Annotated in this window: 50 protein-coding genes and 4 pseudogenes (2 of these 54 running past the window's edge); 35 read left to right on the top strand and 19 right to left on the bottom strand. The window is 65.1% G+C overall.

Going from position 1 to position 57,147, the window contains the following annotated elements; translation table 11 throughout:
* From ACVILL_RS07235 to ACVILL_RS07200, 8 genes and pseudogenes are all read left to right on the top strand, one after another.
* Positions 1-1,297, top strand: a pseudogene (locus ACVILL_RS07235) (putative bifunctional diguanylate cyclase/phosphodiesterase) (it extends 1,023 nt beyond the left edge of the window).
* A 151-nt stretch (positions 1,298-1,448) separates the two neighbouring features.
* Complete coding sequence (locus ACVILL_RS07230) at positions 1,449-2,180, top strand: N-acyl amino acid synthase FeeM domain-containing protein (RefSeq protein ID WP_456728439.1); 732 nt, start codon at positions 1,449-1,451, stop codon at positions 2,178-2,180.
* Positions 2,181-2,490: 310 nt separating this feature from the next.
* A complete protein-coding gene (pal, locus tag ACVILL_RS07225) occupies positions 2,491-2,973 on the top strand; it encodes a peptidoglycan-associated lipoprotein Pal (RefSeq protein WP_244068574.1) in 483 nt (160 codons plus the stop codon).
* A 249-nt stretch (positions 2,974-3,222) separates the two neighbouring features.
* Positions 3,223-4,257: a tol-pal system protein YbgF gene (gene ybgF / locus ACVILL_RS07220; RefSeq protein ID WP_456728438.1), complete on the top strand. Its 1,035-nt coding sequence runs from the start codon at positions 3,223-3,225 to the stop codon at positions 4,255-4,257.
* 49 nt (positions 4,258-4,306) lie between these two features.
* A pseudogene (tilS, locus tag ACVILL_RS07215) lies at positions 4,307-5,339 on the top strand (tRNA lysidine(34) synthetase TilS).
* Between the two features lie 260 nt (positions 5,340-5,599).
* Entirely contained in the window at positions 5,600-7,522 is a 1,923-nt protein-coding gene (gene ftsH, locus ACVILL_RS07210; RefSeq protein WP_456728437.1) for an ATP-dependent zinc metalloprotease FtsH, read from the top strand.
* Positions 7,523-7,534: 12 nt separating this feature from the next.
* A complete protein-coding gene (locus tag ACVILL_RS07205) occupies positions 7,535-7,948 on the top strand; it encodes a DUF3052 domain-containing protein (RefSeq protein WP_456728436.1) in 414 nt (137 codons plus the stop codon).
* 119 nt (positions 7,949-8,067) lie between these two features.
* Positions 8,068-9,267 carry an ABC transporter substrate-binding protein gene (locus ACVILL_RS07200; RefSeq protein ID WP_456728435.1) on the top strand — a complete coding sequence of 400 codons (1,200 nt, stop codon included), beginning with the start codon at positions 8,068-8,070 and terminating at the stop codon, positions 9,265-9,267.
* A 142-nt stretch (positions 9,268-9,409) separates the two neighbouring features.
* Here the strand turns inward: ACVILL_RS07200 and ACVILL_RS07195 are convergent, their stop codons facing one another.
* Entirely contained in the window at positions 9,410-10,906 is a 1,497-nt protein-coding gene (locus tag ACVILL_RS07195; protein WP_456728434.1) for a hypothetical protein, read from the bottom strand.
* A gap of 445 nt (positions 10,907-11,351) precedes the next feature.
* Between ACVILL_RS07195 and ACVILL_RS07190 the strand changes: the two genes are divergently transcribed.
* Both ACVILL_RS07190 and ACVILL_RS07185 read left to right on the top strand, forming a co-directional pair.
* The gene (locus tag ACVILL_RS07190) at positions 11,352-12,026 is read left to right on the top strand and encodes a TetR/AcrR family transcriptional regulator (protein WP_456728433.1); all 675 of its coding nucleotides are present in this window, start codon (positions 11,352-11,354) and stop codon (positions 12,024-12,026) included.
* A gap of 84 nt (positions 12,027-12,110) precedes the next feature.
* On the top strand, positions 12,111-12,539 hold the full coding sequence (locus ACVILL_RS07185) for an OsmC family protein (protein WP_456728432.1): 429 nt from the start codon (positions 12,111-12,113) through the stop codon (positions 12,537-12,539).
* Between the two features lie 12 nt (positions 12,540-12,551).
* Here ACVILL_RS07185 and pyk read toward each other — a convergent pair whose 3' ends face one another.
* On the bottom strand, positions 12,552-13,988 hold the full coding sequence (gene pyk, locus ACVILL_RS07180) for a pyruvate kinase (protein ID WP_456728431.1): 1,437 nt from the start codon (positions 13,986-13,988) through the stop codon (positions 12,552-12,554).
* The gene (locus ACVILL_RS07175; RefSeq protein ID WP_456728430.1) at positions 13,985-14,596 is read right to left on the bottom strand and encodes a DUF1036 domain-containing protein; all 612 of its coding nucleotides are present in this window, start codon (positions 14,594-14,596) and stop codon (positions 13,985-13,987) included. Before ACVILL_RS07175 ends, pyk begins: the two co-directional genes overlap by 4 nt.
* 197 nt (positions 14,597-14,793) lie before the next feature.
* On the opposite strand from ACVILL_RS07175, the gene ACVILL_RS07170 reads away from it, so the two are divergent.
* The 3 genes from ACVILL_RS07170 (at position 14,794) to ACVILL_RS07160 (ending at position 17,473) form a co-directional block, all read left to right on the top strand.
* Positions 14,794-15,096, top strand: a complete 303-nt coding sequence (locus ACVILL_RS07170) for a DUF1244 domain-containing protein (RefSeq protein WP_050422684.1) — start codon at positions 14,794-14,796, stop codon at positions 15,094-15,096.
* A 175-nt stretch (positions 15,097-15,271) separates the two neighbouring features.
* A complete protein-coding gene (locus ACVILL_RS07165) occupies positions 15,272-15,544 on the top strand; it encodes a DUF2312 domain-containing protein (protein WP_050422683.1) in 273 nt (90 codons plus the stop codon).
* Between the two features lie 162 nt (positions 15,545-15,706).
* Positions 15,707-17,473, top strand: coding sequence for an adenylate/guanylate cyclase domain-containing protein (locus tag ACVILL_RS07160; RefSeq protein ID WP_456728429.1), 1,767 nt, complete (start codon positions 15,707-15,709; stop codon positions 17,471-17,473).
* A 122-nt stretch (positions 17,474-17,595) separates the two neighbouring features.
* Here the strand turns inward: ACVILL_RS07160 and ACVILL_RS07155 are convergent, their stop codons facing one another.
* From ACVILL_RS07155 to ACVILL_RS07145, 3 genes are all read right to left on the bottom strand, one after another.
* The gene (locus ACVILL_RS07155) at positions 17,596-19,194 is read right to left on the bottom strand and encodes a DUF882 domain-containing protein (protein WP_456728428.1); all 1,599 of its coding nucleotides are present in this window, start codon (positions 19,192-19,194) and stop codon (positions 17,596-17,598) included.
* 265 nt (positions 19,195-19,459) lie between these two features.
* Complete coding sequence (locus tag ACVILL_RS07150; protein ID WP_456728427.1) at positions 19,460-21,817, bottom strand: L,D-transpeptidase scaffold domain-containing protein; 2,358 nt, start codon at positions 21,815-21,817, stop codon at positions 19,460-19,462.
* 306 nt (positions 21,818-22,123) lie between these two features.
* The gene (locus tag ACVILL_RS07145) at positions 22,124-23,614 is read right to left on the bottom strand and encodes a sigma-54-dependent transcriptional regulator (RefSeq protein WP_456728426.1); all 1,491 of its coding nucleotides are present in this window, start codon (positions 23,612-23,614) and stop codon (positions 22,124-22,126) included.
* Positions 23,615-23,756: 142 nt separating this feature from the next.
* Here ACVILL_RS07145 and ACVILL_RS07140 point away from each other — a divergent pair, with 142 nt between their 5' ends.
* From ACVILL_RS07140 to ACVILL_RS07095, 10 genes are all read left to right on the top strand, one after another.
* Positions 23,757-25,673: a M3 family oligoendopeptidase gene (locus ACVILL_RS07140; protein WP_456728425.1), complete on the top strand. Its 1,917-nt coding sequence runs from the start codon at positions 23,757-23,759 to the stop codon at positions 25,671-25,673.
* A gap of 268 nt (positions 25,674-25,941) precedes the next feature.
* A complete protein-coding gene (locus tag ACVILL_RS07135) occupies positions 25,942-26,094 on the top strand; it encodes an aa3-type cytochrome c oxidase subunit IV (RefSeq protein WP_024584943.1) in 153 nt (50 codons plus the stop codon).
* Between the two features lie 145 nt (positions 26,095-26,239).
* Positions 26,240-27,364, top strand: a complete 1,125-nt coding sequence (locus tag ACVILL_RS07130; RefSeq protein WP_456728424.1) for a Re/Si-specific NAD(P)(+) transhydrogenase subunit alpha — start codon at positions 26,240-26,242, stop codon at positions 27,362-27,364.
* 11 nt (positions 27,365-27,375) lie between these two features.
* A complete protein-coding gene (locus ACVILL_RS07125; RefSeq protein ID WP_016841609.1) occupies positions 27,376-27,693 on the top strand; it encodes a proton-translocating transhydrogenase family protein in 318 nt (105 codons plus the stop codon).
* A 44-nt stretch (positions 27,694-27,737) separates the two neighbouring features.
* Positions 27,738-29,135 (top strand): NAD(P)(+) transhydrogenase (Re/Si-specific) subunit beta, encoded by a 1,398-nt coding sequence (locus tag ACVILL_RS07120; protein ID WP_456728423.1) that lies wholly within the window; start codon positions 27,738-27,740, stop codon positions 29,133-29,135.
* Between the two features lie 11 nt (positions 29,136-29,146).
* Positions 29,147-29,317, top strand: a complete 171-nt coding sequence (locus tag ACVILL_RS07115; protein WP_456728422.1) for a hypothetical protein — start codon at positions 29,147-29,149, stop codon at positions 29,315-29,317.
* A gap of 15 nt (positions 29,318-29,332) precedes the next feature.
* Entirely contained in the window at positions 29,333-30,151 is an 819-nt protein-coding gene (locus tag ACVILL_RS07110; protein WP_456728421.1) for an alpha/beta hydrolase, read from the top strand.
* A gap of 53 nt (positions 30,152-30,204) precedes the next feature.
* A complete protein-coding gene (locus ACVILL_RS07105) occupies positions 30,205-31,302 on the top strand; it encodes a calcium:proton antiporter (RefSeq protein WP_456728420.1) in 1,098 nt (365 codons plus the stop codon).
* 34 nt (positions 31,303-31,336) lie between these two features.
* The gene (locus ACVILL_RS07100; RefSeq protein WP_456728419.1) at positions 31,337-31,621 is read left to right on the top strand and encodes a cupin domain-containing protein; all 285 of its coding nucleotides are present in this window, start codon (positions 31,337-31,339) and stop codon (positions 31,619-31,621) included.
* Positions 31,622-31,873: 252 nt separating this feature from the next.
* Complete coding sequence (locus ACVILL_RS07095; protein WP_456728418.1) at positions 31,874-32,803, top strand: hypothetical protein; 930 nt, start codon at positions 31,874-31,876, stop codon at positions 32,801-32,803.
* A gap of 40 nt (positions 32,804-32,843) precedes the next feature.
* Here the strand turns inward: ACVILL_RS07095 and ACVILL_RS07090 are convergent, their stop codons facing one another.
* Positions 32,844-33,383, bottom strand: a complete 540-nt coding sequence (locus ACVILL_RS07090; RefSeq protein ID WP_456728417.1) for a tetratricopeptide repeat protein — start codon at positions 33,381-33,383, stop codon at positions 32,844-32,846.
* Between the two features lie 233 nt (positions 33,384-33,616).
* Complete coding sequence (gene rpsU, locus ACVILL_RS07085) at positions 33,617-33,913, bottom strand: 30S ribosomal protein S21 (protein WP_456728416.1); 297 nt, start codon at positions 33,911-33,913, stop codon at positions 33,617-33,619.
* Positions 33,914-34,177: 264 nt separating this feature from the next.
* On the opposite strand from rpsU, the gene aqpZ reads away from it, so the two are divergent.
* Positions 34,178-34,900: an aquaporin Z gene (gene aqpZ / locus ACVILL_RS07080; RefSeq protein WP_456728415.1), complete on the top strand. Its 723-nt coding sequence runs from the start codon at positions 34,178-34,180 to the stop codon at positions 34,898-34,900.
* A 76-nt stretch (positions 34,901-34,976) separates the two neighbouring features.
* On the opposite strand, the gene ACVILL_RS07075 is transcribed toward aqpZ, so the two are convergent.
* Both ACVILL_RS07075 and purE read right to left on the bottom strand, forming a co-directional pair.
* Positions 34,977-36,083, bottom strand: a complete 1,107-nt coding sequence (locus tag ACVILL_RS07075) for a 5-(carboxyamino)imidazole ribonucleotide synthase (protein WP_456728414.1) — start codon at positions 36,081-36,083, stop codon at positions 34,977-34,979.
* The gene (purE, locus tag ACVILL_RS07070) at positions 36,080-36,568 is read right to left on the bottom strand and encodes a 5-(carboxyamino)imidazole ribonucleotide mutase (protein ID WP_456728413.1); all 489 of its coding nucleotides are present in this window, start codon (positions 36,566-36,568) and stop codon (positions 36,080-36,082) included. The genes ACVILL_RS07075 and purE overlap by 4 nt, the downstream gene beginning before the upstream one ends.
* A gap of 151 nt (positions 36,569-36,719) precedes the next feature.
* Here purE and ACVILL_RS07065 point away from each other — a divergent pair.
* Positions 36,720-37,431, top strand: a pseudogene (locus ACVILL_RS07065) (GGDEF domain-containing protein).
* Positions 37,432-37,622: 191 nt separating this feature from the next.
* On the opposite strand, the gene ACVILL_RS07060 reads toward ACVILL_RS07065, so the two are convergent.
* The 3 genes from ACVILL_RS07060 to ACVILL_RS07050 all read right to left on the bottom strand — a co-directional run bounded on the left by ACVILL_RS07060 (position 37,623) and on the right by ACVILL_RS07050 (position 38,515).
* Positions 37,623-37,874, bottom strand: coding sequence for a hypothetical protein (locus ACVILL_RS07060; RefSeq protein WP_456728412.1), 252 nt, complete (start codon positions 37,872-37,874; stop codon positions 37,623-37,625).
* A gap of 30 nt (positions 37,875-37,904) precedes the next feature.
* Positions 37,905-38,114, bottom strand: coding sequence for a hypothetical protein (locus tag ACVILL_RS07055; RefSeq protein WP_456728411.1), 210 nt, complete (start codon positions 38,112-38,114; stop codon positions 37,905-37,907).
* 194 nt (positions 38,115-38,308) lie between these two features.
* A complete protein-coding gene (locus tag ACVILL_RS07050; protein WP_024583705.1) occupies positions 38,309-38,515 on the bottom strand; it encodes a YdcH family protein in 207 nt (68 codons plus the stop codon).
* A gap of 240 nt (positions 38,516-38,755) precedes the next feature.
* On the opposite strand from ACVILL_RS07050, the gene ACVILL_RS07045 reads away from it, so the two are divergent.
* Entirely contained in the window at positions 38,756-38,941 is a 186-nt protein-coding gene (locus ACVILL_RS07045) for a YdcH family protein (protein WP_016847370.1), read from the top strand.
* 105 nt (positions 38,942-39,046) lie between these two features.
* On the opposite strand, the gene ACVILL_RS07040 is transcribed toward ACVILL_RS07045, so the two are convergent.
* Positions 39,047-40,183, bottom strand: a complete 1,137-nt coding sequence (locus ACVILL_RS07040) for an NAD(P)/FAD-dependent oxidoreductase (protein ID WP_456728410.1) — start codon at positions 40,181-40,183, stop codon at positions 39,047-39,049.
* Between the two features lie 228 nt (positions 40,184-40,411).
* Here ACVILL_RS07040 and ACVILL_RS07035 point away from each other — a divergent pair, with 228 nt between their 5' ends.
* From ACVILL_RS07035 to ACVILL_RS07025, 3 genes are all read left to right on the top strand, one after another.
* On the top strand, positions 40,412-43,099 hold the full coding sequence (locus tag ACVILL_RS07035; RefSeq protein ID WP_456728409.1) for a sensor domain-containing protein: 2,688 nt from the start codon (positions 40,412-40,414) through the stop codon (positions 43,097-43,099).
* A gap of 349 nt (positions 43,100-43,448) precedes the next feature.
* On the top strand, positions 43,449-44,972 hold the full coding sequence (locus ACVILL_RS07030; RefSeq protein WP_456734199.1) for an ABC-F family ATP-binding cassette domain-containing protein: 1,524 nt from the start codon (positions 43,449-43,451) through the stop codon (positions 44,970-44,972).
* A gap of 63 nt (positions 44,973-45,035) precedes the next feature.
* Positions 45,036-46,496, top strand: coding sequence for a glycerol-3-phosphate dehydrogenase (locus tag ACVILL_RS07025; RefSeq protein WP_456728408.1), 1,461 nt, complete (start codon positions 45,036-45,038; stop codon positions 46,494-46,496).
* Between the two features lie 158 nt (positions 46,497-46,654).
* On the opposite strand, the gene ACVILL_RS07020 is transcribed toward ACVILL_RS07025, so the two are convergent.
* Positions 46,655-47,884: a tetratricopeptide repeat protein gene (locus ACVILL_RS07020; protein WP_456734198.1), complete on the bottom strand. Its 1,230-nt coding sequence runs from the start codon at positions 47,882-47,884 to the stop codon at positions 46,655-46,657.
* Positions 47,885-48,169: 285 nt separating this feature from the next.
* Here ACVILL_RS07020 and ACVILL_RS07015 point away from each other — a divergent pair, with 285 nt between their 5' ends.
* The 3 genes and pseudogenes from ACVILL_RS07015 (at position 48,170) to ACVILL_RS07005 (ending at position 50,402) form a co-directional block, all read left to right on the top strand.
* Positions 48,170-48,847, top strand: coding sequence for a hypothetical protein (locus ACVILL_RS07015; RefSeq protein WP_456728407.1), 678 nt, complete (start codon positions 48,170-48,172; stop codon positions 48,845-48,847).
* A gap of 283 nt (positions 48,848-49,130) precedes the next feature.
* Positions 49,131-49,478, top strand: a pseudogene (locus ACVILL_RS07010) (ABC transporter ATP-binding protein); the annotation flags it as partial.
* Positions 49,479-49,649: 171 nt separating this feature from the next.
* Positions 49,650-50,402, top strand: a complete 753-nt coding sequence (locus ACVILL_RS07005; protein ID WP_456728406.1) for a phosphorylase family protein — start codon at positions 49,650-49,652, stop codon at positions 50,400-50,402.
* A gap of 90 nt (positions 50,403-50,492) precedes the next feature.
* On the opposite strand, the gene ACVILL_RS07000 is transcribed toward ACVILL_RS07005, so the two are convergent.
* Positions 50,493-51,206, bottom strand: coding sequence for a nucleoside deaminase (locus ACVILL_RS07000; protein WP_456728405.1), 714 nt, complete (start codon positions 51,204-51,206; stop codon positions 50,493-50,495).
* Between the two features lie 502 nt (positions 51,207-51,708).
* Here ACVILL_RS07000 and ACVILL_RS06995 point away from each other — a divergent pair.
* The 3 genes from ACVILL_RS06995 to ACVILL_RS06985 are packed head-to-tail and all read left to right on the top strand — an operon-like array spanning position 51,709 to position 54,535.
* Positions 51,709-52,809 (top strand): ABC transporter ATP-binding protein, encoded by a 1,101-nt coding sequence (locus tag ACVILL_RS06995; protein WP_456734197.1) that lies wholly within the window; start codon positions 51,709-51,711, stop codon positions 52,807-52,809.
* On the top strand, positions 52,806-53,720 hold the full coding sequence (locus tag ACVILL_RS06990) for an ABC transporter permease (RefSeq protein WP_456728404.1): 915 nt from the start codon (positions 52,806-52,808) through the stop codon (positions 53,718-53,720). Before ACVILL_RS06995 ends, ACVILL_RS06990 begins: the two co-directional genes overlap by 4 nt.
* Entirely contained in the window at positions 53,720-54,535 is an 816-nt protein-coding gene (locus tag ACVILL_RS06985; RefSeq protein ID WP_456728403.1) for an ABC transporter permease, read from the top strand. The genes ACVILL_RS06990 and ACVILL_RS06985 overlap by 1 nt, the downstream gene beginning before the upstream one ends.
* A 4-nt stretch (positions 54,536-54,539) precedes the next feature.
* Here the strand turns inward: ACVILL_RS06985 and ACVILL_RS06980 are convergent, their stop codons facing one another.
* The 3 genes from ACVILL_RS06980 to ACVILL_RS06970 form a co-directional block, all read right to left on the bottom strand.
* Positions 54,540-55,391 carry a carbohydrate ABC transporter permease gene (locus ACVILL_RS06980; RefSeq protein ID WP_456728402.1) on the bottom strand — a complete coding sequence of 284 codons (852 nt, stop codon included), beginning with the start codon at positions 55,389-55,391 and terminating at the stop codon, positions 54,540-54,542.
* Positions 55,388-56,257: a carbohydrate ABC transporter permease gene (locus ACVILL_RS06975; protein WP_456728401.1), complete on the bottom strand. Its 870-nt coding sequence runs from the start codon at positions 56,255-56,257 to the stop codon at positions 55,388-55,390. Before ACVILL_RS06975 ends, ACVILL_RS06980 begins: the two co-directional genes overlap by 4 nt.
* Positions 56,258-56,456: 199 nt before the next feature.
* Positions 56,457-57,147: the final stretch of an ABC transporter substrate-binding protein gene (locus tag ACVILL_RS06970; RefSeq protein ID WP_456728400.1), read on the bottom strand. The gene runs 695 nt beyond the window's last position; only the last 691 of its 1,386 coding nucleotides appear in the window; the start codon falls outside the window, past its right edge; the stop codon is at positions 56,457-56,459.

Here is a 57,147-nt window from a genome sequence, read left to right as displayed (position 1 = left end):
CGCGCTGCCCAACCGCGTCAATTTCCGCGACGAGATCGGCCGGCTGCTCGCCATGCAGCACGGCGACCACCGTTCCGCATTGCTGTTCGTCGACCTCGACCAGTTCAAGCAGGTCAACGACACGCTCGGCCATCCCTGCGGCGACCAGCTGCTCTGCGCGGTCGCCGAGCGGCTGCGCGAGATGCTGCGTCCGGAAGATTTCGTGGCGCGGTTCGGCGGCGACGAGTTCGTCGTGTTCCAGCAGAACATCCACTCGCATGAGGACGCCGCCGCACTGGCGCGGCGCATCGTCGACCGGCTCAGCGAGCGCTACAAGATCGACAACCATCTGGTCGAGATTGGCGCCAGCGTCGGCATCGCGATGACCGCGCCCGGCGTCGGCGCCGACACGCTGTTGAAGAACGCCGACATGGCGCTGTACCGTGCCAAGGCCGACGGCCGCGGCACCTTCTGCTTCTTCCGCGACGAGATGGCCCAGACCGTCGAGGCCCGCCGCATCCTCGAGCTCGATCTGCGCAAGGCGCTCGCCAACGAGGAATTCGAGCTGTTCTACCAGCCGCTGATCAACCTGAAGTCCGGCAAGGTCTCGACCTGCGAGGCGCTGCTGCGCTGGAACCATCCGGCGCGCGGCACCGTCTCTCCGGTCGATATCATCCCGGTCGCCGAGGACATGGGCCTGATCGTCGATCTCGGCCGCTGGATCCTGCGCAAGGCCTGCATGGAATGCATGAAGTGGCCCGAGGCGGTCAACGTCGCGGTCAACTTCTCGCCGCAGCAGTTCCACCAGCGTGACGTGTTGAGCGAGGTCCGCTACGCGCTCGAGGTCTCCGGCCTGCCGGCGCACCGGCTCGAGATCGAGATCACCGAATCCTCGCTGCTGCACAACACTGAGCTGACCCACGACGTGCTCTCGCAACTGCGCTCGCTCGGCGTGCGGATCTCGCTGGATGATTTCGGAACCGGCTACTCGTCGCTCAGCTACCTGCACAATTTCCCGCTGCAGAAGGTCAAGATCGACCGCTCCTTCCTCGAAGGTATCGACAGCGACCGTCCGCTGACCTTGCTGCGCGGGGTGGCACGGCTGTCCGCGGACCTCGGCATGTCGGTCGTGGTCGAGGGCATCGAGACCAACGAGCAACTCGAGCTGATCAGCGCCGACGGCGCGGTGACCGAAGCGCAGGGATACCTGTTCAGCCGGCCGGTTCCCGCGGTCCGCATCCGCCAGCTGCTCAATGCCTCGCACGGCCGGCGCATTGACGAGCAACTGCACGTGGTTCCCTCGCGCTCGATCGCGTGAACCGGCTGCCCGCTTTCAATCGATAGTTGTGAGGGCCTTCGGCTGCACGATTCGAGGTTAACTGTATTGCCTCGATTGCTTTGACGAAAATTAAGAAGCTGTTAAGGTTCTGGGGAACTCGTAAAAGTTGTTGTGAAGGTCCGGAGTATTCATGGTGTCCCCCGTCGTAGCGTCCCGCGCTTTTTCGCGGGGCCCCGAGTTGCTCGACCAGGTCGACTACCGCCTCGCTCAAACTCCGGCAGAAAAAGAAGAGATCTACAATCTGCGTTACCGCGCCTATCTGCGCGAAGGCGCAGTGAAGCAATCCGCGGAGCAGCGCGTCACCGATCAGTATGATGATCTGGAGAACTCCTGGACGTTCGGCGTCTATCTCGACGGCGAGCTCTGCAGCTCGGTTCGGATCAGCGTGCTGACGAACGAGTGGCGCGAGTCGTGCTCGGCGGAGGCGTTCGGCGAAATCCTGCATCCGAAGCTCGATCGCAATGAAATCATCATCGATCCCGCCCGGTTCGTTGCGGATCCCGATCGGGCCCGGCGCGCGCCGGAACTGCCCTATGTCACCGTCCGCCTCGCCTACATGGCGTGCGAGTATTTCAACGCCGATCTGGGGCTGGCGATCGTTCGTCCCGAGCACCAGGCCTTCTACCGTCGCGTCTTCTTCCACGAGACCATTGCCGAGCCGCGGCTGTTCCCGGGCCTGCTCAAGCCGGTCGGCCTGATGGCGGCGGATTTCCCGACCATGCGCGACAAGGTGTTCAATCGCTACCCGATGATGCGCTCGTCGGCGTTCGAGCGCCGCATGCTGTTCGAGCGCGAAAACCACGTGCTTCCGCAGCCGGTGATCGATCGATTCGAGCGTCCATCGATCGTGCCGCATTCCTGAGAGGGAATCAGCCGGCAGCCGTCCTGTCGCTGCCGCCGGTCCCGCGTTCCAAATCGGAAACTTTCTGTCGCCGGCCGGCCACGGACGCCGCCAAAAATACCATTGGATGGATCGGTTCCCGCGAAGCTTGCCTTCCTTTCACCGTCGCGCCACATTTGCTACCCATTAACCATCGGGGGCGCTTTTCGCCATTGCCTGGCATTTGATGGGGTCCAGCAAGGTCTCGTCAAGGTTGACGGAACGTTCGCTTAACCATCGCCCTGTAGACCGATTGGGTAGTACGAAGAGCGTGAGCGTGGAGGCTCCGGGAATGAATTATCTCCAGGGTATGAAGCTGGTTGCGGTTCTGGCGGTGGCGCTGTCGATGGGCGCCTGCGCCAACAAGAACGGCATGGGGGCCGATGGTGCGATGGCGAGCGCCGCGACCCCGGGCAGCCAGCAGGATTTCGTGGTCAATGTCGGCGACCGTGTGTTCTTTGAGAGCGATCAGACCGATCTCAGCCCGCAGGCGACTGCAACGCTCGACAAGCAGGCGCAGTGGCTGCAGACCTACAACCGCTATTCCTTCACCATCGAAGGTCATGCCGACGAGCGCGGCACGCGCGAATACAACATCGCGCTCGGTGCACGCCGTGCCCAGTCGGTTCGTTCCTATCTGGCCTCGCGCGGCATCGATCCGAGCCGCATGCGCACCATCTCCTACGGCAAGGAGCGCCCGGTCGCGGTCTGTAACGACATCTCCTGCTGGTCGCAGAACCGCCGCGCCGTCACCGTGCTGAACGCCAGCTCGTGACGCGATCCTGGATGGATTTTTGCAAGCCGGCGCCTTCGGGCGCCGGTTTTGTTTTGGCCGCGTGAAAGCCCGGCTCGCCTTCATCAAGATGAACGAAGCTGCGCGCAATTGGCCGTTTGCTTGTTCCACCGTCCGTACTAAACCGGTATCCGCGACGCTGTCCCGGATTTGAACTGCCAGTCACAATTCCGGCGTACTCCGTCTTTCAATGTCGCTCGCTTTTCACGTCGATCTCGTCGTCAGGGCAAAATGTCATCCAGGCTTCATTTTCTTTCTTCCGCCGCGGCAATCGCGGCGCTGTTCGCCGTTTCCGCACCAGTGTTTGCCCAATCCGACGATTCCGATGCCGAGATGCGGATCGAGCGGCTCGAAAACCAATTGCGGCAGCTGACCGGCCAGAACGAGGAACTGCAGTACCGCAACCGCCAGCTCGAGGAGCGGCTGCGTCAGCTCGGCGGCCAGCCGCCCGGCCCGGGTGGACAGCCACCCGCCGGTCAACCCAGTGTCGCCGCGGTGCCGCCGGCGCCGCAGCCGCAGGCTCAGCCGGGCTACGGCCAGCCGCAACAGGGCTACGGCCAACCACAGCAAGGATATGGCCGGCAGCCGCAGGGCGGCGGCTATGACCAGCAGCAGATCGCCGCGCCCGCGCCGATCGCGCAGGAGCCGGCGCCGCAAGCAGCTCCCGGCCGCCGCAGTCGCGGCGATGCCTTCGATCCGAACCAGAATCCGAATGCCCCGGGGGCGCCGCGCGCGCTCGGTGGCGGCCAGATGCCGATGCCGAGCGACGCGCAGGTCGGTGCGCCCGGCGGCCGCGGTGCGGGCGAGCCGCTCGAACTCGGCAACACCAGCCCGCAGCGTGCCCCCGGCGCGAGCGCGGCCCTGACCACCTTGCCGCCGTCGGCCACGCCGAAGGACGAATTCGATCTCGGCATCGGCTACATGCAGCGCAAGGACTACGCGCTCGCCGAAGAGACGATGAAGAACTTTGCCCAGAAGTATCCGACCGATCCGTTGGTGGCGGACGCGCAATACTGGCTCGGCGAAAGCTATTTCCAGCGCCAGCAATATCGCGACGCGGCCGAAACCTTCCTCGGCGTGACCACCAAGTTCGACAAGTCGGCGAAGGCGCCCGACGCCCTGCTGCGGCTCGGCCAATCGCTGGCGGCGCTGAAGGAAAAGGAAGCCGCCTGTGCGGCGTTCGGCGAGATCACGCGGAAATACCCGCGCGCGTCCGGCGGGGTCAAGGCTGCGGTTGACCGCGAGCAGAAGCGCGTGAAGTGCTAAACCAGCAGGGAAGGCCGCTCCCGGCCTTCCCTGACGTGCTGGTTTTGCGATGCCTGACGACCAATCCGCCATCCCGGCAAGGGACGCCAAGCGCCTGTTCGCGGGTCTCGCGGGCGCGCCGGCGATCGTGCTCGCGGTGTCCGGCGGTCCCGATTCCGTCGCGCTGATGTGGCTCGCCGCGCGCTGGCGCCGCGCGCTCGCACGAGGTCCGCGGCTGGTGGCGGTCACGGTCGATCACGGCCTGCGTGCCGAAGCGGCGCGCGAAGCGCGCGACGTCAAGCGGCTCGCGCGCAGCCTCGACCTGCCGCACCAGACGTTGCGCTGGAACGGATCCAAACCCGCGACCGGGGTGCCGGCGGCCGCGCGCGAGGCGCGTTATCGCCTGCTCGCGCAAGCCGCGCGCAAGCACGGCGCCTCGCATATCCTGACCGCGCACACCCGCGACGATCAGGCCGAGACGCTGTTGATGCGGATGCTGCGCGGCAGCGGCATCGCGGGCCTGTCGGCGATGGTGCGCGAGACCGAGCGCGACGGCGTTTGGCTGACGCGGCCGCTGCTCGATATCTCCAAGGCGCAGCTGATCGCGACGCTGAAGAAGGCGCGCATCGGCTTTGCCGACGATCCGACCAATCGCGATCCGGCCTTCACGCGTCCACGGCTGCGCGCGCTGATGCCGAAGCTGGCGGAGGAGGGCGGCGACGCGCGGAACCTGGCGCGGCTCGCCGCGCGGCTCGCGCGCGCCAACGCCGCGCTGGAGCTGCTGGTCGACGGCGCCGAGCGCTATCTTGCGTTGAAAGGCGAGGATAACCCTGGCGCGGGCTTCGACGCTGCACTGTTCGCGGTGATGCCCGAGGAGATCCGCCTCCGCCTCCTCAAGCGCGCCATCGACCGCGCCGGACACGAAGGACCGGCCGAACTCGGCAAGCGTCGAAGCCCTGCTCGCCGCGGTCGACGAGGCCGCTGGTGCCTTGGGAAAACGTGAATCCAAGCTGAAACGGACCCTTGCCGGAGCGGTCGTCAGCGTCGCCTCTGGCCGCATCAGGATCGAGCCGGCGCCGCCCCGCCGGACGCGCTGCCGCTGAGCTGGGGGTCGATTGTTTCAATCGCCGTCATAATCCGGCAAAGAGGCTTAACCACCCCGGAAAAACACCGGATTCCACGCCATTTTTTGACCGGGAATCGGGCTAGGATGCGGTAAATAGTCGTGCGCAGTTCCCTTGGCATCGACCCCTGCGGCACCTAGATTGTATGCCATCGACGGGATGGATTCCCTGGGGATTCCCACAGAGCCTGCCCAAGGATAGAGAGAGGCCGCGATCCGCGCGACCACCGAAGGAAGACCATGAACGCCAATCTGCGGAATTTCGCCCTCTGGGTCATCATTGTCCTGCTGCTGCTGGCGCTGTTCACGCTTTTCCAGAATCCTGGCCAGCGTTCGTCGTCCTCCGACATCTCGTTCTCGCAGCTTCTCACTGAAGTCGATCAGGGCCATGTCCGCGACGTCGTGATCCAAGGGCCCGAGATTCACGGCACCTTCAACAACGGCACCAGCTTCCAGACCTACGCGCCGAGCGATCCGACCCTCGTGAAGCGCCTCTACGATGCCAAGGTGCAGATCACCGCGAAGGCGCCCGGCGACAACGTGCCGTGGTTCGTCTCGCTGCTCGTCTCCTGGTTGCCGTTCATCGCGCTGATCGGCGTCTGGATATTCCTGTCGCGGCAGATGCAGGGCGGCGCCGGCAAGGCGATGGGCTTCGGCAAGTCGCGCGCCAAGATGCTGACCGAGGCGCATGGCCGCGTCACCTTCGAGGACGTCGCGGGTGTCGACGAGGCCAAGCAGGACCTGCAGGAGATCGTCGAATTCCTCCGCGACCCCGGCAAATTCCAGCGGCTCGGCGGACGCATTCCGCGCGGCGTGCTGTTGGTCGGCCCTCCCGGCACCGGCAAGACGCTGATCGCGCGTGCGGTGGCGGGCGAAGCCAACGTGCCGTTCTTCACCATCTCCGGTTCTGACTTCGTCGAAATGTTCGTCGGCGTCGGCGCGAGCCGTGTCCGCGACATGTTCGAGCAGGCCAAGAAGAACGCGCCTTGCATCATCTTCATCGACGAAATCGACGCGGTCGGCCGTCATCGCGGCGCCGGCCTCGGCGGCGGCAATGACGAGCGCGAGCAGACGCTGAACCAGTTGCTGGTCGAGATGGACGGCTTCGAGGCCAATGAAGGCGTGATCCTGATCGCGGCGACCAACCGCCCCGACGTGCTCGATCCCGCGCTGCTGCGTCCCGGCCGCTTCGACCGCCAGGTCGTGGTGCCGAATCCGGACGTCGTCGGCCGCGAGCAGATCCTCAAGGTTCACGTCCGCAAGGTGCCGCTGGCGCCGGATATCAACCTCAAGACCATCGCGCGCGGCACCCCGGGCTTCTCCGGCGCCGACCTGATGAACCTCGTCAACGAGGCTGCGCTGACCGCCGCCCGCCGCAACAAGCGGATGGTGACGCAGGCTGAGTTCGAAGAGGCCAAGGACAAGGTGATGATGGGCGCCGAGCGCAAGTCGCTCGTCATGACCGAGGAAGAGAAGCTGCTGACGGCCTATCACGAGGGCGGCCATGCCATCGTCGGCCTCAACGTCGTCGCTACCGACCCGATCCACAAGGCGACCATCATTCCGCGCGGCCGTGCGCTGGGCATGGTGATGCAGCTGCCGGAGCGCGACAAGCTGTCGATGTCGCTGGAGCAGATGACCTCGCGCCTCGCCATCATGATGGGTGGCCGTGTCGCGGAAGAGCTGATCTTCGGCCGCGAGAAGGTGACCTCGGGCGCCGCCTCCGACATCGAGCAGGCGACCCGCCTGGCCCGCATGATGGTGACGCGCTGGGGCCTCTCGGAAGAACTCGGCACCGTCTCCTATGGCGAGAACCAGGACGAGGTGTTCCTCGGCATGTCGGTGTCGCGCACGCAAAACGCGTCCGAGGCGACGGTCCAGAAGATCGACTCCGAGATCCGGCGTCTGGTCGAGGAAGGTTACCAGGAGGCGACCAAGATCCTCACCGAGAAACGCGACGATCTCGAAGCGCTCGCCAAGGGCCTGCTCGAGTTCGAGACGCTGACCGGTGACGAGATCATCGACCTGTTGAAGGGCAAGAAGCCCAATCGCGAGTCGGTGCTGGAGCCGTCGACGCCGCGGGCCTCCGCCGTGCCGCCGGCCGGCAAGCCGCGTCCGCGTCCCGATCCGGACACCGGCCTGGAGCCGCAACCGCAGGCGTAAGCCTCGCCCGTCATGGCCGGCACTCCCGGCAGATCAATTATCCAAAAGCTCGGCCTCAAGCCGGGCTTTTGTATTTTCATCGACGGGTTGTCCGTTCCTTACCGCGATATCGTCGGCGAACTGCCGGCCGATGTGCGGGTCGCGAAGACCGCAAGGGCGCCGCTCGATGCCGTGCATCTGTTCGCCGCCGAGGCCAAGGGGCTCGCAGGCAAACTGCAGCGTTACCGGCAGGCGATCACGCCTGACGGCATGATCTGGGTGTCGTGGCCGAAGAAGAGCTCAGGCGTCGCGACCGATCTCACGGATGTGGTGGTCCGCGAAACCGGGCTTGCGAATGGCCTGGTCGACATCAAGGTCTGCGCGGTCGATGCCGTCTGGTCGGGGCTGAAATTCGTCATTCCGGTCAAGGAGCGCGGCAAGCGCTGAGATCGCCGCGGCGAATATGCTTGGCCCCCGTCGGGGGGCCGTGGCATCCTCGAACCAAGCCGTCAAACGGCACGACCGCGTCGTCCGATATGCGGCAAGAAAAAGGGGAGGGGAAGCCGATGCGCAAGGTATTCGGCGCGCTTGGCGCCATTTCATTCCTGCTGCTGCCCGCCGCTTCCTTCGCCGCCGAGATGCGCGGCGTCACCTCGACCGAAATCAGGATCGGCCAGACCATGCCCTATAGCGGGCCGGTGTCGGCGTTCGGTGCACTGGGCAAGGGCGAGGCCGGCTATTTCAGGATGCTGAACGAGCGCGGCGGCATCAACGGCCGCAAGATCAAATTCATCTCGCTCGACGATTCCTATGCGCCGCCGAAGACGGTGGAGCAGACACGCCGCCTTGTCGAGAGCGACGAGGTCGCGCTGATCTTCTCCTCGATCGGCACCGCGCACAACACGGCGATCGCAAAATACCTGCAAAGCAAGAACATCCCGCAGCTGTTCCTGGCCTCCGGCGCCTCGAAATTCGGCGATGTCACGCAATTTCCGCAGGCGACGATGGGCGTGCAGGCGCCGTTCCGCTACGAGGCGCGGCTCTACGCGCGCTATGCGCTGGCGAAGAATCCGAACGCACGATTCGCTGTGATCTCGCAGAACGACGACTACGGCCGCGACTATCTCGCCGGCCTCAAGGACGTGCTGGGCGAGAAGTACGACTCTCTTGTCACCGTTGCGACCTATGAGATCACCGATCCCACGATCGACTCCCAGATCGTCAAGCTGAAGGCGACCAATTCCGACGTCTTCGTGATCGCGGCGACGCCGAAATTCGCGGCGCAGTCGATCCGCAAGGCTTTCGAGATCGGCTGGCGGCCGATGACCTTCCTGTCCAACACCGCGGTATGGATTTCGACCGTGATGCAACCGGCAGGCGTCGAGGCCGGCACCGGCATCATCTCGACGGCCTATGTGAAGGATCCGGACGATCCGGCCTGGAAGGACGATCCCGGCATGAAGGGCTGGCGCGACTTCATGACCAGATACGTGCCTGATGGCGATCAGCACGACACCAACTACGTCAACGCCTACAACAGCGCGATGGCGCTCGAGGCGGTGCTGAAGGCCTGCGGCGACGATCTCTCGACCGAGAACATCCTGCGGCAGGCATTTGCGATCAGGAACCTGGAACTGCCGATGCTGCTGCCGGGCATCAAGGTCAACACGTCGCCGGCCGACCATGTGCCGGTCGATCAGATGCAGCTGATGCGCTTCAGCGGCAAGAGCTGGGATCGCTTCGGCGAGTTGCAGACCGGGAATTGAGAGGCCCGCCGGTCGTTCTTTCGGCGTCATTGCGAGGAGCGAAGCGACAAAGCAATCCATCCGTCCGCGTATGCGGTCCAATGGATTGCTTCGCTTCGCTCGCCATGACGGAATTGGTCTCGAGCCGACGAATCCTTGACGGCTAGTTCGAACTCCCGGCAGCCGGCACCGTGCCGGCCTTGTCGTCCGAGCGCACATGGATGACGGCGATGTCGTCCTTGTAGAGCCGCTTCCAGCCCTTGATATGATCGAGCGCGTGTCCGGCCGGCGAGTCCGAGCTCAGCAGCGTGGCGTCGATCCGGTACTTGTCGAGCAGGTCGAGCAGCTGGCCGACGTCGCGGGCGTCGAGCGCGGCGTAATAGTCGAGCACGAACTGCTCGCCGTACAGCTCGGCGCGGCCGTCGATGAACACCTTGATGTCGCGGCTCACCAGATAGCCGCCGAATGGCGCAGTATTGAACACGCGCTGCGCCTTGTGCTGCTGGAGGGCGTCGACCGCGGCGGCGGGCCAGAACACCGGCAGGAATTTGAACTGGTGCTGCGCGACGAAGGTCGTCGTGGTCACCCAGGCGCCGATCACCATCGCGATCCCAGCCAGGAGCGTGACGAAGGGGAAGGTGCGGCGTTCCTCGAAGCGGGCGGCGACGACTGCCATCCCCCATTGTTCCGATATCGGCTTGGCGAGCACCAGCGGTGCGATGAACGCGAACACCTCGATGTTGCGGACATGGCTCAGCGCCATCCAGATCAGGCCGAGCAGCAGCAGGATTCGCGGCACCGACAGGGTCAGCCTGCGGTAGCAGACCAGGCCGATCAGGCCGAGCAGCGTGGCTTCGAAGAAGGTCGGTTGGCTGAAATCCGCGGGCTTCCATTCCCCGATCAGCGTCAGCAGCCTGCCGAGGCTGAGGATCTTGGTCGCGCCGAGCAGGCTATTCCAGCTGTAGGGCGTGACGCAGCTCGCAGCCAGCGCCGCAAGGCCGAACAATCCCCACCGCACGACAAGCTGACGGCGGCGGCCGGGTTCAGCGCTCCACACCGCCTCCAGTCCGATCGGTCCGATCAGCGCCAGGCCGAGAACGAAGCCGCCATGCAGGTTGGCCCACAGCGCCATCAGCGGCAGCAACCACCATGACGGAGCCGTGCGGCGATCCGCTGATGCCATCAGGCCGCCGATGAACGCCAGCAGCACCGGCAGCGCCAGCACGTGCGGCCGCGCGAAGAAGTGGATCGTCGACAACAGCAGCGCCAGCGCCGCGATCAGCAGCGCGCGCGCCGGATCGAAGTAAGGGCTCAACAGCTGCAGGAAGATCGCGGCCGTCGCGCCGATCGCGATCGACGTCACGATCACCGGTCCGGCCCAGTCGCCGCCATAGACGAGGGCATACACCACCTGCGACAGCCACGAGCTCGAAATCCAAGGCTCGCCGAAGCGGGTGAACGAGAACACGTCAGTGGTCGGCATCGCGCCGTGTTCGAGGATCCACTGTCCGACCTTGATCTGCCACTCCGTGTCGGAATCGCGCAGCAGGATCTCGCCGGCCGAGAGATAGAACAGATAGGCGCCCACGGCCGCGCATAGCGGCAGCAGGCCTCGCGCTGCGCCACGGCTGCTCACGCTGCTGGTGATGGAGAGGGACATGCGCTTTCTTGGTTCGGCCGGGGTGCATCCAGAGGCAACGCCATGCGTGACGTCGGGCGCACTCGACCATGGCTTCCGATAAATTCGGGTAAATGCGGCCGCGACGTCGCGAGCGCGCGAGATCGGATGTCTCGATTGCGAGCGATCATGTTAGCGCGCGATTTATCATCGCCGGCCCCGATCCGATCGTGAGCATTGCCGGCTGCCGGCGACCTGTCGTCCGATGCCGGCCGGCCAGTGCATCCGAGCGCCCGGAGCGTCCTTGGCTCAATCGGAGGTGGAACGCGGCTGTCGCAAAATCCTTACAATTCCAGCTTGTCATCCCGTCTGAATAGGTGTTCACTTCTTCGGACGATTGCGGGATCAATCGTGCAAAACATTGAAGACGCGTGGGTTCTCTGCCGGTGGGCGCCGGCCGGGGCACGCCGTGGGGGGACGGAACGCCATGGTTTACCGGCGAACACATCAGGTCGTGAAACGGCTGGCCGCGCGGCGCAGCGCCATCCTGTCGGCTGCGCGGGACGCGGCGGCGGCGGGCGGCATGGCGGCCGTCCAGATCGCACCGGTCGCGGTGCGGGCCAATGTCGCGGCAGGCACGGTCTATCGCTACTTCCCGTCGAAGGCCGAGCTGATCTCGGAATTGATCACGGAGGTCTCGCGCGACGAGCTGACCGCGATCCGGCGCGCCGCCGATGCCGCGCCGGGGCCGTCCTCGGCGCTGGCCGCCGCGGTGACGACGATCGCGGTCCACGTGCTGTCGCAGCGCAAGCTCGCCTGGGGCATCCTGGCCGAGCCGGTCGATGTCGACGTCACCGCCTCGCGCCTCGCCAGCCGCCGCGATATTTCCGGCGAGCTCGCGCTGCGCATCGATGCCGCCGTCCGTGCCGGCCATCTGCCGGCGCAGGATACGGCGCTGGCCGCCACCGCCCTGCTCGGTGCGCTGCACGAGGCGCTGGTCGGCCCGCTGGCGCCGGCCAATCTCGACGATCCGATCAAGCTGCGTGATGCGGTGCAGACCGTGACGCTGCTTGCGCTGCGCGCGGTCGGCGTGATGGACGCGCGTGCGCGCGGTCTCGTGGTGCAGGCGACGACACCGGCGAAGGCGCTGGTCGGCGCCTGACGCCGCCAGCACGTCGAACACTTTCCGTCGAATTCGCGTTGTAGGCTTGTGGGCTGGGTTCGACCAATCTCAGGGAGCAACGCAATGACGACGACCTATGGCTCGGCCAAATGGCAGGGCGGCATCAAGGACGGCAAGGGCGCGATCTCGACCAAGAGCGGCGCGCTCTCGGATTATCCTTACGGCTTCGCCAGCCGCTTCGAGGGCAAGCCCGGCTCGAACCCCGAAGAACTGATCGGCGCGGCGCATGCCGCCTGCTTCACGATGGCGCTGTCGCTGATCCTCGGCGAAGCCAAGCTCACGGCCGAGCATATGGAGACCAAGGCCGACGTGACGCTGGAGAAGGTCGCCGACGGCTTTGCCATCACCGCGGTGCATCTGACGGTGTCGGCAAAGATCCCGGGCGCCGACAACGCGGCGTTCCAGGAGCTGGCGGGCAAGGCCAAGGCCGGATGCCCGATCTCGAAGCTGCTCAACACCAAGATCACGCTCGACGCGTCGTTGCAGGGCTGATCGCGACGCTTGTCAGATCTGCGCGTCGCCTTTCGGTCCGACCGAGGCGATGCGCAGCATGTTGGTGGTGCCGGGCGCGCGCAGCGGTACGCCGGCGACGATGATGACGCGCTGGCCGGCCTTGGCAAAACCGTCTCGGAATGCGATCGAACCGGCGCGGTCGACCATGTCGTCGAGATCGTGGGCATCCTCGGCGACCACGCAATGCACGCCCCACACCACCGACAGCTTGCGGCCGGTGCCGAGATTCGGCGTGATCGCAACCACCGGCACCTTGGGCCGTTCGCGGGCCACGCGGATGCCGGTCGAGCCGGACGATGTCCAGCAGATGATCGCCGACAGATCGAGCGTTTCGGCGATCTGCCGCGCGGCGTCGGCGATGGCGTCGCCCACCGTCGGCTCGGGATCGACGCGCTGCGCGTTGATCACGCTGCGATAGGTCGGGTCGCGCTCCACTTCCTCGCCGATGCGGTTCATGGTCGAGACCGCTTCCACGGGGAATTTTCCGGCGGCGGATTCCGCCGACAGCATGATGGCGTCGGCGCCTTCGTAGACCGCGGTGGCGACGTCGGAGACCTCGGCACGCGTCGGCACCGGCGCCTGGATCATCGATTCCAGCATCTGGGTCGCGACCACCACCGGCCTGCCGGCGCGCCGCGCCATCCGGATCATCTGCTTCTGCAGGCTCGGCACCCGCTCCAGCGGCAGCTCGACGCCGAGATCGCCGCGCGCCACCATCAGCGCGTCCGCCGCGTCGATGATGTCGGCGAGGCGGTCGATCGCCTGCGGCTTCTCGATCTTGGCCATCACGGAGGCACGGCCGCGGATCATCTTCTTGGCCTCGACCACGTCCTCGGCACGCTGCACAAAGGACAGCGCGACCCAGTCGATCCCTTCGGGTAGCGCGGCTTCCAGATCGGCGCGGTCCTTGGGCGTCATCGCGGAGACCGGCAGGTCGGTGTCGGGCAGGCTGACGCCCTTGCGGTCCGACATCTTGCCGCCGATCACCACGCGCGTGACCGCGCGCTCGGGCGAGGTTTCCTCGGCGATCAGCCGCACCTTGCCGTCGTCGAGCAACAGCGCGTGGCCTGGGCGGAGCGCGGCGAGGATCTCCGGATGCGGAAGCTGGACGCGGCTGTTGTCGCCCGGCGTCTTGTCGGAATCCAGAATGAAGCTCTGGCCGTTCTTGAGCTGGGTCGAGCCTTCCGCGAACGCGCCGAGCCGCAGCTTCGGGCCCTGCAAATCGACCAGGATGCCGATCGGCCGGCCGTAGCTCGATTCGACATTGCGGATGGTCTTGACCAGCTCCCGCATCTTGTCATGCGGGGTATGGCTCATGTTGATGCGGAAGACGTCGGCACCCGCCTCGAACAGCTTGCGGATCATCGCGCTGTCTGAGGAGGCCGGGCCGAGTGTTGCGAGGATCTTGATTCGACGCAGGCGTCTCATTGCTTGTTTCCGGGCGGCGTTGCGGCTGGCGGCAGACCAGACGCGCCCGGAGGCGCTGCGCCCGGCGGCGGGTTTTGCAGGCCCGGCATCGCCCCGGGGCTTCCCGGGGCCATGCCGCCCGGCATTCCCGGTACTTTCTGCGGCTGTTGTTCGTTGGCCTCGGTCAGCTGGACGGTCCATGCACGCTGCTCGCCGGTGTCGACCTCGAAGAAGCCGGTGCGGTCAAAGCCCCGCGCCAGGCAATTCTCGGTGCCCTTGATGGTGAATTCCTTGTCGCGTGAGCACATGAAGGCCTGGCCGGACCATTCGCCGCCGCGATCGTAGTCGAGAGCGTAGATGTAGTAGTAGCGCGCAACAAGATTGCCGCGCAGCAGGGTCTCGCAGGTCCGCGACGACACGTTCCACCAGCCTTCGGTGGTCCAGCCCTCGGCGTCCTTGTAGCCGAGCGCGATCCCGACGCGGCTCGAGGTGTTGTTGCAGAGCCGGAAATCGGCGGCCGCCGGGCTCGTCCACAGGCAGGTCGCAACGAGCGCCAGCACCGGCGCGAGGCCGGCCAGGATCAGGCGGATGGTGCGGGGAGCTGAGGCGAGAGAATCTTTTGGGCTCATGCGGGGAAGCTATATCAAATCATTGACGATTTCGCGTGCCCGGCAGGCACTGTCAACGGGCGGGCGCCCATCTCCCACGCCGTGGGATCGAGGCAAGTGTGGCCGGACCGGTCCGTCTTGCGCGCCGATATGGCAAAAACTGTGACAATTCCCACCTGATATCAATATGGTGGGCGCCACACATCGGGATCACGAAAATGAGTATTGACGACAAAACCAGAACAGAGCTCGAGGCCGCGGTCTTCCGGCGCCTCGTCAGTCATCTGCGCAACCGGACCGATGTGCAGAACATCGACCTGATGAACCTCGCCGGCTTCTGCCGCAACTGCCTGTCCAACTGGATGAAGGAAGAGGCCGACGCCAAGGGCCTTGCGGTGAGCAAGGACGAGAGCCGCGAGGCGGTCTACGGCATGCCCTACGAGGAGTGGAAGGCGAAGTATCAGGGCAGCGCGACGCCGGAGCAGCTTGCGGCGATGAAGAAGGCCCAAAGCGGCCATTAAATCCCAGCCTGTGTGACGTCGGTTCCGGGGCCGCTTGCATCTCCTGTGGGCGCGCTGTGGATGAGCGCGATGTTTCCTTGACGGAACGGGCTCCAAAATCGAGGGTCGCCCGCAACAAGCGGTGCGCGTGGCGCGTATTCGCGCGACCTTTCAATTGCCATTTCAGGAGTACGCGATGGCCACCACGTCTGCCGCCGTTCAGGATGAGCCCGCAACGCGATTTGCCAAGGACCAGCTCAGGTCCATCATCGAGCGCATCGAGCGGCTGGAAGAAGAGAAGAAGACGATCTCGGACGACATCCGCGACGTCTATGCCGAGGCCAAGGGCAACGGCTTCGACGTCAAGGCGCTGCGCACCATCGTGCGCCTGCGCAAGCAGGATGCCAACGAGCGCCAGGAGCAGGAGACCATCCTGGAGACCTACATGCAGGCGCTGGGGATGCTCTGAGGCCGCAGGGGGCTGGCCTCTGGCTCGCATCGCCAAGGCGCCCGGCCAAGGCTGTGCTTCCAAGGCAGTACTCAAAAGGCTGCTTCCGCGGCTGCCTCGAGGCTTGGGTGGAATCCCCGGATTTGCTAGACTGCCGCTGAGGTAACTGGGCAGATCGTTCAGATGGACGTGCCAGGACCAGAGCGTCGGCTCGCTGCCGTCCTCGCCGCCGACATGGTCGGCTATAGCCGCCTGATGGAGGCTGACGAGACGGGCACCCTTGCGCGCCTGAAGACCCATCGGATCGAGCTGATCGATCCGGCCATCGCCAAGAATCGCGGCCGCATCATCAAGACCACCGGCGACGGCATGTTGGTCGAATTTCACAGCGTCGTCGATGCGGTGCTGTGCGCAGCCGAGATCCAGAGCCGGATGGCGAAGCGAAATGCCGACGTCGCGCCGGCGCGGTGGATGCAGTTTCGCATCGGCATCAACCTTGGCGACGTGATCGTTGACGGCGCCGATATCTTCGGCGACGGCGTCAACGTCGCGTCCCGCCTGGAGACGCTGGCCGAATCCGGCGGCATCTGCATTTCGGGCGCGGTCCGCGATCAGGTCGGCGATCGGCTCGAGGGGCTGAGCTTCGAGGATCTCGGCGACCAGACGGTCAAGAACATCGCGCGCCCGATCCGGGTCTTCCGCGTCCGCCTCGAATCGGAGTCCGGCAGCGCTCCCGAACAGGCGAAGGGCGCGACGGCGGCCCCCGTGGTCGCCAAGAAGCCGTCGATCGCGGTGCTGCCGCTCGTCAACATGAGCGGCGATCCCGAGCAGGAATTCTTCGCCGACGGCCTTACCGAGGACATCATCACCGAGTTGTCGCGCTTCCACGATCTGCTCGTGATCTCGCGCAACTCGACCTTCGTGTACAAGGGCAAGGCCGTGAAGGTGCAGGACGTCGCCAAGGAATTCGCGGTCGACTATGTGCTGGAAGGCAGCGTGCGCAAGGCGGGCGGCCGGATCCGCGTCACGGTGCAGTTGATCGACGCCGTGGCCGACCGGCATGTCTGGGCCGAGCGCTATGACCGCGAACTCGCCGACATCTTCGCCATCCAGGACGAGATGACGCGCGCGATCGTGTCGACCTTGCCGGGCCGCGTCGAGGCTGCGGCCCATGACCGCGTCAAGCGCAAGCCGACCGACAACATGGCGGCCTATGAGTGCGTGCTCGCCGCCAAGGTGCTGCATCATCGCTCGGCACGAGACGACAATGCGGAGGCGCAGCGCCTGCTCGAACGCGCCATCGTGCTCGACCCGAACTATGCCCATGCGCACGCCTGGCGCGCCTGCGTGCTCGGCCAGACCTGGGTCTACAATTGGTGCACCGATCGCGACGCGACGTTCGCGCAGGTGTCCTCAGAGCTCGAGATCGCGCTCAAGCTCGACGACAACGACAGCGACGTGCACCGGATCCTCGCCGCGCTGAATCTCAACCGCGACGACCATGACAAGGCAGCCTTCCATCAGGAGCGCGCGCTCGCACTCAATCCGAACTACGATCTTGTCGTCGTGCAGCAGGGTGAGCTGCTGACCTGGCTCGGGCGGCCGGAAGAGGGCATCGACTGGATCAAGCGGGCGATGCGCCTCAATCCGTATCACCCGGAGCGCTTCTGGAGCCATCTCGGCCGGGCCTGCTATTGCGCCGAGAAATACGCCGACGCGGCCGAGGCTTTCTCGCGGATCACCCGGCCCGATCACACCCATCACGCCTTCCTTGCCGCGACCCTGGCGCAGATGGGGAATTCGGTGGCCGCCACAGCCCATGCGGCCGAGGTGCTGAAGCGCGAGCCGGCCTTCTCGGTCGCCGCGCATCTGGCAACCCAGCACTACAAGCGCGAGCCCGACCGGGCGCGCTACGAGGCTGGCCTGCTCAAGGCAGGGCTGCCGGCCTGATCGACAGGTTTCGGGGAAGAGCTAGAGCATGATCCGGAAAAGTGGAAACCGGTTTTCCGAAAAGATCATGCTCAAACAAAGAGATGAGATCGTGATGCGTTTCCGTGGAAACGCATTACGATCTAGCGCAGCGAAGCGGTGCGCAGCACGAACGACTGGGTCGTCAGCAGGGCGGTCGCCGAGCCCGAGAAACGATCGCAGGTCATGCCCATCATCGGATCGTCCGAGAAGGTCATGGCGACCGAGGCCTGCGGCTTCACGAAATGGGCCCGCATCAGGGTCATGTCGGTGTCGCCGAGTACCGTGGTCAGCATGCCGCTGCTCGCGCTCGGTGCCAGCATCACGACGCGCATCCACACATCGTTGCCCCTGGCGGCCGAGATCCGCGTCGACGTGGTGATCACGCCCTCGCCCGGCGCGCCCTTCGCCACCACGGTGTTGATCTCGGTGGCGGGGGCCGCGGCATTGCGCGTCGGGCGCACATTGCGTGGGATCGGCGCGGTCGCCGCGACGACGTTGGCGCGATCGACCGGCGAGGACGCAGCCGGCGCATAGGCGAGCGCCTTGTTGAAGTTTTCAGTCGCGCTGGCGGTGGTCTGCGGATCGGAGCCGCCAACCGCTTCACGGGCCTTCAGCGCGGCAATCTGCGCGGCCGTGGCCTGCTTCGGCGCGGCATCCTCGTCACCCCAGAAGCCGCGGGCATTGATGATGTCGGCGGGCGATTGCGGCTTCTGCTCGGCGTTGTCGGCGTCGGCGGTCTGCACGGCCGGCTTGGCCTTCGGCGTCGGAACGAGCTGCGCGTCGGCGGCGGCAAGCTGGATCGCGGCGGCGAATTGCGGCTTCGCGCGCGGCAGCGGAATCGGATCGGCGGACTTGGCAGGGGCCGCGGCCGCAACCACGGTGTTTGCGGCGGGCTTGTCGTTCACAGCAGCCGCGCCTTCGTCTTCATCGTCACTCGACTTGCCGCCGCCGAACAGCTTCGCGAACGGGCTCGGCCTGCTGATGGTCGCGGCATCGTCGCCATTGCCGCGGCGCTCGATGTCGGCCTTGGCGAGCTCATAGCCCTTCAGCGGCGTGCCATCGCTCGGGACATGCACGGTGCGGCCATCGGGGAACACCCTGACCAGCTGGTCATGTGTCATGCGCGGCCAGTGGCGAATGCCGCCGGTGTCGAGATGCACGAACGGCGAGCCCGAAGTCGGATAGAAGCCGACGCCGCCGCGCTGCAGGCGCAGGCCGGCGTAGCGGATCTGCTCCAGCGGCACGCCCGGAATGAAGAAGTCCATCGCATGCCCCAGCATGTGCTGGCTGTGACGCGCGACGCCCGAGGAGCGGCGGCGCAGCATGGCGTTGGTGGCTGGGGCGCGGTAGGCGGAGATGATCTGAATCGGCTGCTTGCCGCCGACGTCGTTATAGACTTCCCAGAGGATATCGAACAGGTGACGGTCCATCACCGTCTCGTCCTGGGAACGCCAGTCGCGCAGGAAATGATTGAGCTGCTTCAGCGCGGCTTCGTCATAACGGCCATCGCGCTTGAAGGTGACGGTGAGGTCTTCGTTGGAATGGGTGTGGTGGAAGGAGAGCGTGCGGGTCTGGTTGAGCGCGGTCGCATCGTGCACCGATCCGGCGCCCGCCAACAGCAATAGCGCAGTCAGGCCGACTTGGTATCCGGCCTTAGGCAGCGACAGCGGATTGCAGCGGCGTGCGAAGACAGCCAGCACTATGAGCCCACCCAGTCGACGAGCGTTCGGTCGGCATCTTTCGCAGACCCCCTGCGAAAGACGGTGAACGCTTTCTTAAAGCGGGAGGGTTAACCGAGGTTTACCGACCCGCCCCCAAGTTAGGCTTAACTAACTGGGCGAGTGTGGCAAAAGATAGCCCTGTTCCCCGGCCGAGGCCCGAAATGGTTAACGTAAACGATCTCGCTTTTTGAGCGAGATCGTTGATTTTGCTTCAAAATTTATCGTAATCGGGCGGCGAAGCAGATTATCGGGTGATCACCCGGCGCTGCTGCTGGGCCTGGCCGCGGCGGACCGGTTGCGGCTCCGGCTGGCCGAATCCCCCGAACAGGCGCTCGAAGAAGTTCGGTCCAGAGGATCCGAAGACGCTGCTTTCACCGGCAACGTTGACGCCCGGCGGCAGGCTGCTGCTCGGCGGCCGCGAATAGCTCGGCTGGGCATGCGCGACGACCGTTTCGAGATCCTTGCCGCGGCTGTTCCTGAGCAGCGACAGCATGGCGGCGTCGCGGCCGTAGACGTCCCTTCGGATCTGCAGCTTGCCGGCATCGTCCACGAACGCGGTCTGGTAGGTGATGTTGACCGGGATCGGCGTCGGGAATTTCAGATCGACTTCGCTCGAGCCGTACATGCTGCGGATCCGCTCCGGCGTGTAGTGCTGGTTCGGCTCGGCGATGTTGAGCAGCACCGACGCGTACTGATCCGGATTCTGCACGCGCATGCAGCCGTGGCTGAAGGCGCGCTCGTCCTTGGCGAACAAATACTTGTCCGGCGTGTCGTGCTGATAGACCAGGAACTTGTTCGGGAAGTTGAAGCGGATGCGGCCGAGCGCGTTGGCTTCCCCCGGCGGCTGCGAGATGTGGATCGAGCCGTCGCGATTGCGCTCGAGCCTCAATCCCATGCGCTGCAGCACCGTCGGATCCTGCTGCAGGGCCGGCAGATACTCGTTGTAGATGATCGACGGCGGCACGTTCCAGGTCGGGTTGACCGTGATGTACTTCATCGTCTCGGTCAGAAGCGGCGTGGCGTGCTGGCCGGGCTTGCCGGTCACGACGCGCGTCGACCAGACCTGCGCGCCGTTCTGCATCACCTTCAGCGTGTAGTCGGGGATGTTGAGGATCACATAGGCATTGCCGACATTGGCGGCGCCGAGCTGGCGCGGCAGCCAGCGCCAGCGCTCCATGTTGACGATCACGGTGTCGATCTGGCGGTCGCGCTTCGGATTGTTCAGCGCCTTGACCGTGCGCTCGTCGAGAACGCCCGATGGCTTGAGGTCGACGCTGCTCTGGAATTTCTCCACGGCGCGCGCGACGGTCGCGTCATACTTCGTGCTGTCGGCATTCTCGGTGACGCCGAGCTTGTTGCGCAGGTCCGGCACGCGCGGATCGTCCATCTCGACCGCAGCCTGCTTCTTGCGCGCCGGCACGTATTTCAGCGCCGGGCCGTCGGCGATCGTGATGACAGCGCCGTCGCCTACGCCACGCAGCTCGGCGAGCTTCTTCTTCAATTCCTTGTAGAGCTTCTGCGGCGGGTTGTAGCCGTCGAGCGCGGCGGACGCGTCCTTGGCGGAGGTCACATTGGTGAACACTTCGGCCGGATCGATCGGGTGTTCCGGATAGAGGATGTCAGCCGACACCTGCGACCAGTGCATGCGGCCGCTCTGGGCCTGGCGCGCATAGTCCAGCATGCTGGCCGCGAGCTTCAGCTCGGCGTCGGCCAGCGCATCGGGGGTGGTCGCCGCGGTGAAATCCGGCACCGGATAGTCTGCCGCATCGAGGCCGTCGGCGGCCGCGTCCTTCAGGCGGGCGATGATGCCCTTGCCGGCGTCGGTCAGCTTTCCGGCCTTGGTGAAGACCGGTGCGTAGTCGCGGGTGGAGTAGAATTTCTCGGCCGCCGCGCGCTCGTTCTTGCGATCGAAGGGACGCAGCGTCTTGTTGTTGGCGAGCAGGTCGCGCAGCTTGTCGGCGACCGGTTGATCCTCGGGGGCAACATTGCTCGCGGCCTTGGCGGGCTCGGCAGCCGGAGCTGCGGCCGTCGCGGGCGCAGGAACGGCGGCGGGCGCCGTGGCCGTTGCAGGCGCGGGGCTCGCGGCAGGCGCAGTTGCCGTCGCGGGCGCGGCTGCGGGCGGTGCCACGGCGGTATCGGTCTTCGGTGCATCGGTCTTCGATGCATCGGTGTTGGGCGCATCGGCCGGCTTCGTCGCCGGCGCAGTGGCGACATCGGCCGGCTTCGGCTCGACAGACTTTGCCGCTGTGCCCGGTTCTGCGGGCTTTGCGTCGACCGGCTTGGTGTCAGCGGGCTTGGTATCAGCGGACTTGGTGTCAGCAGATCTGGCCTCGGTGGCCTGCACGTCGGTGGGCTTCACATCGGCCGGCTTGGCTGCATCGGGCAGCGCGGCGGTAGTGTCGGCCTTGAAATCGCTTGCGGTCGGAGGCGGCACGTTGGCCGGTTCGGGGCGGGGGATCGCGGCGTCGATTGCGAGTTCCGCGGCGCTGGAGCCGGGCGTGTCCTGTGCGAAGGCCGAGGTCGCCGACACCGTGAGGAAGGTTGCCGCGACGGCCATCAAGACGCGGTCAAATCCCCGACGGTTGTTCGAACAGTCACGCATTTTCTCACCCCCTGGGTGGAACTGCCCGTCATCAAGCGGAACAGTTCAAATCAGTATTCGGTTTCACAGCTTGCGCGGAAGCGCCGGCCCCTCAATCGACTCGCATGCCTGCACGCAACGAACGCAGACGATACATTTGCCCCTCTTATGCAGCCAGCGCCATGCGGGGCAACTCACGACAAACTGACCTCGAAGCGGCTGATTTCGCTCGGGCCATTGCGTTTTTGCCACGCGGCACAGCCTTTGTCTGTCACCGCCACGACACGGTTCAAAAGGTTCCCTGGTATGGCCTTGTCGGCCCCAGACCTAGGGCGCGTCGCTTGCGCGCGTGCCAGCCGCAGCTTCGTCGAGCTTGCGGTAGAGGGTCGAGCGGCCGATTTTGAGGCGGCGTGCGACCTCCGACATCTGGCCGCGATAATGCGAAATCGCGAAGCGGATGATCTCGTTCTCGAGATCTTCTAGCGGGCGCACCTCGCCCGCGGCGTTGAGCATCGAGAGGCCGCCGGCGGTGGGGAGGGTGGTCGCAACTGGTATTTCATTACCGGAGATCATGGCGGGCGCCGTGGAGGGCGACACCACCAGCGGCTCGCCCTGCAAGGATTTCCCGTCCGGCACCGGATGCGCTGACCCTTGCGGGAAGTCGGCGAGCCCAAGCTGGTCGCCGTCGCTCATGACCACGGCGCGATACACCGTGTTCTCGAGCTGGCGGATGTTGCCCGGCCAGTCGAGCTGCGCCAGATGCGCCATCGCATCGCCGCTGATGCCGGTGATGCTGCGGTTCTCCTCGGCGCAGAACCGCGCCAGGAAATGCCGCAACAGATGCGGAATGTCTTCGCGCCGCTGCCGCAGCGCCGGAATGGTCAGCGGCAGCACGTGCAGGCGATAGAACAGGTCCTCGCGGAACTGGCCGGCCTTCACGAGATCGAGCAGCTTGCGGTTGGTCGCCGAGATGATGCGGACATCGACCTTGACCGGCTTGCGTCCGCCGACGGCTTCAACCGTGCCTTCCTGCAACGCGCGCAGCAGTTTCACCTGCGTGGCCAGCGGCAATTCGCCAACCTCGTCGAGGAACAGCGTGCCGCCATGGGCCTCGACGAACTTGCCCTGATGGCGCTCGGTGGCGCCGGTGAAGGCGCCCTTCTCATGGCCGAACAGGATCGATTCGACGAGATTGTCCGGGATCGCGCCGCAGTTCACCGCCACGAACGGCTTGGCCTTGCGCTCGCTGCTGCCGTGGATAGCGCGCGCGAACAGTTCCTTGCCGACGCCGGATTCACCCTCGATCAGCACCGGAATCGTCGAGGATGCGGCTTTCTGCGCGGTGCGCAGCACTCCGGCCATCGCCTCGCTGCGGGTGATGATGTCGGAGAAGGTCAGCCGGCCCTCGCGGCTGTGGCGGATCCGCTGCAATTCGCCCTTCAGTGCCGAGGCGTTGAGGGCGTTGCGCAGGGACACCTGCAGCCGCTCGAACCCGACCGGCTTGACGACGAAATCCTGGGCACCGGCGCGCATCGCCGACACGACGTTGTCGATCCCGCCATGCGCGGTCTGCACGATGACCGGGACGGTCAAACCAGCTTCACGAATCTTTGCGAGGACTCCGAGACCGTCGAGGCCCGGCATCACGAGGTCGAGCACGACGGCATCGATCGCCTGCGTTTCGGATGCGGTCAGGGCCGCTATCGCCGCGTCGCCACTGTCCACGACGAGGGGCTCATAGCCGCACTTCTGCACCATGTTTTCAACCAAACGACGCTGTACTGCGTCATCATCGGCGATCAAAATGGTGGCAGCCATGGTTTTCCCCGCACGCTACGATTATTTGTCTCGAATCGGGGCAATGTCGCCGATGCCGATTAACGCACTCTTAAACGTTGCAAACCCGCCCTTATTCCGCCGCCGCCGACATCTTTCCGACTGAAGTAAGGTTACGAACAAGATGACCCCGCGCTCCAAATCCGCTCCCAACAAGTCTGCTCTCAGCAAGGCCGCTCTCCGTAAGGAAGCCGCGCTGCGCAAGACGGCCGCGCAACGCAAATCGCCGGCAGCCGGGCAGGCGGCGAAAAAGGCAGCCAGCAAGACCGGCAAGCTTCCGGAATGGAATCTGGCAGATCTCTACTCCGGTATCGACGCGCCAGAGGTTGCGCGCGATTTGCAGAAAATGGATGCAGATTGCGTCGCGTTTGAGACCGACTACAAGGGCAAGCTTGCCGAAAATACCGCCGGGGACGGCGCCGGAAAGTGGCTTGCCGAGGCGATCCGCCGCTATGAGGCCATCGACGACCTGGCCGGCCGTCTCGGTTCCTATGCCGGCCTCGTCCATGCCGGCGACAGCGTCGATCCCGCGATCTCGAAATTCTACGGCGACGTTTCCGAGCGGCTGACGGCGGCGTCGGTGCATCTGCTGTTCTTCTCGCTCGAGCTCAATCGGGTCGACGATGATGTGATCGAGCGCGCGATGGCCGAACCCGAACTCGGCCATTACCGGCCGTGGATCGAGGATCTGCGCAAGGACAAGCCGTACCAGCTCGAGGATCGCGTCGAGCAGCTCTTCCATGAAAAGGCGCAGAGCGGCTACGCGGCCTGGAACCGGCTGTTCGACCAGACCATCTCCGGCCTGCGCTTCAAGGTCTCGGGCAAGGAACTCGCGATCGAGCCGACGCTGAACCTGTTGCAGGACAAGGCGCCGGACAAGCGCAAGTCCGCCGCGCAGGCGCTTGCCAAGACCTTCAGGGACAATGAGCGCACTTTCGCGCTGATCACCAACACGCTCGCCAAGGACAAGGAAATCTCCGACCGCTGGCGCGGCTTCCAGGATGTCGCGGACTCCCGCCATCTCAACAACCGCGTCGAGCGCGAGGTGGTCGATGCGCTGGTCGCCTCGGTGCGCGCCGCCTATCCGAAGCTGTCGCACCGCTATTACGCGCTGAAGGCCGGCTGGTTCAAAAAGAAGAAGCTGCCGCACTGGGACCGCAACGCGCCGCTGCCGTTCGCGGCGACCGGGACAATCGCCTGGCCGGAGGCGCGCAACATGGTGCTGTCCGCCTATAACGGCTTCTCGCCGAAAATGGCCGAGATCGCCGGGCGCTTCTTCGACGATCGCTGGATCGATGCGCCGGTCCGTCCCGGCAAGGCGCCGGGCGCATTCTCGCATCCGACCACGCCGTCGGCGCATCCCTATGTGCTGATGAACTATCAGGGCAAGCCGCGCGACGTGATGACGCTGGCGCATGAGCTCGGCCACGGCGTCCATCAGGTGCTGGCGGCGAAGAACGGCGCGCTGATGGCGCCGACGCCGCTGACGCTGGCGGAAACCGCGAGCGTGTTCGGCGAGATGCTGACCTTCAAGCGGCTGCTGTCGCAGACCAGGAACGCCAAGCAGCGCCAGGCGCTGCTCGCGGGCAAGGTCGAGGACATGATCAACACCGTGGTGCGGCAAATCGCGTTCTACTCATTCGAGCGCGCGGTTCACACCGAGCGCAAGAACGGCGAGCTCACCGCCGAGCGGATCGGACAGCTCTGGCTCAGCGTGCAGGGCGAGAGCCTGGGGCCAGCGATCGAGATCAAGCCGGGCTACGAGACGTTCTGGATGTACATCCCGCACTTCATCCATTCGCCGTTCTACGTCTACGCCTATGCGTTCGGCGATTGCCTGGTGAACTCGCTCTATGCGGTCTACGAGCATGCGTCCGAGGGCTTCGCCGAGCGCTATCTCGACATGCTGGCCGCCGGCGGCACCAAGCACTACTCCGAGCTGTTGCGGCCGTTCGGGCTCGACGCCAAGGACCCCAAATTCTGGGACGGTGGCCTGTCCGTCATCGCCGGCATGATCGACGAACTGGAGACGATGGGCTGAGGCCCGTCGGCGTTCCGCGACGAGCCGGGCGAAAGCCCGGTCCAGACGGAGCTTCGTTCGGCATTTTCTCGCCGGACGACATGATCGTTCCATGACTTCCGCATCTGGGAGATCAATCCTGCCTGCGCCCGGCCGCTGGCCGTCGGCTGGGTCTCCCGGATCGGGGACAATTGGCGCTCCAAATGACCCAATAGGGACCACGCCGTTGCCCTGTCAATCTGTTTGCGGTAATGGCACGCGGAACGCGAATTTCTGACTGGGGACAGCGATGGCAGACCATAGCGAAGTGGCCTACACGACCGCCGACGGCAACGATTACGTGGCGCACGAGCAGACCTATGAAGGGTTTATCAAGCTCGTCAAATACGGCTCCATCGCCGTCGCCATCATCCTCATCCTGATGGCCTACTTCCTGGTCTGATCCTCAAGATCGGCTAGCCGCATCGCCGTCCCGCGGAGGTGCCGGAATTTCTGTCGAACCCGGCTGCCAAAAACCGGGGTATCCAATCTGGCGAAAATAACGCTAGTTTGAAGACGCGTGCGCCGCTCGCGCCGCCGGAGGGCCCATGAAGATCGCCGTTGCCAAGGAAATCGATCCGTCCGAGCCGCGCGTAGCGGCGTCGCCCGATACCGTCAAGAAGTTCAAGGCGCTCGGCGCCGAGGTCGCTGTCGAGCCGGGCGCGGGCATCAAGTCGGGCCTGCCCGATTCGGAGTTCACCGCGGTGGGCGCCACGGTCTCTGCCGACGCGCTCAAGGACGCCGACATCATCATCAAGGTGAAGCGGCCGGAGGCCTCCGAGCTTTCGCAGTACAAGCGCGGTGCGCTGGTCATCGCGATCATGGACCCCTACGGCAACGAGGCTGCGCTGAAGACGATGGCCGATGCCGGCATTTCCGCCTTCGCGATGGAGTTGATGCCGCGCATCACCCGCGCCCAGGTGATGGACGTGCTGTCCTCGCAGGCCAACCTCGCCGGCTACCGGGCGGTGATCGAGGGCGCCGAAGCCTTCGGCCGCGCCTTCCCGATGATGATGACCGCCGCCGGCACCGTTCCGGCCGCCAAGGTGTTCGTGATGGGCGTCGGCGTCGCCGGACTGCAGGCGATCGCGACCGCGCGGCGGCTCGGCGCCGTCGTCACCGCGACCGACGTGCGCCCCGCCACCAAGGAGCAGGTGGAATCGCTCGGCGCGAAATTCCTCGCCGTCGAGGACGAGGAGTTCAAGAACGCGCAGACCGCCGGCGGCTACGCCAAGGAAATGTCCAAGGAGTATCAGGCCAAGCAGGCCGCGCTGACCGCCGAGCACATCAAGAAGCAGGACATCGTGATCACGACTGCGCTGATCCCGGGCCGTCCGGCGCCGAAGCTCGTCACCGGCGAGATGGTGAAATCGATGAAGCCCGGTTCGGTGCTGGTCGACCTCGCGGTCGAGCGCGGCGGCAATGTCGAAGGCGCCAAGCCCGGCGAGGTGGTCGACCTCGATGGCATCAAGATCGTCGGCTACACCAACGTCGCCGGCCGCGTCGCGGCCTCGGCCTCGGGGCTCTACGCACGCAATTTATTCTCGTTCATCGAGACGATGGTCGACAAGGCCAACAAGGCGCTCGCGGTCAATTGGGACGACGAACTGGTGAAGGCCACCGCGCTGACCAAGGACGGCGCCGTCATCCATCCCAACTTCCAGCCGAAGTAAGGAGAGAAGCCATGGAGCATCTCGCGCAGGCCGTCGATCCGTTCGTGTTCCGGCTGTCGATTTTCGTCCTCGCCGTGTTCGTCGGCTATTTCGTCGTGTGGTCGGTGACGCCGGCGCTGCACACGCCGCTGATGAGCGTGACCAACGCGATCTCGTCGGTGATCGTGGTCGGCGCGCTGCTTGCGGTCGGCGTCGGCATGGTGTCGAGCGGCTCGGGCTGGGCCCGCGGCTTCGGCTTCGTCGCGCTGATCTTCGCCTGCGTGAACATCTTCGGCGGCTTCCTGGTCACCCAGCGCATGCTGGCGATGTACAAGAAGAAAGCCAAGTAACGGCAACCACCTCGGGGTGATGTAAGAATTTGGGGGGACCTGAGATGAGTGCCAATCTCTCTGCACTATTGTATCTCGTGGCAGGTGTGCTGTTCATCCTGTCGCTGCGTGGCCTGTCGAGCCCGGCCACGTCGCGCCAGGGCAACATGTTCGGCATGATCGGCATGGCGATCGCCGTCGGCACGACGCTGGCGAGCCATCCGCCGGCCGATGGCGTGGCCTGGCTGCTGGTGATTGTTGCGGTCGCGATCGGCGGCGGCATCGGCGCGGTCATCGCACGCCGGGTGCCGATGACGTCGATGCCCGAGCTCGTCGCCGCATTCCACTCGCTGGTCGGCATGGCCGCGGTGCTGGTTGCCGCCGGCGCGTTCTATGCGCCCGAGGCGTTCGACATCGGCACGCCCGGCAACATCCATCCCCAGAGCCTGGTCGAGATGTCGCTCGGCGTCGCGATCGGCGCGCTGACCTTCACCGGCTCGGTGATCGCGTTCCTGAAGCTTTCGGCACGGATGAGCGGCGCGCCGATCATCCTGCCGGCCCGCCACGTCATCAACATCGTGCTGGCGCTGGCGCTGGTGTTCTTCATCGTCGGCCTGGTGCTCTCCGGCAGCGCGTTCGACTTCTGGATGATCACGATCCTGGCGCTGGCGCTCGGCGTGCTGATGATCATCCCGATCGGCGGCGCCGACATGCCGGTCGTGATCTCGATGCTGAACTCCTACTCCGGCTGGGCCGCGGCGGGCATCGGCTTCACGCTCGGCAACTCCGCGCTGATCATCACCGGTGCCCTGGTCGGCTCCTCGGGCGCGATCCTGTCCTACATCATGTGCCACGCGATGAACCGCTCGTTCATCTCGGTGATCCTCGGCGGCTTCGGCGGCGAGACTGCTGCCGCAGGCGGCGGCTCGGGCGAGCAGAAGCCCGCCAAGCTCGGCTCGGCGGACGATGCCGCCTTCATCATGAAGAACGCCTCCAAGGTCATTATCGTGCCCGGCTACGGCATGGCGGTGGCGCAGGCCCAGCACGCGCTGCGCGAGATGGCCGACATCCTGAAGAAGGAAGGCGTCGAGGTGAAATACGCCATTCACCCGGTGGCGGGCCGTATGCCCGGCCACATGAACGTGCTGCTGGCCGAGGCCAACGTGCCCTATGACGAGGTGTTCGAGCTCGAGGACATCAATTCGGAGTTCGCCCAGGCCGACATCGCCTTCGTGATCGGCGCCAACGACGTCACCAACCCGGCGGCGGAAGAAGACAAGACCTCGCCGATCTACGGCATGCCGGTGCTGCAGGTCTGGAAGGCCGGCACCGTGATGTTCATCAAGCGCTCGCTGGCGTCGGGCTATGCCGGCATCGACAATCCGCTGTTCTATCGCGACAACACGATGATGTTGCTCGGCGACGCCAAGAAGGTCACCGAGAACATCGTCAAGGCGATGTAAGGCGGGCAGCGATGGCGCTGAACCGGGAGTGGCATCGCGCGCATCGCATGCCGCCCCGGGCCACGCGCGAGCAGCGCATCAAGTGGCATGTGGCGCATGCGGCGGCCTGTTCCTGCCGGCCGGTCCCCGGCGGCATCAAGGCCGACGTCGAGAGGCTGCTCAAGCTCCGCGGCAAGACATAGAAGCGGCCACTGGTGATGGCCCTGGCACTCGCAATCCTGAAATGGCTCCTGATCGCCGCGCTCGTCGTCTATCTCGGCGGGCTCGTGGTGCTGTACGTCAAGCAGCGCGAAATGCTGTTCCCGATCCCGCCGGTGGGACGGACTGCGCCCGCGGCCGCCGGTCTTGCCGAAGCGGAAGAGCATGTCCTGACCACCGATGACGGCGAGAAGGTCATCGTCTGGCACGTGCCGGCGAAGCCGGGCCGGGATGTCGTGCTGTTCTTTCCCGGCAATGGCGATTTCCTTGCCGGCCGCGTGGCGCGCTTCAAAGGCATCATCGCCGACGGCACCGGGCTGGTGGCGCTGTCCTATCGCGGCTACGCCGGCTCGAGCGGCTCTCCGAGCGAGCAGGGGCTGCTGCAGGACGCGGCGGCAGCTTACGCGTTCACCACCGCGCGCTATCGCGCCGAGCAGATCGTGGCCTGGGGCTTCTCGCTCGGCACCGGCGTTGCGGTCCCGCTCGCCGCCGAACATCCGGTCGGCAGATTGATCCTGGAGGCGCCCTATACGTCGACGGCCGACGTCGCCGGTGAGCACTTCTGGTACGTGCCGGTCACCCTGTTGATGCGGGATCAATTCCACTCCGACCGGCGAATCAATGGCGTCACGGCGCCGCTCCTGATCATGCATGGCACCAACGATCCGGTGATCCCGATCCGTTTCGGCGAGCGCCTGTTCGGCCTCGCCCATGAGCCCAAGCAGTTCGTGCGCCTGCCCGGTGGCGGGCACGACGATCTCGACGATTTCGGTGCGCTGGGGACTGCGATGCGGTTTATCGGCGCCGCAGGTGGCTGACGGCGGCGATTGTCTATCGCATAATCGGCCATCGAAGTGAGGGGACCCCCACGATGAGCGCACACGGACCGATGCCGCGGTCGGCCTGGCTGTATCCTGTTCTGGCGGTGCTGTTGTTTGCCGCGGTCTCGGCCTCCGGCTACAACTTCGCGCCATCGGCTCCTGGCTGGGTGTTCGCGGCCGTGTTGCTGGTGATCCTGTTCGGCACCGTGTTCGCGGCCGTCCATCATGCCGAGATGATCGCCGAGCGGATCGGCGAGCCGTTCGGCACGCTGCTCCTGACGCTCGCGGTGACGATCATCGAGGTGGCGCTGATCTCGACCATCATGCTGGGCGACACGCCGGCCCCGACCTTGGCGCGCGACACCGTGTTTGCGGTGGTGATGATCGTCTGCAACGGCCTGGTCGGGCTTTGCATCTTCATCGGCGGCCTGCGCTACCGGGAGCAGGATTTCCAGATCACCGGCGCCAACCTCTATCTCAGCGTGCTGTTCGTGCTCGCGACCATCACGCTCGACATGCCGAATTTCACGCTGACCGCGCCGGGGCCGGTCTACTCCACGGCCCAGCTCGCCGTCGTCAGCATCGTGACGGTGCTGCTTTACGCGGTGTTCCTCTACACCCAGACCATCCGCCACCGCGATTACTTCGTCGGCAGCGCCAACGAAGCGGCGGCGCATGGCGAGGTGATGTCCGACCGCATGACGGCGCTCAGCGTCGCGCTGCTGCTGGTCTCGCTGCTCGCGGTGGTGCTGCTGGCGAAGAAATTCTCGCTGGTGGTCGATGTCGTCACCATCAAGATCGGTGCGCCGCCGGCCTTTGCCGGCCTGGTGGTGGCGGCCCTGATCCTGTTACCGGAGAGCGTCGCCGCAGTGTCGGCGGCGCGCAAGAACGACCTGCAGAAGAGCATCAACCTCGCGCTCGGCTCCTCGATCGCCACCATCGGGCTCACGGTTCCCGCCGTGGCGGTTGCCGCCTATGCGCTCGACAAGCAGCTGGTGCTCGGGCTCAGCAACCAGCATATGCTGATCCTGCTGCTCACCTTCATGGTCAGCATGCTGACCTTCGGAACCGGTCGCACCAACATCCTGTTCGGGCTCGTTCATATGGTGGTGTTCGCCGTGTTCGTGTTCATGGTTTTCGTGCCCTAGAGCCCGCTCAAACAAGAAACTCGGAGAAGTAACGATGCTCAGCGCCAAATCGGATGTTCAGGTGGATACGGCGGAGGTCCGCGTGACCGAATGGCGGCTCGCGCCCGGCAGTGCCACCGGCCACCACACCCATGAGATGGACTACGTGATCGTTCCGATCACGGCGGGTGAGATGACCATCGTGGCGCCGAACGGCGAGCGCTCGACGGCGCAGCTCGGGGCCGGCAAGTCCTATTTCCGCAAGGCCGGGGTCCAGCACGACGTGCTGAACGAGACGGCCAGCGAGATCGTGTTCCTCGAGGTCGAACTCAAGCCCTGACACGGGGCCGGAACCCTGCACGCGCCGAATGGCAGGTCCGAGTCGGTGCAGTTGTGGAAATTCATAAGCCGTTAACGGCTCCACGTTGAATTAAGAGGTGGATGCGGCCTACGCAGGGGGCGCCTCCGGCTGAAACCGAAATGACACTGAAGGTGACCGTGGAACGGGGGTTTGCCACCGATCCGACGCAGTTGATCCCTGAATGTGCCTCAAAGTTCCAGCATGAAATAACGGGGTGGGGAGTTGCAGGTCATGCTGAGTTACCTGAAGAAATTTGTGATGGACATCTTACCCTCGGTGGCAGCGACCATCATCGGGGCGTACATCGTCAATCACTACATCGTGGCCAGGCCGGAAGCGCCGGCAGCCGCGGCCGTGACCGCCGCCGTTGATCCCAAGGCGGATCCGAAGGCCACCGCCAAGCCCGCCGAAAAGCCCGCCGTCGTCAGCAGCCTCCCCGAAGCCGGCGTGAAGGCCAAGGGCATGTCCGAGCGCACGCTGATCGAGCGGTCGGCGTCCGAGAAGGCCACCGTCACCGAGAAGCCCGCCGACAAATCCGCCGACCCCAAAGCAGCCGACCCCAAGGCTGCTGACTCGAAGGCTGCTGACTCGAAGGCTGATGCCCCGGCCGAGACCGCCAGCATCCCCGCCGAGACCCGCCATCATCCGGCGGCGCCGAAGGCGGTCGCCAAGGCCACGCCTGCCACCGCACCGCAGCCGGCGGCGACGGCTGCCGCGCCGGCCGAGGCCGCAGCCTCGCCGGAGGAAAGCCGCGACGCCAACGATCTCGCGCGCGCCGCCATCGAGCGGCTGCGCAAGGAGCGTCCGCAGCAGGAGGCCGCGCGCTCTACCGATCTCGCCCGCCTGCCTGAAGCGCAGCGCTCGGCGACCACGTCGGCGATGCGGCCGTTGCCGCCACCGATCATGGTGTCGAACCCGTCCAGTGATAGTGCCGATCAACCCTCCCAGCAGCGTGCGCCCTACGCCGCCGGCGTCCAAGCCAACGTGCAGGATTCGAACCGGCTGACGCCGCCGGCCGACATCCCGGTGCCGGTGATCCAGGCGCCGCTGGACCTGCGCGCCGAGGCGGTCATGCCGGCGCCCAAGAACGAGCGCACCTCGGTGACCGACGACATGTTCTCCGGCATGAAGTCGATGTTCCACGCCGTTCTGCCGAAGTAAGCCCTGCAGAACCAAGTCCTGCCGAAGCAAGCCTGAGAAATTATCCGCCGGTGCGCGCCAGCCCGCTGCGCGCGCTGCCGTCGGTTGGCCGTAGCGCGAGCGCGCGATTGTAGGACGCCGCCGCCTTGGCCTTGTCGCCGAGCTTCTCATAGGTCTGGCCGCGAATGTTCCACGCCGCAACGTTGTTGGGATCGGCCTGCACCGCCTCGTCGAGATCGGAGACGGCTCGCTTGGCATTGTCGAGCGCGAGGTAGCTGGTGGCGCGGCCGACCAGGGGCTCGGCCTTCTGCGGCGACAGTCCGCTCGCCGCGGTGAAATCGTCGATCGCCTGCTGGTGCTGGCCGCGGCTCTGATAGATCAGGGCGCGGCCGTAGAGCGCCTGGATGTTGTAGGGGTCGGCGGCCAGCGCCTGTTCGAACTCCGCCATCGCCTCGTCGAGCTTGCCGGAGCGCGCCAGCACCTGGGCGCGAGCCGTGTGGTCCTTGGCGCTGTTGACGTCCTGCGGCGTGATGGCGTCGGCGGCCGGCTTATCGGCGGTGGCGGCCGGCTTCGGCTTGCCGTCCGAACCCCATGATCCCAAGTCGAAGGAACAGCCCCCGAGCGGCAGGCCAACAACGATTGCAATGATGACGAGCTGTGGCGCGCAACGCCGGGGCGCAGGGTCTGCAAGGAGCGAACGGAGTGCCGGATCAGCGATCATGCAAAATGCTCTTGCCGGTCGTTTTGCATGGGTACCCCGGAACGCGGCTCGCTTCAAAACGACAACGCGGGCCCGTGGCCCGCGCTGTAAGACTTCCAGATCGGCAAAACGGTTCAGCGAGGACCGCGACCAGCGCCTGCACCACCGCCGCGACCGCCGCGGTCGCCACCCGGACCAGCGCCGAACACCGGCTTCGGCTTCATCGGCAGCAGGCCTTCGCGCTGCAACTTCTTGCGCGCCAGCTTGCGTGCGCGGCGCACGGCTTCGGCCTTTTCGCGGGCCTTCTTCTCGGACGGCTTTTCGTAGTGACCGCGGAGCTTCATCTCGCGGAAAATGCCCTCGCGCTGCATCTTCTTCTTCAGCGCCTTCAGGGCTTGGTCGACATTGTTATCGCGGACGAGAACCTGCACGCGGCATCCTCTTTTGAATTGATCGGTTCGGAATTCTGGTGAGGTGAAGGGGCGGCAAAAGGCCTGCCTCTTAACCCTAGGCGCGCGCATGTATCAGACAAACGCGCAGATGTCCACCGGTCACGTGACTTTCGGGCCTAGTAAAGCCACGAAATGGGACGAAAATGCCATCGTGCGGCCCTGATTTGGGTGATTTGGCGCCCGGTTGAGGGCCGCTCCCGGCGTTTTGGATGACCCGGGCATTGGAAATAGGGGAGATGGCACATGGATATGAAGAAATACGCGGCCGAGCTGATCGGTACGTTCTGGCTCACATTCGCTGGCTGCGGCAGTGCGGTGATCGCGGCCGGGTTTCCGCAGGTCGGGATCGGCCTGGTCGGCGTATCATTGGCCTTCGGGCTGAGCGTGGTGACCATGGCCTATGCGATCGGCCATATCTCGGGTTGCCATCTCAACCCGGCGGTGACGGTCGGGCTCGCCGCGGGCGGGCGTTTCCCCGGAGGGCAGGTGCTACCCTACATCATCGCGCAAGTCGCCGGCGCGATCGTCGCGGCCTGGCTGCTCTACGTGATCGCGAGCGGCGCGCCCGGCTTCGATGTCAGCAAGGGCTTCGCCTCGAACGGCTACGACGCGCATTCGCCGGGCCATTACAGCATGGTGGTGTGCTTCATCACCGAAGTGGTGATGACCATGATGTTCCTGTTCATCATCATGGGATCGACCCATGGCAAGGCGCCTGCCGGCTTCGCGCCGCTCGCGATCGGCCTCGCGCTGGTGATGATCCATCTCGTCAGCATTCCAGTCACCAACACCTCGGTGAACCCGGCGCGCAGCACCGGGCCGGCGCTGTTCGTCGGCGGCTGGGCGCTGGCGCAGCTCTGGATGTTCTGGGTCGCGCCCTTGATCGGCGGTGCGCTCGGCGGCGTCATCTATCGCTGGCTCAGCGACGAGCCGACCGGCATCGTTGCCGGCGCGAAAACGGCATGATCGGCGAATGGGATCGTGGCTGCCACGATCCCATTTCCATTGAGATGTCGAAGGCGGCTGCGACCGCCGCCTGAATTTATGGCTTGCGGACCGGTGTCACTTCGGTGACGTGCCCCATCTTGCGGCCGGGGCGAGGCGTGCCCTTGCCGTACAGATGCACGGTGGCGCCGGGAACGGTGAGCCACTGCTCATAGCTCAGGATGTCGTCGCCGATCAGGTTGGTCATGGTGACCACCTCGCCATGGCGCACCGGCTTGCCAAGCGGCCAGCCGGCGATCGCGCGAATGTGCTGCTCGAACTGTGAGATCGAGGCACCGTCGAGCGTCCAGTGACCGGAATTGTGCACGCGCGGCGCGATCTCGTTGACCAGCACCGTCGCAGTGCCGTTGCCCGGCACCACGAACATCTCCACCGCAAGCACGCCGACATAGTCGAGCGCAGACGCAATCTTTTCGGCGATCGCCCGCGCCTGCGCGGCTAGCTCCTCGGGAATTGCAGCCGGCGCGCGGGAAATTTTCAGGATGTGATCGCGATGCTCGTTCTCGGTGACGTCGAAGCACTCGACCTCGCCGGACGCGGAGCGGGCTGCGATGACCGAGATCTCGCGCTCGAAGGGGATGAAGGCCTCGAGGATCGCCGACTTGGTGCCGAGGTCTTCCCAGATCTGTTCGAGGTCGTCGCCGGGGCGGACGATGGTCTGGCCCTTGCCGTCATAACCGAAGCGGCGGGTCTTGATGACCGCGGGCAGGCCGATCCGTTCGATCGCCGCGCGCAGCGTGGCGACCGAGGAGACGTCGGCATAATCGGCGGTGCCGATGCCGAGCTTGCTGATGAAATCCTTCTCGATCAGCCGGTCCTGCGTGGTCTCGAGGATCTTGTACGCGGGCAGCACCGGGCGGCGCGCGGCGAGCACCATCGCGGTCGCGGCCGGGACGTTCTCGAATTCATAGGTGACGACGTCGACGTCGTTGGCGAACAGTTCGAGCGCCTCGACGTCGGCATATTCCGCGCAGGTCGCATGCTGCACCACGTCGAAGGCCGGCGAGTCCGGATCGGGCGAAAACACCTCGCAGCGGAGCCCGAGGCGCGCCGCGGCCATTGCCAGCATCCGGCCCAATTGTCCGCCGCCGAGGATTCCGATGGTGTCGCCCGGCTTCAGCTTCACTGCATTCGAAGCCGTCACGCCGTGCCCTCCGGATGGTCCTTGACCGCATCGGTCTGCTGCTTGCGCCAGGCCGCAAGGCGGGCCGACAGCGCGGGATCGCTGAGCGCGAGCACGCTTGCCGCCAGCAACGCAGCATTGATCGCGCCGGCCTTGCCGATCGCGAGCGTTCCGACCGGGATGCCGGCCGGCATCTGCACGATCGAATAAAGCGAATCGACGCCGGACAGCGCCTTGGATTCGACGGGAACCCCGAACACCGGAAGCTCCGTGAGCGCGGCCGTCATGCCCGGCAGATGCGCGGCACCGCCGGCGCCGGCGATGATCACCCTGTGGCCGGCCGCCTTGGCGCCCTTGGCGAAGGCGTAGAGCCGATCGGGGGTACGGTGGGCCGAAACGATGCGCGTTTCGCAGGCGATACCGAGCGCGGCCAGCGTATCGGCGGCGTGGCGCATGGTCTCCCAGTCGGACTGGCTTCCCATGATGAGGGCGATCGGAGCGGTCATCTCTTCAATTCTGTACAGGAATCCAAAAGCATAGGCCGATTATAGGGGCGGCCCGGGCGTCATCCAAGGCGTGGCAAGGGAGTCAGAATGGACTATCCTGTCTTGGTGAATCCCGGCAAGCCTTCATAAGCAGGCCTCAACAAGGATGCGCATGAAGAAGAAGACGACGGCGGCCGGCTCCGGGGCGGCAAAACGACGGAAAGGCGCGACCGCACCGCGCAAATCCGCCCCCGGCAAGACTGGAACCAAACGGACCGGAGCCAAGCGGGCCGGAACCGAGGCCGCCACGCGCGGCGCGGTCGCATCCGGCGACAAATCCACGATCCGCAGGCTCAGGGCACAGTTGGCGCGGGCCCAGGCCCGGATCGAGGAACTGCAGGCCTCCGCCGAGACCGACTTCCTGCTCGACATCCTGAACCGGCGCGGCTTCGAGCGCGAGCTCACCCGTTCGCTGTCCTTCATCAAGCGCTACCAGGCTTTCCGGCGCGCTGATCGTGCTCGACGTCGACCGCCTGAAGCCGATCAACGACGCGTTCGGGCACGCCGCGGGCGACGAGGTGCTGAAGACGATCGTGGCCGCGATCTCGGACCAGGTGCGCGCCTCCGACGTGGTCGGCCGTCTCGGTGGCGACGAGTTCGCCGTGCTGCTGTGGAATCTCAGCGAGACCGATGCCCGCGCCAAGGCGGCTGCGCTGGAAGAGGCGATCGATCGCCTGACCTTCGTGTTCCGTGACAGCCATGTCTCCGCGGGCGCCTCCGCAGGCGTTGCGATCCTCAACGTGCATTCGGATGTCGAGCGCGTGCTCGATGAGGCCGACCGTGCGATGTATGTGCGCAAGGCCCAGCGGCGCCATGAATCCTAAAGCATGATCCGGAAAAGTGCGAAGCGGTTTTCCGAGAAGATCATGCTTAAACAAGGGGCATGATCCGGAAAAGTGCGAAGCGGTTTTACCTCGCGACAAGCGCGGGACGCGCTTGCGCGGAGATCATGCTCAACAAAGAACCAAAGCGCGATGACGGTTCAATCCAATCTCTTCGCGGCTAATTCCAGAGATTACAGCGCGCTCAGATCCTCCGGCACATTGCCGTAGGCACGCAGCAGCTTGGCGTCGCCGAATTCGCCGATCGCGGGATCGCCGGTGCGGCTGAACGCGACGGCGCCGATGCTGCCGGGCATCCGCGACATCGTCTCCGCGCGGCGCAGAGCGGTCGCCGAGCTCTGGCATTCCTCGGCATTGCCCGCGACGGGAGCGCCGTCGTCGTCCTGCATGAAGGGCAGCGCCACGTAATAGGTCACGTCCGCCATTGCTGTGCTCCCGGATGATCAGGCCAAGAATCAAGCAGCGTCGCTCGCCGCCTCGGTTCGCGCCGGGACGCAGCCGGCGGTGATCGCCGCCTGCAACTCCTCGAGCTCGGCTTCCAGGTATTCGTTGGCCATGATCAGCGCCTTGATGGTGCTGCGCAGGTTGCCGTCGCACATCGCGATCGCCTGATCGCAGGCCTTCTCGTAGCGGCTGTTGTCGGGCAGGGAAGGCGGTGCGGACATGGCGAAACTCCCTCTGATGGCTGGCGGCATGCCGGCATGTTCTCTTTTTGTTCCAGGAGAGTCAAGCGTGGAGAATTGCGCCCGCGTCCGTTGCCGGGAACGTGAAGCCGACGAGGCGCTGTGGATGACGGGGAAAACCGCGGGACCGGACTGAACCAGGCCGGCCGAACCGAGGCTGCGCCGTGGCCCACGGGTCAGGCGATGATGTCGGGCGTGATCTGGTCTTCGATGAAGGCGATGCGATCGCGCAACTGCAGCTTCCGCTTCTTCAAGCGTTGCAGCATCAAGAGATCGGGCGCCGGCGACTGATGCAGCGCGTCGATCGCGGCATCGAGGTCGCGGTGCTCCTGTTGCAGACGCGCAAGCTCGGCGAGGAGTTCGCGCTCATCCTGATCGTTCATGGTTGTGTATTAACTGCTAAGCACGACGAGGTTGTCGCGGCCGAAGCAGCCGCTTGCCGGAATATCGTCCCTGCGCGCGCGCCGCGCAAGCTGAACCGGTTCCATAGTCACGAATGGTTACAGATAAACCGAAATGAGTGCGTGCGGCATTTCGCGTCCCCTATCGACAGTGCCGCCGACTTGTGTAGACTTACTGGTCCGGATCGAACCTGAGGTTTAACCCACCGAGGAGAGTTCGCAATGGCAATACAGGCCCATCTCATCGAGCTGGAGCGTAAGCACAAAATACTTGAGAACGAACTGCACGAAGCGCTCGTTCACCCCTCCGTAGACGACCTCCATATTTGCGAGCTCAAGCGCCGCAAGCTGATGGTCAAGGACCAGATCGAACGGTTGAGACTCTCCGCCGACGACACGGTCCACTAAGTCAGTCCCCGCAAATTAGCGAATAGCTTGGCCTTTTTTACCGAGGGATGAACGCCGTAGCGCGCATCCCCCGGGGAGGCCATGCTGCATTTGCTCAGAGCCTGGTCAGTCCGGGATCGCCAGCTCGCCGACATGGTCGGCGACTGCAAGCGACGACGTCAGCCCGGGTGACTCGATTCCGAACAGGTTGATCAGGCCGGCGACGCCGTGATCGGCCGGCCCCTGGATCAGGAAATCCTGGGTGGCCACCGCCGGCGGCACGATCTTGGGCCGGATTCCCGAATAGCTCGGCATCAGCGCGCCATCCGGCAGCGTCGGCCAATATTTCCGGATCGCCGGATAAAACCGCTCGGCCCGATCCGGGTCGACCGCGTAGTCGATGTGATCGATCCATTCGACGTCGGGGCCGAACCTCGCCTGTCCAGCCATGTCGAGCGTCAGGTGCACGCCGAGCCCGCCGGGCTCCGGCACCGGATAGATCAGCCGCGAGAACGGCGCCCTGGCGCTGCAGCTGAAGTAATTGCCTTTGGCCAAATAGGCCGTTGGAATCAATTCGATGGGCATGCCTTCGATGTTGCGCGCGACCGCCGTCGCGCCAAGGCCCGCGGCATTGATCAGGAGATCGCAGGCCAGCGTCATCGGCGCCGCGCCGCCGGCCTCGATCTCGAATCCGTTGCCGGTCGCCCTGGCGTGCAGCAGCGGCGTATGGAAGGCGAATGCCGCCCCGGCCGCTTCGGCGTCGCCGCGCAGCGCCAACATGTAAGCATGGCTGTCGATGATCCCGGTCGAGGGCGACAGCAACGCCGCGTCGCAGTTCAGCGCCGGCTCCAGCGCGCGCGCGGCCTCGCCGGACAGCACTTGCATGTCGTCGACGCCGTTGGCCGCGGCATGGGCGCGGATCGACTGCAGTTTTTCGGTCTCCTTGGCCGTGGTGGCCACGATCAGCTTGCCGCAATTCTTGTGCGGGATGCCGTGTTCGGCGCAGTAGCGGTAGAGCGACCGCTTGCCGCTGACGCACATCCGCGCCATCAGGCTGCCGGCCTTGTAATAGATGCCGGCGTGGATCACCTCGCTGTTTCGCGACGAGGTCACGGTGCCGATCCCCTCGGCCTCCTCGATCACAATCACTTCGCGGCCGGCCTGTGCCAGCCTCCGCGCCACGGCGAGGCCGATCACCCCCGCACCGACGATCACGCAATCAACCCTGTCCATCTCGTCCTTCAGATCCGAAAATTTCCGCACGGCGATGCCCTTGCCGTCGCCGCCAACATCGTTCAGCCGATCCGCGCATTTTGGGCAAGTGCTTGGGCCATCTCAATTAGTCGGGGAGCCATGCCCTGTTAGTGGAGCATTAATCATGTCAGGGCATTTGCCGTAAATTAAGTCGCATTTTCCAGTTGCATCAGTACGCGTTTACCCGATCCAAACCGACCGAGCCGGACACTCGCCCCGGAAATCCGCGGGTGATCGATGGCTGGCAAGAAGTGGCAGGCGGGCGGGAAGAATTCGATTCCGGCAAGGGCCGTGCTTTGCCTGATGGCCGCCGTCGCGTCGTGCAGTACAGCCCGGGCCGCCTCCGGCGCGTTCGCACCGTCATCCTATCTCGGTGACCTCGATCCCGGCGTGGTCTGGGAGCTCCTGATCGGCAGCGTGGTGGTCGCGTCGTTCTTCGGCGCGGTCGGGCTGTGGATCCTCTCGGCCCTGCGCAAGGCCAGGCGCGCGCAACTGCGCCGCAACGCCTTCGTCTCGTCGGCCCTCAACCATCTGAACCAGGGCGTGGTGATGACCGATGTGCACGAGCGCATCGTGTTCTGCAACGACCGCTATCTCGAGATCTACGGCCTGTCGCGCGCCGACATCCGGCGCAACATGACCGGTACCGAGCTGCTCGAGCTGCGCCGCGACCGCGGCGTGCTCGACGTCAGCGTCGACGATTTCTTTGCCAGGGCCGCGGCGCCCGAGGGGCTGGTCACCGAACTGTCCGGCGGCAGGTCGGTGCTGGTGAAATATTTCCCGCTGCCGAACGGCGGCTCGGTCGCGACCCATCTCGATTGCACCGACCAGCGCAAGCTGTCGCGCAAGCTCGCCTCGACCACGCAATTCCTGGAGTCGGTGCTCGACAACGTCCCGGTCTGCGTCGCGGCCAAGAACATCGAGGACGGCCGCTACATCTTCGCCAACCGCGCCTTCGAGCGCTTCTCGCGGTTCTCGCGCGACCACATCGTGGGCAAGCGCGCCGACGAGATCTTCCGCCCCGAGACCGCGCTCAGCATCGATACCGCCGACCGCGCGGCGCTGAACGCGCCGGAGGGCTATCACCGCAGCGAATTCTTCGTCGAACGCGGCTCGGAGAAGCGCATCCTCGCTTCCAACCGGGTGATCGCCCGCAACGAGGCCGGCGAGCCGGAATTCCTGATCGCGCTGTTCGAGGACGTCACCGATCGCCGCTCGCTGTCGCGCGAGCTGGAGAACAACAAGAAATTCCTCGAGCTCGTGGTCGACAACATCCCGGTCTCGCTGATCGTGCAGCGCGTCACCGACGGCCGCTATTTGCTGGCCAACCGCAGCGCCGAGACGATCCTCAACCGCCGCCGCGAGGACGCCGCCGGCCTCACCGCGTCCGATATCTTCAATGCGCGTGAAGCCAAGCTCATTATGGCCCGGGACGAGGCTGCGATCAGGAAGCGCAGCACGATCGCCGAGGAGCACCCGATCTCGACCAAAGACGGCCTGCGGCTGTTCCTGACCCGCCGCATGACCGTGCTCGACGACCATGGCGAGCCGCAATACCTGATCAAGACCCATGAGGACGTCACCGACCGGCGCCAGACCGAGTCGCGCATGGCGCACATGGCCTATCATGACGGCCTGACCGATCTGCCCAATCGCGCCGCCTTCCTGCAGGCGCTGACCCAGATGATCGAGGCCTGCGACGGCACCGACGAGGAGTTCGCCGTGCTCTGCGTCGATCTCGACGGGTTGAAGGAGATCAACGACGTCTACGGCCATGCGATGGGCGACAAGGTGCTGATCGAGGTCGCGCAGCGCCTGCAGACCGTGGCGCGCGGCGGCGTGGTTGCGCGGCTGTCCGGTGACGAATTCGGCCTCATCATCGACGGCAAGCAGCCGGTCGCCGGCATCGCGCTGGCCGAACAGGCCGCCGAGGCGCTCGGGCAGGATTTCCTGATCGATGGCAAGTCGGTGCGCACCGGCCTCACCACCGGCATCGCGGTCTTCCCGGACAATGGATCCGACGCGGCCTCGCTGCTGGCCAATTCCGGCGCGGCGCTGTTTCGTGCCAAGGCGAAGTCGCGCGGCACGATCTCGATCTTCGAGCCGGAGATGGACCAGCAGATCCGCGATCGCCGCGTGCTGCACCAGGAATTGTCGGTCGCGATCAAGAACGGCGAATTGTCGCTCTACTACCAGCCGCAGGCGGCCGCGGGCGCCAGCGTTGCCGGCAGCCAGATCATCGGTTTCGAGGCGCTGGCGCGCTGGCACCATCCGGTACGCGGCTTCGTGCCGCCCGGCGACTTCATTCCGCTCGCGGAAGAGAGCGGCCTGATCGTCGAGATGGGCGAATGGATCCTGCGCGAAGCCTGCCGAGAGGCGGCCTCCTGGGCGATCCCGCTGCAGGTCGCGGTGAACCTGTCGCCGGCGCAATTCACCCATGGCGACCTCGTCGGCCTCGTCCATTCGATCCTGCTCGAGACCGGGCTCACGCCCGACCGGCTCGAGCTCGAAATCACCGAGGGTGTGCTGATCGAGGATTTCGACCGCGGCCTGTCGCTGCTGCGGCGGCTGAAGGCGCTTGGCGTCCGCATCTCGATGGACGATTTCGGCAGCGGCTATTCCTCGCTGAGCTATCTGCAGGCGTTCCCGTTCGACAAGATCAAGATCGACCGCGCCTTCGTCATCAATCTCGGCCGCAATCCGCAATCGGCCGCGATCGTGCGCGCGGTGATCGATCTCGGCCACGGCCTCGAGATGTCGATCGTCGCCGAAGGCGTCGAGACCGAGGCGCAACTCGGCTTCCTTGCCGAGGAGGGCTGCGACGCCGTGCAGGGCTATCTGATCGGCCGGCCGGCCCCGATCGGTCAATTTGCCGCGCTGGTCGGCGGCGAGTTGCTCGCGGAAACCGTGCGCAGAGCCGGGTAGATTGGCCTCAACGGTCAGATGGCGTCAGGCGCCGCGCTTGCCATTCGCTGCACGTGCGGTTAAATCTCGATCCACCACAACTTTTTTCCGAGAAAGGAGGGCTGCGTCGTGGCGAGATTCACCGATCCCCACCTCAAGCGTGGCCCCGTCAACGCCCTGCAGATGCGTTTGCAGGGCTGACCGGAAACTCGCGCTAAATCCTTCCTGGTCTGCCCTTCGTGGCCGTGCGGCGTCGAACGCTTGAGCGTTCGCGCCCGCACATCAATCCCTCGCCGCGCTTCGACACGACTATCCGATGGCTGGCATGCCCGGGAGTGTCGTGATTGCCGGCAAGACCAGAGAATTGACCGTGACCCTCATCAATGTCCGCAATCTCGGCGTGACGCTGAACGCGCCGCTGATTTCCGAACTGAATTTTGTCGTCAATGCCGGCGACCGCATTGGCCTCGTGGCCGCCAACGGCCGCGGCAAATCCACGCTGCTGCGCTGCATCGCCGGCGCGATGGAACCCAATGAGGGCGACATCATCCGCGCGCGCGGACTGACCGTCGGCCATGTCGAGCAGGACGCGCCGCCAAAACTGCTGGATACGCCGTTCCATGCCGCCGTGCTCGAGGCGCTGCCCGCCGAACAGCGCGGCAGCGAGAGCTGGCGGGTCGACGTCGCCTTGCAGTCGCTCGAAGTCCCGGAGGAACTGTGGGCGAGGCCGCTCAAGCAATTGAGCGGCGGCTGGCTGCGGCTTGTGCTGCTCGCCCGCGTGCTGGTGACCGAGCCCGACGTGCTGCTGCTCGACGAGCCGACCAACCATCTCGACCTCGCCAAGATCGGCCGGCTCGAGGTCTGGCTGAACACACTGCCGCGCGAGATGCCGCTGGTGATCGCAAGCCACGATCGCGCCTTTCTCGACGCGACGACCAACCGGACGCTGTTTCTGCGCCCGGAACGGTCGCAGCTGTTCGCGCTGCCCTACACCGCGGCGCGCGCGGCGATCGACGAATTCGACGCCTCGGACGAGCGGCGCTATCAGCGCGACATGAAGGCGGTCCGGCAGCTCCGGCAGCAGGCCGCCAAGCTCAACAACCTCGGCACCAATTCCGGCAGCGACCTTCTGCTGTCGAAGACCAAGCAATTGAAGCAGCGCGCCGAGAGACTGGAGGAGGCGGCGAAGCCGGCGCATCTGGAACGTTCGGCCGGAACGATCCGGCTCGCCAACCGCGACACCCATGCCAAGGTCCTGATCAGGCTGAACAACGCCGTGATCGCGACCCCCGACGGCAGGCCGTTGTTCAGGACCGGCCAGCAGTTCATCTGCAAGGGCGACCGGATCGCGCTGCTCGGGCCGAACGGCGCCGGCAAAACCCGGTTCGTCGCGGCGCTGCGGCTGGCGATCGAGACGAACGAGGCGGCAGCCGCCGAGATCCGGGCCACCGAGTCGCTGGTGCTTGGCTATTGCGACCAGGCGCTGGCCGATCTCGCCGATGGCGACACGCCGATGCGGATGCTGACGCGGCGCTTCGTGGTCGGCGATCAGCGTGCGCGCGGCCTGCTCGCCGGTGCCGGCCTCTCGATCGAGATGCAGGGCCGTCCGATCGGGCGGCTGTCGGGCGGGCAGAAGGCTCGTCTCGGCATGCTGGTGCTGCGGCTCTCCCAGCCGAACTTTTATCTGCTCGACGAGCCGACCAACCACCTCGACATCGAGGGCCAGGAGGCGCTGGAGAAGGAACTGATGGAGCAGCAGGCCAGCTGCCTCCTGGTCTCGCACGACCGCCAGTTCGTGCGGACGGTGGCCAACCGGTTCTGGGTGATCGAAGGCAGGAAGCTGATCGAGGTCGACGGCCCCGAACATTTCTTTGCCTCCGTCGGAGCAGGCTGACGTTTGACGCTTTTTTCGGCGAGCACGTATTCCGTTCGCATCGGAATGCGATAGGCGTTGCGCATGGCGGACTATGATGTCGCGATCATCGGCGGTGGCCTTAACGGCACGAGCGTGGCCCGTGACGCAGCCGGCCGCGGCCTGCGCGTGATCCTGCTGGAGCAGGGCGATCTCGGCTCCGGCGCGTCGCAGGCTTCGCCGCGGCTGGTCCATGGCGATCTGGCGGGGCTGGAACGGCGCGAATTCTTCCGCGTTCGCAGGGCGCTGAGGGAGCGCGACGTGTGGCTGCGGATCGCGCCACACCTGGTCCGGCCGGTACGCTTCGCGCTTCCCGCGCATGCCGAGGAACGGCCGCCGTGGAAATTGTGGTCGTTGCTGTTGCTCTATGAGCGGTTGGCCTCGCGCAGCGGCCTGCCGCGCTCGGCGACCCTCGATGTCACCCACCATCCGGTCGGCAATGCGCTGAAGCGGCCGTTCGGAACCGCGTTCGAATATTCCGATTGCGTCGTCGACGATTCCCGGCTCGTCGTGCTCACGGCCGTCGATGCCGCGGCGCGCGGCGTCGAGATCCGCACCGGCGCCCGCGTGACCCGGGCGGAGCGCGGCGACACCTGGCGTCTGGTCGCGATCGACCGCGGCTACCGGCGGGTGATTACGGCGCGGTCGCTGGTCAACGCGACCGGTGCGTGGACCGCCTCCGTCGCCGACACCGTGCTGCGCGTGCCGGCGCCACCGCTCGCGACCGTGCAGATCAGCCAGATCGTGGTGCGCCGCATGTTCGATTGCGACAACGTCTATGCATTCCAGAATTCCGACGGACGACTGATTTTCGCCAGTCCCTATGAGCGTGACTTCACCCTGATCGGCAGCGTCAGCCATCCCTTCAAGGGCGATCCGGCTATTGTCACAATGGGCGTGCGTGAGGTGGCCTATCTCTGCGATGCGGCCAATCGTTATTTTCGCGAGCAGATCACGCCTGCCGACGTGCTGCGAACGATTTCCGGCGCCAATTCCGTCGTCGCGTCCGCGCGCCGGAGCGATGGAGCAGCGCTGCTTGATTACGGGCGCGGCAAGGCGCCGCTGCTCACGGTCTTCGGCGGCGATGTCACCATGTCGCGGCGTCGCGCCGAGCGGGCGGTCTCGGAGTTCACGCGGTTCTATCCGATGACGCCGCGCTGGACCGCAACCGCGCCGCTGCCGGGCGGCGAGTTCGCATGGCCGCGCTTCGAGACCGAGGTCGACATCGCCCGCGATCGCTGGCGCTTCCTCGGCGAGGCGCAGGCGCGGCGGCTGGTGGCCGCCTATGGGTTGAACGTGAAGGACGTTTTGGGAGATGCCAAAGACAAGGCCGATCTCGGCCCCGCCTTTGGTCCGGAACTGACCGGCGCGGAGGTGCGCTACCTCATGCGCAAGGAATGGGCGCGCTTTCCCGATGACGTGCTGTGGCGTCGCTCCAAGCTCGGATTGACCATGCCGCAAGCCGACCGCGATGCGCTGGCGGCGTTCATGGCGAAGCCGGATTGAGCGCGGCTTTCAAACCTCCCCTTGAAAGGGGAGGTCGCTTTGCTCGCAAGAGCAAAGCGGGTGGGGATCTGCTCTCTCCCCAGACACCGCCGTTTGTGGCTGACCCCCATCCCGACCTTCCCCCTTTTCAGGGGGAAGGAGAACAGCTCCGACAGCGGCTACTGCCTCGCCGCCTCCTGCGACCAGGCGAGGTCGCGCCGCGACGGACGGCGATGCAGCCGGTCCGAGATCAGGTTCGTTGCCTGCCGGCCCTGGCCGGCGCGCAGGCAGGCAACGATGAAGGTGTCCTCCCACAATTCGCGCTGGGCATGGCTGCCGCCGATCCGCACCAGCTCGGGCATCAGTGGTGCTAGGATGCGCACGGCGCTGTCATGGTCACCGGCTGCGAAGGCGGCGATGCCGCGACCGAGCCCGATCGCGGCAGGGCCGGGCGCCAGCTTGCCGTCGGCGTCGCGCGCCGCCATCTCGGCCAGCCGTGCCTCCAGCGCGTTATTGTTGGTCGTGGCTGCGACCAGCGCGTGATGCACGTCGGCAAAATGCGCGCCGGCCTTCGGGAAATAGCCGTCGCCATAGGCGGCGACATCCTTCCAGTGCGGTTCGAGGCCGGTCTTGCCGGCGACCGACAGCCGCCACAGCAGCGAGGCCGTGTCGGTGTAGATATTGAGCGGCGGATAGGGTCGGTTGGCCGGCTTGATGTGCTGCTCGTAGATGTTGAGCGCGCTGTCGGCATCGCCTTCCTCGATCGCGATCAGAGCGAGGTGCCAGGCCAGATGGCCCTGCAGAAAGCTGGTGCGGTCATTGCCTGGCAGCCACGCGGAGAGGAAGCTGCGGCCTTCCGCCGCGTCGCCCTGCTCGAACAGCGCATGCGCCACGGCATGCGCTGCGCCGGCGTTTTCCGGCTTCAGCGCATAGCCGCGCTCGGTGATGGCACGGCCCGCGACGAGGTCGCCGGCCTCGGTCTTCGACCAGCCGAGATAGGTGAGGAACCACCAGTCGTCGCCATAGTCGCTGACATAGCGCTCGGAGATTGCGAGCCGCGCGGCGTCATGGTCGGGACGGCCGGAGAAGGCGTAGAGGCCGAAGGCGCCGAGCAACAGCGACAGCACCTGCGCATCGCGCGGATATTCGTCGAGGTGCTGCTCGGCCGCCGTCATCGCCTTCTTGCCCTGGCCCTCGATCACGGACGCGATGACCTCGATGTGCTGGCGCTCGCGCGAACTGGCGGCTGCCGCCAGCTGCCGGGCATCGGCCGCCTTGGCGCGGGCCTGGGCGCCTTCCATGTTGAGCTGGTGGACGCGGGCACGGCCGAGATGGGCCAGCGCGAAGTCCGGGTCCGCGGCGATCGCCGCCTCGAACGCCGCATCGGCGCCGAGCAGCGCCGCCAGCATGCGATCGACGCCGTCGACATAATGCGCGGCGGCGCGGTCCGAATCGGTCGTCAGCGGCAGGCCGTAGCGGTCGCAAATCATCGGTTGTCCTCCCGAGTTCGGCCGCGAAGTCTAGGGTATGTACTCATAAAGGCAACGAGCGCCTTCGGGGCTTATGTCTGTTTTTGCGGCCGTAGGCTCATTAGAATTTGCTAACCAACCGCCGCCATTAGTTGCAGTCGGCAAACCAAGCGGTACGCGCTTTGCTAGATTGAATATGTCACCCGGAAGCTCCTTGAGGTCGCGTTGCACACAAAATATGCCGATATTCTCAGCCGCATAAGCGAAGAGCCATCATGGTTCGATGAGCTTGCAGTTCCGCGCTATGGAGATTTTGATCCCGACGCGGTCGCGAATGTCTATGCGCGTGAGGCAGTACTGGTTCTCGCCGCATGTCAATTTTGTGGGCGCCACTTCCGACTGGCGATTACACGGCCCTACTTCAAAGATGATCCCGATGTGGCAACTGCCGTCTGCCACAGGGGTCTGCACTATGGTGATCCCCCTAACGTCGATTGCTGTAGTGCTGGGCCATCGACCACAGTCGTAGAACTTGAAGTTCTGGAATATTGGTGGCGCGTATCGGGGTCTAGCTGGAAACGAGAGGTTTCGTTCGAGGTCGGTGTTGTTTCCAATGTGATGAGTGACGACCCACGATACGAGGCCTACTACGATGTGGCTCGCAATCCCGAATATCCACTGTCGTTCGGTTCCATACCGAAGGAGCCGAAGGGCGCACAATTTCAGGAATTGGTGACGGAATTGCTGACGCGCTATCCAGCGGCAACTCGCGAAGCAGCCGAAGCCGCTCTGCGATCCGTCTGGGCGGAGCGCATGTTTTCAAGGCGATGTTTTCAACTCGCGGAAGACGCGCTTGCAGAGTTTCAATGGCCTGCTGTTAGTCCAAACCGGGGCGACACTTAGGGGGCCGCTCTGGGTCAAAAGCGGTAAGGTTCAGACTGGTCGAGTGTCTTCCGGTTGGTACCTCAAAGCCGACGCAACGCGTTGATGAGTACACGCCCTGGCAGGGGCGCGGAGACCGACAATATTGCGGGAGATGTCCGTGAAGCGGTTGAGCCGGTGGCGATCCGCCGCTAGCTTGCCGCCTGGATTGGACCTTGCGGGGAAATCGGGGCTTCTTGACGTGACATCGGGCGAAGCGAGTGCGGAGGCGGCCAAACCGCTGCCTGAACCGGCCGTCTCGGACATGCCGCTGCTGCGGATCGAGGGCGTCGCCAAATCGTTCGGCAATTTCCGCGCGGTCGACAAGCTCTCGCTCGATATCCGCGCCGGTGAGTTCTTCGCGCTGCTCGGACCGAGCGGGTGCGGCAAGACCACGCTGCTGCGCATGCTCGCCGGCTTCGAGACACCGGACGAGGGCCGCATCCTGCTCGGCGGCAGCGACATCGCCCGGGTGCTGCCGCACGAGCGGCCGGTCAACACGATGTTCCAGAACTACGCGCTGTTCCCGCATCTGTCGGTGCGCGACAACATCGCGTTCGACCTGAAGCGCGCCGGCAGCATGAAATTCGTCGAGCGGCGCTCTCGGCTGGCTATGGCGGCAAGAGCGGGACTTCCCTGAAAATCACCGGGGGGCAGCGCTGTTTGCCCGATCCGTGATTAGTGACCACGAAAGCACACCTGCATAGATTTCGCAGAGCGCACGACCCGCAAGCTACCTTGTTTGATAAATCTCTAGAGACACTTTCGTTTTAGAAGGCCTGCCATGACCCTGTTTGCGACCGTAGATGAGGCAGAGGAGGATCAGACTGGCGCTCCCAACGCGAAGGCTGTAATCGCCGTCGTCGGACTGGCAATTGAGGCCAGAATTGCGGGCATGGCGGCGATGATCGCTGATGGTGACCGGACCGCGTCCAATTTGCGTGACGCCATCCGAAAAGGTGCGCGCGGGATTATAAGCTTTGGCGTATGCGGCGGGCTGGATCCGAAGCTCCGACCGGGCAAGGTTGTCATCGCTTCGTCGGTGTTTGCCGGGAAAGATGAAGCTTATCCTAGTGACCACCATTGGGCCCAGGAGCTCCTTCGGATGATCCCGAGCGCCGGCTACTCTCCGATTGCTGGAGTGGCTACCCCGATGACAAGTTTTGAGGAGAGACGGAACTTCCATGCCACCACCGGGGCTGTCGCAGCTGATATGGAGTCGCAAATCGTGGCCCGAATTGCTGCCGAATTTAGAATTCCCTTTGCCGCTTGTCGCGTTGTTCTAAACCCCGCCCATCGAATACTTCCGAGAGCGGCGCTCATAAAGATCGGACCCGCAGGTAAGCCTAGACTGCGCAAAATCGGAGTTTCAGTCGTTAGCGACCCACGGCAACTTCCCAGACTTAGCCGATTAGCCGTTGACGCTGTTATTGCGGTGAGGGCGTTGCGCGGGGCCAAACAACGGCTTGGAACTCACCTCGGTTTCCCGCATCTTCACGGCCGCTTACCGCGTCGACTGCTGCACCTCAAAAAATAAACCCAGTCCGATCGCGCCGTCAGTGCTGCTGCCTGCACGGCGCGACGCCTGGCCAAACAAATGCGATTCCGAGCTAGGTCGGCCGCGCACTCACGAATCGGACGGCGGGTCGAACTTTGGCATAGCTTTCGAACCCGCACGTGAGCGCAGGAAGGCCTTGCTCACTGCGAGCGCCGGCGCAGCCAAAAAGGCGGTCAAGGTAGCCCACGAAAGGATGGTCCGCGGCGCGGCCGCATGGCGCTCAGGCAAACCCTCCACCGATCCAAAGCAGCCTCTTCGTTTTATGAAGCGCCAAGCGAGCGGATTCCACTGGCTCCAGACCTGCTCGGCCTGCGCGGCCAACAGGCCGGAGACAATCTCCGGCGGAGGTCCAAAAACCTCAGGCAGCCTGTTCGACAAATCGCCGTCCTTCAGCACATCCCATTTCGAATATCCGCCCATTACGGGAGACGAGAGGGCGAACACCACTCGACCAATCCGCGCCTCCCTCGAAGAAAACGAACACATCGGGCAAGGTTCAACGATCGAATACAAGGTGCAATCTTGCAAACGCTTTCGTTTGAGGACCTTTTGTGCCGCGGAAAGCGCCACGAGCTCCGCGTGGCGCGTCACGTCGCTCTCCGATGAGACCCGATTTGTCGCCTCGGCAATGACCTGTCCTCGAGAGACAATCAGGGCGCCGAACGGCAGCTCTCCTTTCTTCGCTCCAAGGCGCGCGACTTCAAGGCATCGCTCCATCAGTTGCAAATCTTGCAGTTGCAAATCTTGAAGATGAGCTTTTGGCATGAGCGTCAGCTGCTCCATCCGAGTTGACGAGCAATCCCTCTTGGTTGCTGCGTTACTAGGCCAGACCGAGCCTAGCTCCTCCCCGGCGCGTCATGGTGCGCCGGGGGGGGGGCGATCTCCACTTCAATCCGGACGGGAGGGGGCGCCCGCTGAATTCCACCGTGTCAGGCCATAGCGGAAGTCCTTTGATTCAAATCAAACGGCCCCCGCGGGTGGGTCGAAAGCGCCGGCTCTGCAATGACCGCTCTGGGTCAAAAGCGGTAAGGTTCAGACTGGTCGAGTGTCTTCCGGTTGGTACCTCAAAGCCGACGCAACGCGTTGATGAGTACACGCCCTGGCAGGGGCGCGGAGACCGACAATATTGCGGGAGATGTCCGTGAAGCGGTTGAGCCGGTGGCGATCCGCCGCTAGCTTGCCGCCTGGATTGGACCTTGCGGGGAAATCGGGGCTTCTTGACGTGACATCGGGCGAAGCGAGTGCGGAGGCGGCCAAACCGCTGCCTGAACCGGCCGTCTCGGACATGCCGCTGCTGCGGATCGAGGGCGTCGCCAAATCGTTCGGCAATTTCCGCGCGGTCGACAAGCTCTCGCTCGATATCCGCGCCGGTGAGTTCTTCGCGCTGCTCGGACCGAGCGGGTGCGGCAAGACCACGCTGCTGCGCATGCTCGCCGGCTTCGAGACGCCGGACGAGGGCCGCATCCTGCTCGGCGGCAGCGACATCGCCCGGGTGCTGCCGCATGAGCGGCCCGTCAACATGATGTTCCAGAACTATGCGCTGTTCCCGCATCTGTCGGTGCGCGACAACATCGCCTTCGGCCTCAGGCGCGCCGGCATGGCGCGCAAGGATATCGCGACCCGCGTCGCGGAGATGGTGGCGCTCGTCAAGCTCGAGGGGCTCGAGAAGCGCAAGCCCGACCAGCTCTCCGGCGGACAGCGGCAGCGCGTGGCGCTGGCGCGCTCGCTGGCGCGCCGCCCGCAGGTGCTGCTGCTCGACGAGCCGCTCGCCGCGCTCGACAAGAAGCTGCGCGAGAGCACGCAGGGAGAGCTGATGGAGCTGCAGCGCCGGCTCGGCATGACCTTCATCATTGTGACCCACGACCAGGAGGAGGCGATGACGATGGCCGGCCGGATCGGCGTGATGGATGCCGGCCGCCTGGTCCAGGTCGCCACCCCGCGCAATCTCTACGAGGCGCCGGCCTCGCGCTGGATCGCCGAGTTCGTCGGCGACATCAACCTGTTCAACGGCGAGGTTGCCGCGCGCGATCATGGCCGCCTGACGGTCAGGACGACGGAGGCGGGTACGCTCGCGGTTAGCGAGCTGTGGCCGCCGGTGACCAAGGACGTCGTCAGCGTCGCGATCCGCCCCGAGAAGGTGAAGCTGTCGCGCCGCGCGCCGGCAACGGACGCGGGCGCATCGCAGGCGATCAACCGGCTGGACGGCGTCGTCACCGACGTCAACTATCTCGGCGGCATCACCAGCTACCGGGTGAAGCTGGAGACCGGCGCGGTGGTGCGCTCGTCGATGGCCAATACCGCGCGGCTCGATGTCGACGCCTATCTCGCCGGCCAGCGCGTGGTGGCGTGGTTCACCGCCGACGATTGCCTGGTGCTGGAGCAATGAGCGCGCGCCGCATCTTCGCCCGCCCGGCGCGTTTCGCCGCAATTGCGCCCTATCTGTGGATGGTGCTGTTCTTCCTGGTGCCGTTCGGCTTCGTGCTGAAGATCAGCCTGTCGCAGACCGCGATCGCGCAGCCGCCCTATACGCCGGTGTTCGACTTCTCCGAGGGCCGTGCGGCGTTGGCGGCCGCCTTGGCGCAATTGTCGTTCGACAATTTCAAGCTGCTGGTTCAGGACAATCTCTACATCCTGTCCTATCTGCGCAGCCTCGTCGTGGCGGTGACCTCGACGCTGATCCTGCTTCTGATCGGCTATCCGATCGCCTACGGCATGGCGCGGCTGCCGCAGCGCTGGCAGGCGGTGGCGATGATGCTGGTCATCGTGCCGTTCTGGACCTCGTTCCTGATCCGCATCTATGCCTGGATCAACATCCTGCAGCATGATGGCCTGCTCAACCAGGTGCTGCTGGCGCTGCACATTGTCTCGGCGCCGGTGGTCTGGCTGTCGACCGACAGCGCTATGTATCTCGGCATCGTCTATTCCTACCTGCCGTTCATGATCCTGCCGCTCTATGCGACGCTCTCGAAGATGGACGCGTCGCTGCTGGAGGCGGCCGGCGATCTCGGCGCCTCGCCGCGGCAGGCGTTCTGGCTGGTGACGTTCCCGCTGTCGCTGCCGGGCGTCGGCGCCGGCGCGCTGCTCTGCTTCATTCCGATCGTCGGCGAGTTCGTGATCCCCGATCTGCTCGCCGGCTCCAACTCGCTGATGATCGGGCAGACGCTGTGGCTCGAATTCTTCACCAACAAGGACTGGCCGGTGGCCTCCGCCGCGGCGGTGGCACTGTTGCTGCTGCTGGTGCCGCCGCTCGTGCTCTATGACCGCCTGCAACGGCGTCAGCTCGAGGCCAACCGCTGATGGCAAACGCCGCGACCAGGCTCACGCGTTTCAACATGACATCGCTGGCGCTGGGACTGGCGTTCCTCTATCTGCCGATCGTCATCCTCGTGATCTACTCCTTCAACGCCTCGCGGTTGGTGACGGTGTGGGGCGGCTGGTCGCTGCGCTGGTACCGCGAGTTCTTCAACGACCGCGCCATGCTGGAGGCGGCGTGGATGAGCCTGTCGGTTGCCGCGGTGTCGGCGACGCTGGCGACGTTGCTCGGCACGCTGGCGGCGGTCGGGCTGGCGCGGGGCGAGCGGTTCCGGGGGCGGGCGCTGTTTTCCGGCATGCTGTATTCGCCGCTGGTCATGCCCGAGGTGATCTCCGGCCTGTCGCTGCTGTTGCTGTTCGTGGCGCTGAACGCCGAACGCGGCTTCTGGACGGTGACGATCGCCCACACCACGCTGACGATGTGCTCCGTCACCGTCGTGGTGCAGTCGCGCCTCTCCGCGCTCGACCGCAGCCTGGAGGAGGCCGCGATGGATCTCGGCTGCGATCCGGTGCGGGCGTTCCTCATGGTGACGCTGCCGCTGATCCTGCCTGCGATCATTGCCGGCTGGATGCTCGCCTTCACGCTGTCGCTCGACGACGTCGTGATCGCGAGCTTCACCACCGGTCCCGGCTCGGCGACATTGCCGATCCGGATCTATTCGGAAGTGCGGCTCGGCGTGAAGCCCGAGATCAACGCGATCTGCACGCTGGTGATCGCGCTGATTGCCGTCATCATCGTGATCGCCTCGTTCGCCTCGAAGCTGTCGAACACGCGCGGCGAGAGCGCCGCGCCGTTGTGAGCATTTATGATTTGACCGCGCCGGCGGTCAGCCCGCCGACCATGTAGCGCCTGAAGGCGTAATAGACCGCGGCCGGCGGCAGCGCGTAGATGAAGCCGGTGGTCATCAGAAGCTCCCACGGCGAATCGTCGGCGGCGAGGAAGTTGCCGAGCGCGACCGGCAGCGTGATATCGGTGTCCTTCGACAGCAGCAGGAACGCGTAGAGATATTCGTTCCAGGCGAGCAGGATCGCATAGGTGCCGACCGCGACCAGCGAGGGCATCATCAAGGGCACATAGACCAGGCGGAACAGCTGCAGCGTGGTGGCGCCGTCCATCGTCGCGGCCTCGTCGAGCTCGACCGGCAGCTTGTCTGAGGCTTGTTTGAGCACCCAGATCGCGTAGGGCGCGGCGATCGTGACCATCGCCAGGATCAGCGACCAGTGGGTGTTGAGCAGCCCGTAATTGCCCATGGTGCGGTACATCGGCACGGCGAGGAACGCCGCCGGGATGAAATAGGTGAACAGCGCCATATTCATCACGGCGCGGCCGCCCGGCACGCGCAGCCGCGAGATCGAGAACGCGGCGGCGGTGGCGACGAACAGCGTCAGCGCGCCGACGGCGAGCGCGATCACGGTCGAATTCCAGAACTGGATCCAGAAGTCGCGCAGGAAGTAATGCTGCTGGTGGAACACGATCGAGAAATTGTGCAGCGTCGGATGCGTCGGCCACAGCTTGCCGGTGAACGCGTCCTCCTTCGGCGAGATGGCGAACACGAACATGTGGTAGATCGGGATCATGGTCCAGATGAAGACCGGGATGCCGATCAGCAGCAGCTTGGCTTCGGTGCCGACGTCGCGGAGTGTGGGCAGCTTCATCGCGACAACCGTTTCATCATGAAATAGACCAGCGGCAGCACGAACGGCATCGCGCAGACGATCGAGGCCATCGCCAGCGAGAGTTGGTCGAGCCTGAGATAGCGGATGCCGAGCGTCGACAGCACATGGGTGAGGTCGGCGGGCCCGCCGCCGGTGAGCAGATAGACGCTGTTGAAGTCGCCGAGCGTCCAGATCATCGAGAGCAGCGTGCAGGTGATATAGAGCGTCTGCATCGACGGCCAGGTGATGTAGCGGAATTTCTGCCACCAATTGGCACCGTCGACGTCGGAGGCCTCGTACAGGTCCTGCGAGATGGCGAGCCGCCCGGTCAGGAGGATCAGCGTCCAGAACGGCAGCGACTTCCAGATGTGGACGCCGATCGCCATCGCGAGCGCGACCGCGGGATCGTTCAGCCAGTTCGGGCCGTCGTCGCCGGTGAACTTGAAGATCAGCTGGTTGACTACGCCCCATTCGGGATTGAGCATGAAGCGCACCGACAGGATGGTCGGGATCGACGGCACCGCCCAGGGCAGGATGAAGATCACGGACAGCCACCTGATCCAGGGCCGCTGTTGGGCGAAGAAACCGGACAGGAACAGCGCGATCAGCATCTTGATGTTGATGCCGATGACCAGGAAGATCAGCGTGTTGACCGCCGCGCGCGCGAAGATCGGATCGTTGTAGAGCGCGACATAGCTCGACGGCTGGCGCGCCAGCCACAGGCCGTAGCAGACCGGATAGACCACGAAGGCGAGGAACACGAGCAGATAGGGCGCGAGCAGCACGATGCCCCAGACCTGCGGCGGCGACAGCCTTGCAGACAGCGGCGGCGAGGGGGCATCGGATGCGGAGAGCGTGATCGCCATTCGGTTACTCTTCGAGCGAGATATCGCCGCGTCTAAGCCGTCGTCCCGGCGAAAGCCGGGACCCATAACCACCGGCTTCCGTTGTTGTGCGAAAGCCGTCAACCAGCATACCGCAAAACTGCTGCCGCGGCGTATGGGTCCCGGCTTTCGCCGGGACGACGCGCGGAACGAGCTTTGGCGATGGCCGGTCTCGCAACGCCTACCCCGCGACCTGCTTGATGCGGGCGATCAGTTCGTCGACGGCCTTGTCCACCGGCACCTTCTCGCTGACGACGCGGTTCATGGCCTTGGCCCAGACGTTCTCGTTGTTCAGGATGGTGAACTTCCAGTTCTTGGTGAAGTCGAACGGCGCGGTGCCGCCGGTGAACTGGTTCCACACAGCCTTGCGATGCCGGTCGGCCTGCCAGAACGGGCTCGCCTGGCTCGCCTTGGTCACCGGGAACCAGCGGCCGAGCGCGCCCTCGACATAGGGCCGCACATTGTCTTCCTGCATCAGGAACGCGATGAACTGCTTGGCCTCCGGCTTGTTCTTGGCGTTGGCGAAGATGAGCCCGGTCTTGACGTCGGAGCGGTACTTGATCGTCGAGCCGTCCGGCGCCTTCGGGAACGACGCCGTGATGATGTCGTGCTCATAGGCCTGCTTGCCGGCGGCGCGCTGCGCGTCGGTCAGCGCCGGGTTGGTCGAATCCTCGAACCACTTCGCCGCGATCGAGATCGTGAAATTGTGGGTCATCACGATCGTCTTGTTGTGGAAGGCGACGTTGTTGTCCGGATCCTTCCATGTCGTCGAGGAGGGCGGCGTGCAGCTCTTGATGTAGGTGTCGGTGTAGTCCTTCAGCGCGTGGATCAAGCCGTCGCGCACCTTGGGATCGTCGACCAGGAGCTTGCCG

The organism is Bradyrhizobium sp. USDA 3364, assembly GCF_054056355.1.
The sequence above is the reverse complement of the archived record's forward strand: the minus strand, read 5'-3'. Positions and strand labels throughout refer to the sequence as shown.

Coding starts and splice junctions, on each gene's coding strand:
- ACVILL_RS07135 (WP_024584943.1), top strand. CDS start 25,942: ATGGCAGACCATAGCGAAGTGGCCTACACGACCGCCGACGGCAACGAT.
- ACVILL_RS07100 (WP_456728419.1), top strand. CDS start 31,337: ATGCTCAGCGCCAAATCGGATGTTCAGGTGGATACGGCGGAGGTCCGC.
- ACVILL_RS07160 (WP_456728429.1), top strand. CDS start 15,707: ATGGACGTGCCAGGACCAGAGCGTCGGCTCGCTGCCGTCCTCGCCGCC.
- ACVILL_RS06990 (WP_456728404.1), top strand. CDS start 52,806: ATGAGCGCGCGCCGCATCTTCGCCCGCCCGGCGCGTTTCGCCGCAATT.
- ACVILL_RS07140 (WP_456728425.1), top strand. CDS start 23,757: ATGACCCCGCGCTCCAAATCCGCTCCCAACAAGTCTGCTCTCAGCAAG.
- ACVILL_RS07105 (WP_456728420.1), top strand. CDS start 30,205: ATGAGCGCACACGGACCGATGCCGCGGTCGGCCTGGCTGTATCCTGTT.
- pyk (WP_456728431.1), bottom strand. CDS start 13,988: ATGAGACGCCTGCGTCGAATCAAGATCCTCGCAACACTCGGCCCGGCC.
- ACVILL_RS07055 (WP_456728411.1), bottom strand. CDS start 38,114: ATGTCCGCACCGCCTTCCCTGCCCGACAACAGCCGCTACGAGAAGGCC.
- ACVILL_RS06995 (WP_456734197.1), top strand. CDS start 51,709: ATGCCGCTGCTGCGGATCGAGGGCGTCGCCAAATCGTTCGGCAATTTC.
- ACVILL_RS07025 (WP_456728408.1), top strand. CDS start 45,036: ATGGCGGACTATGATGTCGCGATCATCGGCGGTGGCCTTAACGGCACG.
- ACVILL_RS07000 (WP_456728405.1), bottom strand. CDS start 51,206: ATGGAGCAGCTGACGCTCATGCCAAAAGCTCATCTTCAAGATTTGCAA.
- ACVILL_RS07165 (WP_050422683.1), top strand. CDS start 15,272: ATGGCCACCACGTCTGCCGCCGTTCAGGATGAGCCCGCAACGCGATTT.
- ACVILL_RS07185 (WP_456728432.1), top strand. CDS start 12,111: ATGACGACGACCTATGGCTCGGCCAAATGGCAGGGCGGCATCAAGGAC.
- ACVILL_RS07095 (WP_456728418.1), top strand. CDS start 31,874: ATGCTGAGTTACCTGAAGAAATTTGTGATGGACATCTTACCCTCGGTG.
- ACVILL_RS07190 (WP_456728433.1), top strand. CDS start 11,352: ATGGTTTACCGGCGAACACATCAGGTCGTGAAACGGCTGGCCGCGCGG.
- ACVILL_RS07230 (WP_456728439.1), top strand. CDS start 1,449: ATGGTGTCCCCCGTCGTAGCGTCCCGCGCTTTTTCGCGGGGCCCCGAG.
- ACVILL_RS07115 (WP_456728422.1), top strand. CDS start 29,147: ATGGCGCTGAACCGGGAGTGGCATCGCGCGCATCGCATGCCGCCCCGG.
- ACVILL_RS07035 (WP_456728409.1), top strand. CDS start 40,412: ATGGCTGGCAAGAAGTGGCAGGCGGGCGGGAAGAATTCGATTCCGGCA.
- ACVILL_RS07050 (WP_024583705.1), bottom strand. CDS start 38,515: ATGAACGATCAGGATGAGCGCGAACTCCTCGCCGAGCTTGCGCGTCTG.
- ACVILL_RS07020 (WP_456734198.1), bottom strand. CDS start 47,884: ATGCTGGCGGCGCTGCTCGGCGCCGATGCGGCGTTCGAGGCGGCGATC.
- aqpZ (WP_456728415.1), top strand. CDS start 34,178: ATGGATATGAAGAAATACGCGGCCGAGCTGATCGGTACGTTCTGGCTC.
- ACVILL_RS07060 (WP_456728412.1), bottom strand. CDS start 37,874: ATGGCGGACGTGACCTATTACGTGGCGCTGCCCTTCATGCAGGACGAC.
- ACVILL_RS07045 (WP_016847370.1), top strand. CDS start 38,756: ATGGCAATACAGGCCCATCTCATCGAGCTGGAGCGTAAGCACAAAATA.
- pal (WP_244068574.1), top strand. CDS start 2,491: ATGAATTATCTCCAGGGTATGAAGCTGGTTGCGGTTCTGGCGGTGGCG.
- ACVILL_RS07205 (WP_456728436.1), top strand. CDS start 7,535: ATGGCCGGCACTCCCGGCAGATCAATTATCCAAAAGCTCGGCCTCAAG.
- ACVILL_RS06985 (WP_456728403.1), top strand. CDS start 53,720: ATGGCAAACGCCGCGACCAGGCTCACGCGTTTCAACATGACATCGCTG.
- ybgF (WP_456728438.1), top strand. CDS start 3,223: ATGTCATCCAGGCTTCATTTTCTTTCTTCCGCCGCGGCAATCGCGGCG.
- ACVILL_RS07175 (WP_456728430.1), bottom strand. CDS start 14,596: ATGAGCCCAAAAGATTCTCTCGCCTCAGCTCCCCGCACCATCCGCCTG.
- ACVILL_RS06980 (WP_456728402.1), bottom strand. CDS start 55,391: ATGAAGCTGCCCACACTCCGCGACGTCGGCACCGAAGCCAAGCTGCTG.
- ACVILL_RS07110 (WP_456728421.1), top strand. CDS start 29,333: ATGGCCCTGGCACTCGCAATCCTGAAATGGCTCCTGATCGCCGCGCTC.
- ACVILL_RS07130 (WP_456728424.1), top strand. CDS start 26,240: ATGAAGATCGCCGTTGCCAAGGAAATCGATCCGTCCGAGCCGCGCGTA.
- ACVILL_RS07170 (WP_050422684.1), top strand. CDS start 14,794: ATGAGTATTGACGACAAAACCAGAACAGAGCTCGAGGCCGCGGTCTTC.
- ACVILL_RS07195 (WP_456728434.1), bottom strand. CDS start 10,906: ATGTCCCTCTCCATCACCAGCAGCGTGAGCAGCCGTGGCGCAGCGCGA.
- ACVILL_RS07120 (WP_456728423.1), top strand. CDS start 27,738: ATGAGTGCCAATCTCTCTGCACTATTGTATCTCGTGGCAGGTGTGCTG.
- ftsH (WP_456728437.1), top strand. CDS start 5,600: ATGAACGCCAATCTGCGGAATTTCGCCCTCTGGGTCATCATTGTCCTG.
- ACVILL_RS07125 (WP_016841609.1), top strand. CDS start 27,376: ATGGAGCATCTCGCGCAGGCCGTCGATCCGTTCGTGTTCCGGCTGTCG.
- purE (WP_456728413.1), bottom strand. CDS start 36,568: ATGACCGCTCCGATCGCCCTCATCATGGGAAGCCAGTCCGACTGGGAG.
- ACVILL_RS07145 (WP_456728426.1), bottom strand. CDS start 23,614: ATGGCTGCCACCATTTTGATCGCCGATGATGACGCAGTACAGCGTCGT.
- ACVILL_RS07150 (WP_456728427.1), bottom strand. CDS start 21,817: ATGCGTGACTGTTCGAACAACCGTCGGGGATTTGACCGCGTCTTGATG.
- ACVILL_RS06975 (WP_456728401.1), bottom strand. CDS start 56,257: ATGGCGATCACGCTCTCCGCATCCGATGCCCCCTCGCCGCCGCTGTCT.
- ACVILL_RS07005 (WP_456728406.1), top strand. CDS start 49,650: ATGACCCTGTTTGCGACCGTAGATGAGGCAGAGGAGGATCAGACTGGC.
- ACVILL_RS07200 (WP_456728435.1), top strand. CDS start 8,068: ATGCGCAAGGTATTCGGCGCGCTTGGCGCCATTTCATTCCTGCTGCTG.